Source organism: Halomonas sp. DQ26W (assembly GCF_003339685.1).
Classification (GTDB): Bacteria; Pseudomonadota; Gammaproteobacteria; order Pseudomonadales; family Halomonadaceae; genus Halomonas.
In genome coordinates this window covers 1-57,671 of sequence record NZ_QPKI01000001.1, presented here as the reverse complement: position 1 = coordinate 57,671, position 57,671 = coordinate 1, and the positions used below count along the sequence as shown (strand labels likewise).

49 protein-coding genes (1 of these 49 running past the window's edge) are annotated in these 57,671 nt (G+C 61.7%); 32 read left to right on the top strand and 17 right to left on the bottom strand.

All coding sequences use genetic code 11. From position 1 onward, the window contains the following. The 13 genes from DU490_RS00250 to DU490_RS00190 all read left to right on the top strand — a co-directional run. Positions 1–1,619, top strand: partial view of a heme lyase CcmF/NrfE family subunit gene (locus DU490_RS00250; RefSeq protein ID WP_114572343.1) — the 3' portion only. 388 nt of this gene lie to the left of the window's left edge; the window shows 1,619 of its 2,007 coding nt (coding positions 389–2,007); its start codon lies off the left edge, out of view; it ends in the stop codon at positions 1,617–1,619. After that, the gene (locus DU490_RS00245) at positions 1,616–2,143 is read left to right on the top strand and encodes a DsbE family thiol:disulfide interchange protein (protein ID WP_114572342.1); all 528 of its coding nucleotides are present in this window, start codon (positions 1,616–1,618) and stop codon (positions 2,141–2,143) included. The genes DU490_RS00250 and DU490_RS00245 overlap by 4 nt, the downstream gene beginning before the upstream one ends. Beyond that, positions 2,134–2,607, top strand: a complete 474-nt coding sequence (locus DU490_RS00240) for a cytochrome c-type biogenesis protein (RefSeq protein WP_114572341.1) — start codon at positions 2,134–2,136, stop codon at positions 2,605–2,607. The genes DU490_RS00245 and DU490_RS00240 overlap by 10 nt, the downstream gene beginning before the upstream one ends. Further along, positions 2,604–3,830 (top strand): c-type cytochrome biogenesis protein CcmI, encoded by a 1,227-nt coding sequence (ccmI, locus tag DU490_RS00235; RefSeq protein WP_114572340.1) that lies wholly within the window; start codon positions 2,604–2,606, stop codon positions 3,828–3,830. Before DU490_RS00240 ends, ccmI begins: the two co-directional genes overlap by 4 nt. A 5-nt stretch (positions 3,831–3,835) precedes the next feature. Continuing rightward, the gene (gene smc, locus DU490_RS00230; RefSeq protein WP_114572339.1) at positions 3,836–7,330 is read left to right on the top strand and encodes a chromosome segregation protein SMC; all 3,495 of its coding nucleotides are present in this window, start codon (positions 3,836–3,838) and stop codon (positions 7,328–7,330) included. Between the two features lie 225 nt (positions 7,331–7,555). After that, positions 7,556–9,289, top strand: a complete 1,734-nt coding sequence (gene zipA / locus DU490_RS00225) for a cell division protein ZipA (protein ID WP_114572338.1) — start codon at positions 7,556–7,558, stop codon at positions 9,287–9,289. Positions 9,290–9,392: 103 nt separating this feature from the next. Beyond that, positions 9,393–11,453, top strand: coding sequence for an NAD-dependent DNA ligase LigA (gene ligA, locus DU490_RS00220; protein ID WP_114572337.1), 2,061 nt, complete (start codon positions 9,393–9,395; stop codon positions 11,451–11,453). Beyond that, entirely contained in the window at positions 11,450–11,719 is a 270-nt protein-coding gene (locus tag DU490_RS00215) for a YheU family protein (protein ID WP_114572336.1), read from the top strand. The genes ligA and DU490_RS00215 overlap by 4 nt, the downstream gene beginning before the upstream one ends. Before the next feature lie 409 nt (positions 11,720–12,128). Beyond that, positions 12,129–12,461, top strand: coding sequence for a c-type cytochrome (locus DU490_RS00210; protein WP_114572335.1), 333 nt, complete (start codon positions 12,129–12,131; stop codon positions 12,459–12,461). Between the two features lie 69 nt (positions 12,462–12,530). Then, positions 12,531–13,118, top strand: a complete 588-nt coding sequence (locus DU490_RS00205; RefSeq protein ID WP_114572334.1) for a NapC/NirT family cytochrome c — start codon at positions 12,531–12,533, stop codon at positions 13,116–13,118. An 83-nt stretch (positions 13,119–13,201) separates the two neighbouring features. Continuing rightward, complete coding sequence (locus DU490_RS00200; protein WP_114572333.1) at positions 13,202–14,152, top strand: DmsE family decaheme c-type cytochrome; 951 nt, start codon at positions 13,202–13,204, stop codon at positions 14,150–14,152. Positions 14,153–14,174: 22 nt separating this feature from the next. Further along, positions 14,175–16,151 (top strand): MtrB/PioB family decaheme-associated outer membrane protein, encoded by a 1,977-nt coding sequence (locus DU490_RS00195; protein ID WP_181869912.1) that lies wholly within the window; start codon positions 14,175–14,177, stop codon positions 16,149–16,151. 200 nt (positions 16,152–16,351) lie between these two features. Beyond that, the gene (locus tag DU490_RS00190) at positions 16,352–18,955 is read left to right on the top strand and encodes a bifunctional diguanylate cyclase/phosphodiesterase (protein ID WP_114572331.1); all 2,604 of its coding nucleotides are present in this window, start codon (positions 16,352–16,354) and stop codon (positions 18,953–18,955) included. A gap of 25 nt (positions 18,956–18,980) precedes the next feature. Here the strand turns inward: DU490_RS00190 and mnmC are convergent, their stop codons facing one another. Continuing rightward, complete coding sequence (mnmC, locus tag DU490_RS00185) at positions 18,981–20,996, bottom strand: bifunctional tRNA (5-methylaminomethyl-2-thiouridine)(34)-methyltransferase MnmD/FAD-dependent 5-carboxymethylaminomethyl-2-thiouridine(34) oxidoreductase MnmC (protein WP_114572330.1); 2,016 nt, start codon at positions 20,994–20,996, stop codon at positions 18,981–18,983. A 204-nt stretch (positions 20,997–21,200) separates the two neighbouring features. Then, the gene (locus DU490_RS00180; RefSeq protein ID WP_114572329.1) at positions 21,201–21,500 is read right to left on the bottom strand and encodes a YciI family protein; all 300 of its coding nucleotides are present in this window, start codon (positions 21,498–21,500) and stop codon (positions 21,201–21,203) included. Between the two features lie 124 nt (positions 21,501–21,624). Between DU490_RS00180 and DU490_RS00175 the strand changes: the two genes are divergently transcribed. Both DU490_RS00175 and DU490_RS00170 read left to right on the top strand, forming a co-directional pair. Next, entirely contained in the window at positions 21,625–22,608 is a 984-nt protein-coding gene (locus tag DU490_RS00175; RefSeq protein ID WP_114572328.1) for a PHP domain-containing protein, read from the top strand. Positions 22,609–22,709: 101 nt separating this feature from the next. Next, positions 22,710–23,333: an L-threonylcarbamoyladenylate synthase gene (locus tag DU490_RS00170; protein ID WP_114572327.1), complete on the top strand. Its 624-nt coding sequence runs from the start codon at positions 22,710–22,712 to the stop codon at positions 23,331–23,333. Between the two features lie 11 nt (positions 23,334–23,344). Here the strand turns inward: DU490_RS00170 and DU490_RS00165 are convergent, their stop codons facing one another. After that, entirely contained in the window at positions 23,345–24,229 is an 885-nt protein-coding gene (locus tag DU490_RS00165; protein ID WP_114572326.1) for an ion transporter, read from the bottom strand. Positions 24,230–24,261: 32 nt separating this feature from the next. Next, positions 24,262–25,170: a CYTH domain-containing protein gene (locus DU490_RS00160; protein WP_181869911.1), complete on the bottom strand. Its 909-nt coding sequence runs from the start codon at positions 25,168–25,170 to the stop codon at positions 24,262–24,264. 114 nt (positions 25,171–25,284) lie between these two features. On the opposite strand from DU490_RS00160, the gene DU490_RS00155 reads away from it, so the two are divergent. From DU490_RS00155 to glrR, 6 genes are all read left to right on the top strand, one after another. Then, positions 25,285–25,965 (top strand): TIGR00153 family protein, encoded by a 681-nt coding sequence (locus DU490_RS00155; protein ID WP_114572324.1) that lies wholly within the window; start codon positions 25,285–25,287, stop codon positions 25,963–25,965. Positions 25,966–26,031: 66 nt separating this feature from the next. Beyond that, on the top strand, positions 26,032–27,300 hold the full coding sequence (locus DU490_RS00150) for an inorganic phosphate transporter (RefSeq protein WP_114572323.1): 1,269 nt from the start codon (positions 26,032–26,034) through the stop codon (positions 27,298–27,300). Positions 27,301–27,410: 110 nt separating this feature from the next. After that, the gene (argA, locus tag DU490_RS00145; RefSeq protein ID WP_114572322.1) at positions 27,411–28,724 is read left to right on the top strand and encodes an amino-acid N-acetyltransferase; all 1,314 of its coding nucleotides are present in this window, start codon (positions 27,411–27,413) and stop codon (positions 28,722–28,724) included. Between the two features lie 904 nt (positions 28,725–29,628). Then, entirely contained in the window at positions 29,629–31,128 is a 1,500-nt protein-coding gene (locus DU490_RS00140; RefSeq protein ID WP_114572492.1) for a sensor histidine kinase KdpD, read from the top strand. Next, positions 31,125–31,679, top strand: a complete 555-nt coding sequence (locus DU490_RS00135; protein ID WP_114572321.1) for a hypothetical protein — start codon at positions 31,125–31,127, stop codon at positions 31,677–31,679. The genes DU490_RS00140 and DU490_RS00135 overlap by 4 nt, the downstream gene beginning before the upstream one ends. A 19-nt stretch (positions 31,680–31,698) precedes the next feature. After that, on the top strand, positions 31,699–33,123 hold the full coding sequence (gene glrR / locus DU490_RS00130) for a two-component system response regulator GlrR (RefSeq protein ID WP_258801046.1): 1,425 nt from the start codon (positions 31,699–31,701) through the stop codon (positions 33,121–33,123). Here the strand turns inward: glrR and xseA are convergent. The 3 genes from xseA to DU490_RS00115 all read right to left on the bottom strand — a co-directional run bounded on the left by xseA (position 33,120) and on the right by DU490_RS00115 (position 35,527). Then, positions 33,120–34,463, bottom strand: a complete 1,344-nt coding sequence (gene xseA, locus DU490_RS00125; RefSeq protein ID WP_114572320.1) for an exodeoxyribonuclease VII large subunit — start codon at positions 34,461–34,463, stop codon at positions 33,120–33,122. The two genes, glrR and xseA, sit on opposite strands and share 4 nt — an antisense overlap. A gap of 174 nt (positions 34,464–34,637) precedes the next feature. Then, positions 34,638–35,243 carry a PRC-barrel domain-containing protein gene (locus tag DU490_RS00120; RefSeq protein WP_114572319.1) on the bottom strand — a complete coding sequence of 202 codons (606 nt, stop codon included), beginning with the start codon at positions 35,241–35,243 and terminating at the stop codon, positions 34,638–34,640. A gap of 86 nt (positions 35,244–35,329) precedes the next feature. Then, positions 35,330–35,527 (bottom strand): CsbD family protein, encoded by a 198-nt coding sequence (locus DU490_RS00115; protein WP_114572318.1) that lies wholly within the window; start codon positions 35,525–35,527, stop codon positions 35,330–35,332. Between the two features lie 286 nt (positions 35,528–35,813). On the opposite strand from DU490_RS00115, the gene guaB reads away from it, so the two are divergent. The 5 genes from guaB (at position 35,814) to DU490_RS00090 (ending at position 42,209) form a co-directional block, all read left to right on the top strand. After that, positions 35,814–37,283 (top strand): IMP dehydrogenase, encoded by a 1,470-nt coding sequence (guaB, locus tag DU490_RS00110; protein ID WP_114572317.1) that lies wholly within the window; start codon positions 35,814–35,816, stop codon positions 37,281–37,283. A 102-nt stretch (positions 37,284–37,385) separates the two neighbouring features. Continuing rightward, the gene (gene guaA, locus DU490_RS00105) at positions 37,386–38,960 is read left to right on the top strand and encodes a glutamine-hydrolyzing GMP synthase (protein WP_114572316.1); all 1,575 of its coding nucleotides are present in this window, start codon (positions 37,386–37,388) and stop codon (positions 38,958–38,960) included. Between the two features lie 536 nt (positions 38,961–39,496). Continuing rightward, positions 39,497–39,871 carry a hypothetical protein gene (locus tag DU490_RS00100; protein WP_114572315.1) on the top strand — a complete coding sequence of 125 codons (375 nt, stop codon included), beginning with the start codon at positions 39,497–39,499 and terminating at the stop codon, positions 39,869–39,871. Between the two features lie 170 nt (positions 39,872–40,041). Beyond that, positions 40,042–41,103, top strand: coding sequence for an AbiJ-NTD4 domain-containing protein (locus DU490_RS00095; protein ID WP_114572314.1), 1,062 nt, complete (start codon positions 40,042–40,044; stop codon positions 41,101–41,103). A gap of 119 nt (positions 41,104–41,222) precedes the next feature. Next, positions 41,223–42,209, top strand: a complete 987-nt coding sequence (locus DU490_RS00090) for a hypothetical protein (RefSeq protein ID WP_114572313.1) — start codon at positions 41,223–41,225, stop codon at positions 42,207–42,209. A gap of 140 nt (positions 42,210–42,349) precedes the next feature. Here DU490_RS00090 and DU490_RS00085 read toward each other — a convergent pair whose 3' ends face one another. Then, a complete protein-coding gene (locus DU490_RS00085; protein ID WP_114572312.1) occupies positions 42,350–42,970 on the bottom strand; it encodes a tyrosine-type recombinase/integrase in 621 nt (206 codons plus the stop codon). Positions 42,971–43,156: 186 nt separating this feature from the next. Here DU490_RS00085 and DU490_RS00080 point away from each other — a divergent pair, with 186 nt between their 5' ends. The 3 genes from DU490_RS00080 to DU490_RS00070 all read left to right on the top strand — a co-directional run bounded on the left by DU490_RS00080 (position 43,157) and on the right by DU490_RS00070 (position 45,108). Beyond that, a complete protein-coding gene (locus DU490_RS00080) occupies positions 43,157–43,645 on the top strand; it encodes a hypothetical protein (RefSeq protein ID WP_114572311.1) in 489 nt (162 codons plus the stop codon). 215 nt (positions 43,646–43,860) lie between these two features. Beyond that, positions 43,861–44,226 carry a hypothetical protein gene (locus DU490_RS00075; protein ID WP_114572310.1) on the top strand — a complete coding sequence of 122 codons (366 nt, stop codon included), beginning with the start codon at positions 43,861–43,863 and terminating at the stop codon, positions 44,224–44,226. A gap of 237 nt (positions 44,227–44,463) precedes the next feature. After that, positions 44,464–45,108: a hypothetical protein gene (locus tag DU490_RS00070; protein WP_114572309.1), complete on the top strand. Its 645-nt coding sequence runs from the start codon at positions 44,464–44,466 to the stop codon at positions 45,106–45,108. A gap of 82 nt (positions 45,109–45,190) precedes the next feature. Here the strand turns inward: DU490_RS00070 and DU490_RS17370 are convergent, their stop codons facing one another. Next, a complete protein-coding gene (locus tag DU490_RS17370) occupies positions 45,191–45,574 on the bottom strand; it encodes a hypothetical protein (RefSeq protein WP_181869921.1) in 384 nt (127 codons plus the stop codon). 121 nt (positions 45,575–45,695) lie between these two features. Here DU490_RS17370 and DU490_RS00060 point away from each other — a divergent pair, with 121 nt between their 5' ends. Next, complete coding sequence (locus DU490_RS00060; protein WP_258801040.1) at positions 45,696–47,687, top strand: acetyl-CoA hydrolase/transferase C-terminal domain-containing protein; 1,992 nt, start codon at positions 45,696–45,698, stop codon at positions 47,685–47,687. Between the two features lie 33 nt (positions 47,688–47,720). Here the strand turns inward: DU490_RS00060 and DU490_RS00055 are convergent, their stop codons facing one another. The 8 genes from DU490_RS00055 to DU490_RS00015 all read right to left on the bottom strand — a co-directional run bounded on the left by DU490_RS00055 (position 47,721) and on the right by DU490_RS00015 (position 53,668). Further along, on the bottom strand, positions 47,721–48,014 hold the full coding sequence (locus tag DU490_RS00055) for a helix-turn-helix domain-containing protein (protein WP_114572306.1): 294 nt from the start codon (positions 48,012–48,014) through the stop codon (positions 47,721–47,723). 26 nt (positions 48,015–48,040) lie between these two features. Further along, entirely contained in the window at positions 48,041–48,364 is a 324-nt protein-coding gene (locus DU490_RS00050) for a type II toxin-antitoxin system RelE/ParE family toxin (RefSeq protein WP_114572305.1), read from the bottom strand. Between the two features lie 25 nt (positions 48,365–48,389). Beyond that, positions 48,390–48,551 carry a hypothetical protein gene (locus DU490_RS17070; protein WP_181869910.1) on the bottom strand — a complete coding sequence of 54 codons (162 nt, stop codon included), beginning with the start codon at positions 48,549–48,551 and terminating at the stop codon, positions 48,390–48,392. Positions 48,552–49,257: 706 nt separating this feature from the next. After that, on the bottom strand, positions 49,258–49,557 hold the full coding sequence (locus DU490_RS00035) for a hypothetical protein (RefSeq protein WP_147270434.1): 300 nt from the start codon (positions 49,555–49,557) through the stop codon (positions 49,258–49,260). 297 nt (positions 49,558–49,854) lie between these two features. Further along, positions 49,855–51,114, bottom strand: coding sequence for a type II toxin-antitoxin system HipA family toxin (locus DU490_RS00030; protein WP_114572303.1), 1,260 nt, complete (start codon positions 51,112–51,114; stop codon positions 49,855–49,857). Beyond that, positions 51,104–51,364 carry a helix-turn-helix transcriptional regulator gene (locus DU490_RS00025; protein WP_114572490.1) on the bottom strand — a complete coding sequence of 87 codons (261 nt, stop codon included), beginning with the start codon at positions 51,362–51,364 and terminating at the stop codon, positions 51,104–51,106. The genes DU490_RS00030 and DU490_RS00025 overlap by 11 nt, the downstream gene beginning before the upstream one ends. A gap of 361 nt (positions 51,365–51,725) precedes the next feature. Then, positions 51,726–52,967, bottom strand: a complete 1,242-nt coding sequence (locus DU490_RS00020) for an FAD-binding oxidoreductase (RefSeq protein ID WP_114572302.1) — start codon at positions 52,965–52,967, stop codon at positions 51,726–51,728. Between the two features lie 494 nt (positions 52,968–53,461). Then, positions 53,462–53,668 carry a cold-shock protein gene (locus DU490_RS00015; protein WP_114572301.1) on the bottom strand — a complete coding sequence of 69 codons (207 nt, stop codon included), beginning with the start codon at positions 53,666–53,668 and terminating at the stop codon, positions 53,462–53,464. A gap of 691 nt (positions 53,669–54,359) precedes the next feature. On the opposite strand from DU490_RS00015, the gene DU490_RS00010 reads away from it, so the two are divergent. Continuing rightward, complete coding sequence (locus DU490_RS00010) at positions 54,360–56,108, top strand: mechanosensitive ion channel family protein (protein ID WP_114572300.1); 1,749 nt, start codon at positions 54,360–54,362, stop codon at positions 56,106–56,108. 135 nt (positions 56,109–56,243) lie between these two features. Next, positions 56,244–57,119 (top strand): glutathione-dependent disulfide-bond oxidoreductase, encoded by an 876-nt coding sequence (yghU, locus tag DU490_RS00005; protein WP_114572299.1) that lies wholly within the window; start codon positions 56,244–56,246, stop codon positions 57,117–57,119. Positions 57,120–57,671 lie beyond the last annotated feature (552 nt).

The window sequence follows — 57,671 nt, the reverse complement described above, 5'->3', positions numbered from 1 at the left end:
TCGGCGTGCTGGGCGCGGTCTGCGTTGGCTTCCTGCTGTTCATTCTGATCACCTCCAACCCCTTCGAGCGGTTGCTGCCCAACGTGCCGCAGGATGGTGCCGACCTCAATCCCCTGCTTCAGGACATCGGCTTGATCCTGCATCCGCCGATGCTCTACATGGGCTACGTCGGCTTCTCGGTGGTCTTCGCCTTTGCCATCGCCGCTCTGCTGGGCGGCCGTCTGGATGCGGCTTGGGCTCGCTGGGCACGCCCCTGGACCAATTTGGCCTGGGCTTCCCTGACGGTCGGCATCGCGCTGGGCAGTTGGTGGGCCTACTACGAACTGGGCTGGGGTGGCTGGTGGTTCTGGGACCCGGTGGAGAACGCCTCGCTACTGCCCTGGCTGACGGGTACCGCCCTGATGCACTCACTGGCGGTAACCGAGAAGCGCGGCTCCTTCAAGAGCTGGACGCTGCTGCTGGCGATCATCACCTTCTCGTTGTCGCTGCTGGGTACATTCCTGGTGCGCTCGGGGGTGCTGACGTCGGTACACGCCTTTGCCAACGATCCGTCCCGCGGCTTCTTCATCCTGGTGCTGTTGGGAATCACCGTGGGGGTGTCGCTGCTGATCTTCGCCCTGCGCGCACCGCGTGTCAGCCACAAGACCAGCTTCAACTGGCTCTCCCGCGACGCTCTGCTGCTGATCAACAACATCATGTTGGTGATCATCACTGTCACCGTGCTGATGGGCACCGTCTATCCGCTGCTGCTCGACGCCCTCAACCTGGGCAAGATCAGCGTGGGACCTCCCTACTTCAACGCGCTGTTCGTGCCGCTAACCGTGATCATGTGCATCTTCATGGGGCTTGGTCCCATCGCACGCTGGAAGCAGACCGACGTCGGTTCCCTGGTCAAGCGGCTCTGGCTTGCCGGCGTTGCGGCACTGGTCATCGGTGTCACCATGCCGTTCATCTTCGGCCAGGAGTGGAACGCCTGGGTCGCGCTCGGCCTGGTCACCGCCATGTGGATCGTGTTGCCGATGTTCCGGGACATCTTCGAGAAGACCCGTCATGCACCGACGCGCCTCGCCGGGCTCAAGAAGCTGTCGCTGGCCTACTGGGGCATGCAGTTGGGCCACCTCGGCGTGGCGGTAACCATCATCGGCGTAGCCGTGGTCTCCAACTACAACATCGAGCGCAACGTGCGCATGGGCGTAGGCGACAGCGCCCAGGTTGCGGGCTATACCTTCACCATGACCGAGCTGACCAGCCGTCGCGGCCCCAACTTCCTGGCCGACAGGGCGGTGATCGAGGTTCAGCGCGATGGAAGCAGTCGCAGCTTCACCATGAACCCCGAAAAACGTCTCTACATCGCCCGCGGCATGCCCATGACCCAGGTTGCCCTGCGGCCCGGCCTGTTCCGCGACCTCTACGTGGCCATGGGTGAGGATCTCGGCGACAACAGCTGGGCCATGCGCGTGCAGTACAAGCCCTTCGTGCGCTGGCTGTGGTTGGGTGCGCTATTGATGGCGGGTGGCGGCCTGCTGGCCGTGGCCGACCGTCGTTACCGGCGCCTGGCTACGTCGGAGGACCCGGAAGTGCTGTCGGCGCCGACCAAGCCGAAGGAGGCCACGGCATGATGCGTCGCCTGCTCTTGCTGTTCCCGCTGATCGGCTTCCTGGTGCTGTCGGTGTTTCTCTATCAGGGGCTGTCGCTGAACCCCTTCCATCGCGATTCCGCGCTGATGGCCAGGGACTTCCCGGCCTTCGACAAGGAAACCCTGAAGGACCCGGATCAACGGGTGGACGAGTCGTTGTTCCTTGGCGAGGTCACCCTGGTCAACATCTGGGGCGAGTGGTGCCCGGAGTGCAAGCGCGAAATGCCTCAGCTACTCGACCTCGCCGATCGCGGTATCCGTCTGGTGGGTGTCAGTTACAAGGACACCCGCGAGAAGGGCATGGGCTTCCTGCAGGACTTCGGCGACCCCTTCGAAGTCAATATCTTCGACCCGGAGGGCAACCTGGGCTTCGAGCTCGGCGTCTACGGGGCACCGGAGACCTTCCTGGTGGATCGCGATGGCATCATCCGCTATCACCACACTGGCTATATCTCGCCGGAAGACATCCGTAAACACATCCTGCCGGAGGTGGCAAAATGGCAGTGATTCGATTGACACTCGCGAGTCTCATGCTCCTGCTGGTAGCCGGCCTTGTGCAGGCTGCTGCCATTGAAATGCGCGAATTCGACGACCCGGTCATGGAACAGCGCTACCGTAGCCTGACTGCCTCGCTGCGCTGCCCGACGTGCGAGAACCAGGCTATCAACGACTCCGACGCCCCGGTCTCCCGGGACATGCGTGACCGAGTCTACTTTATGCTGCATGACGGTAGGGCAGACATGGAGATCCGCGACCACATGGTTGAGCGCTTTGGCAACTACGTGCTCTACAACCCACGCCTGGAAGGCCGCACCTACCTGCTGTGGGGGCTGCCTGCCGGTCTGGTCGTGCTCGGCGGTATCCTGGTGGTGCTGGTAGTGCGCTCACGGCGCAACGCCTCTGCCCGAGCCCTGAGTGATGAAGAGCGCGAGCGTCTCGATGGCCTGATCAACCGCGGGAGAACACCATGAGTCTTTTGTGGGTCGGCTTTGCCATCCTCCTGCTGCCCGTGCTGTGGCTGCTGGTGGCCCCCCTGCGTCGGGCGCACCTGGTGCACGATGCCCAGGCCAGCTTCGAGGAAAACGACAAATCCGCGGAACAGAACGTGGCGATCTACCACCGCCGACTGGCATCGCTTGAAGCGGCGCTGGAGCGGGGCGAAATCGACCAAGCCAGCTTCGAGGAGGATCGCCTGGAGCTCGACCGCAGCCTGCTCGAGGATACCGAGGGCCTTAAACGCCGCCCACTGCATTCGCCTGCCTCCGGCCGATTCGTCGTCCCGCTGGTGGCGGTGGTCGTGGTGGTCGGGTCGGTGGTCTGGTACCAGCAGCACGGCGCGGAAGGGGATCTGGCTCTCTACGAGGCCTATCAGGAGAGCGACTCTCTGGCGACACTGGTGGAGCGCCTGGAGCAACAGGCAGAACGCCAGCCGAACAACCCCAACGTCTGGTCGTCGCTCTACCCTATCTACCGTGATTCCGGCCAGGGCGCCGCGGCACTGAATGCGCTGGAGAACCTGATCGAACTCGAAGGGCGGCAGGCCTCGCTGCTGGCACATAAGGCTCAACTGAAGTTCTTCATGGCCAACCGCAGCTTCACCGACGAGGTGCAGGCGCTGGTCGACGAAACCCTGGCGCTTGACCCTCGCGAACCCACCATTCTCGGTCTGATGGGCGTTCACGCTTTCGACAGGGGCAACTACGAGGAGGCCATCGATCGCTGGCGGCGGGCCATCGCCGGCATGTCAGACTCCGGCTCCTCGGACGCCCTGCGTGAAGGCATTCGTGTCGCCCAGCAGCGCCTCGGCGTGGCGCCGGAAGAACAGGAGCCCATCACCCAGGGGCCTGGAATTCATGTGAGTGTGCGCCTGGACGAGCGCCTGGAAGGCATGCTCGATGACGACACCCGGGTGTTCATCGTTGCCCGCGACATGCAGGGCGAACTGCCCCCGCTGGCCGTGGCCCGGGTGACGCTCGGTGACCTGCCCGTTACTTTGGTGCTCGACGACCAGCATGCCATGTCCGATGCAGCCAGACTGTCCCAGGTGAGCGAGGTCAGGTTGCTGGTTCGCGTCACTCCTAGTGGCGTTGCCACGCCGGCACCGGGGGACATGTTCGGCGACCTCGATGGGGTTGCCGTGGGCAGCATCGAGGGTGAGCCGGTGGAGGTCGTCATCGATCGCGTCATCGAGTAACCCGGATGCGGCTCACCTCGATTCGCCTGAGCGGGTTCAAGTCCTTCGTCGATCCGGTCACGGTGCCCTTCGATGGCAACATGACCGCCATCGTGGGCCCCAACGGCTGCGGCAAGTCGAACATCATCGATGCCGTGCGCTGGGTCATGGGCGAATCCTCGGCCAAGACCCTGCGCGGTGAATCGATGACCGACGTCATCTTCAACGGCTCCACCGCGCGAAAGCCGGTGGGCCAGGCCGCCATCGAGCTGCGCTTCGACAACAGCGACGGCAGCATGGGTGGCCTCTACGCCCAGTACGCCGAGATAGCCGTCAAGCGCCAGGTCTCCCGCGACGGCCTGTCCGCCTACTTCTTCAACGGCCAGAAGTGCCGTCGCCGCGACATTGCCGACCTCTTCCTGGGGACCGGTCTCGGCCCCCGTTCCTACGCCATCATCGGCCAGGGCATGATCTCGCGGCTGATCGAAGCGCGCCCCGAGGAGCTGCGTGCCACCCTCGAGGAAGCGGCCGGTATCTCCAAGTACAAGGAGCGCCGCCGAGAGACCGAGAACCGCATGCGGCGCACCCGGGAGAATCTCGAGCGCCTGGATGACATCCGCGAGGAGCTCGACAAGCAACTCGAACGCCTGCGGCGCCAGGCCGAGGCGGCGCGACGCTACCAGACCCTCAAGGAACAGGAGTACCGGCTCAAGGGCGAGCTGGCGCTGCTGCGTGGCCGCGCCTTGCGTGCCCGCCAGGGTGAGGAGGAGAGCCGCGTCCGCGAGCTGGAAACCGCCGTGGAGCGCGAGATCCTGGGCATGCGCCAATGCGAGACCCGCCTCGAGGAGGCCCGTGCCGGCCACGACCGTCTGGCCGAGGAGCTGGAAGCGTGCCAGGCGCGCTTCTTCGAGACCACCGGCGCTATCGCCCGGCTGGAGCAGAACCTGGAGCACGCACGCAGCCGGGAAGCCCAGCTGGGGCGCGACCTGGAGAGCGCCCATCGCGAGCTGGCCGAGCTGGACCGGTTGGGCGAAGACGACCAGGCGCGGCTGGCGGGGCTCGACGAGCGGCTCAAACGCCTGGCCCCCGAACAGGAGGAGGTCGCCGAACAGCTGGCCGAGCTGGAAGCGATGCTGGATGACGCTGAGCCGGGGGCGGAAGATGCCGAGCTCGCCTACGAGGCCTTCAGCGAGGGTTGGCGCGAATCCAGTCGCGAAGCGGAGCGCGCGCAGGATCGCCTGCGCGACCTGGAGGAGCGGCTGGTACGAATGGATGCCGACGAACAGCGCCGTCGCCAACAGCAGAAAGAGTTGCCGGACCTGGCCGAGCTGCAGGCCCGGCGAAGCGAGCTGCAGGAGCGTCTGGCCGAATACCAGTTGGAGCAGGAGAGCGTTGAGGCACGGCGTGAGCAGCTGCAGCAACAGCGTGATGAGGCACGGGCCGTAGCAGCAACCCTTGAGCAGCGAAGGGAGGAGCGGCGAGCGCGCCGCAGTGCGCTACAGGGTGAGCTCGCCTCGCTGGAAGCGCTGATCCAGGCCGCCCTGAACGACCCGGACGAAGCGCTGGCAACCCACCTGACCAACCACGGTCTCGGTGACGCGCCACGGCTCGGCGAGTCTCTCGAGGTCGACCATGGCTGGGAGGCCAGCGTCTCCTGGGTGTTGGCGCCTTGGCTCAAGGCACGGCTGGCCACGCCTGGTTCCTTCCAGGCCGCAAGCGATGCGCCGCCCGCCGAACTGGGAGCGCTCGCCCCCGACGCCATTGGCGAGCCGCCGCTGCATAGTCTGGCGTCCCGAGTGCGGGGTGCAGGAGCCGCCGCGGACTGGCTGGGTGCGATTCGCTGCGTGGAAAACGACGCCCAGGCCTGGGGTGAGCGCGAAGGCCTGGCCGCAGGCGAGAGTCTGATCACGCCACAGGGGCTATGGCTGGGCCGTGACTGGATACGCCACCGCGGCCAGGGCGCAGGCCCTGACGCATTGCTGGTCAGTCGCCGTCGCCGGGGCGAGGTGACCGCCGAACTCGACGACGTCGAGTCAGGCCTGGTTGTTCAGGAGATAGAACTGGCTGCCGAGCGCAAGCGGGCAGAGCAGGCCGAAAGCGCCCTTGAGGGCGTGCGCCAGGACGAACGCCGCCTGGCCGCGGAACATCAACAGCTGGCGGTGCAGGACAGCGGTCTGGCCAGCCGGCTCGAGCATCTGCAGGGGCGGGCCGCCGAGCTGGTCGAGGAGGTCGAGCGACTGCGCGAGACCGGCGAAGAGACGCGCCTGGCCATCGAAGAGGCTCGTGAGCAGTGGCAGCTGGCCATGGCGCGTCTCGAGGAAAGCGCCGAGCAGCGCGACCGACTGGAACGTGAGCGTAGCCAGAGTCGTGAGCAGCTCGCCTCAATGCGCGCCCGTCAGCGACCGCTGAGCGAACGTGCCCAGCAACTGGCGCTGGAACATCAGCGGCTAAGCACCGAACGTGACGGCCTTGCCGATCAGCAAGGCCGTGCCGGTGATGCCCGCCAGCGTCTTGCCGCCCGCTGTGACGAACTGGGCGCAGCCTTGGAGCAGTTGCGCGAACCCGACGAGGAGCAGCGCGAGTGTCTTGACGGTCTGCTGCACCGGCGCGAAGGCGACGAGCGGGCGCTCAACGAGGTGCGTGGCCGTGCCGCCGAGCTGGCCGAACGGCTGCGTGAGGACGAGCAGGCCCGGCAGGGACACGAGCGCAGCCTGGAAGGCATTCGCGAGCGCCTGCAGGAGTCACGCATGCAGGTCCAGGCGCTGGCGCTCAAGGCCGAGACCCAGGACGAGCAGCTGGCTGAACTCGGTCATGATACTGCGGTCCTACTGGTGTCGCTGGACCCCGAGGCCACCGAATCCGCCTGGCAGACCCGGCTGGAGGAGGTCGCCGAGCGGGTTCGCCGGCTGGGTGCGATCAACCTTGCCGCCATCGAGGAGTACGACCAGCAGGCCGAGCGTCGCGACTACCTGGAGGCCCAGCAGGCCGAGTTGAACGAGGCGCTGGAGACACTGGAGAAGGCGATTCGACGGATTGACCAGGAAACCCGCACCCGTTTTCGTGACACCTTCGAGCGGGTCAATCAGGGTCTTCAGTCGCTTTTTCCGCGAGTCTTCGGTGGTGGAACCGCATGGTTGACGCTCACCGGGGATGATTTGCTGGACACCGGCGTGGCGATCATGGCACGTCCTCCCGGCAAGAAGAACAGCACCATTCATTTGCTCTCGGGGGGCGAAAAGGCATTGACTGCCCTGTCGCTGGTGTTCGCCATCTTCCAACTCAATCCTGCTCCTTTTTGCATGCTCGATGAGGTGGATGCCCCGCTGGATGATGCCAACGTGGGGCGCTACGCCAAGCTGGTGAAGGATATGTCGGATTCGGTGCAGTTCATCTATATTACCCACAACAAGATCGCCATGGAGGCAGCGGAAAGGTTGATGGGTGTTACCATGCAGGAGCCTGGTGTATCACGCCTGGTAGCCGTTGGGGTCGAGGAGGCCGCGGCGCTTGCCGAGGCCTGACAGGGCTTGCAAGCGCTTTGGAAAAGCAATATCGGAAAGTACATCATGGTCAGACCACACTATCGAAGCGTGAAATGACAGGGAAAGGCGCAGGGTCGATTGGACTCTCAAGCGATAATGCCGGGGCTTGACAAATAAAAAAAGTGGCCCTTTTTCAGGCAATCGCGCTATGCTGTTGACGGACATACATCCGGCATGGCGCCCTAGTGATAGGCAAGACGACCCATGGAACTTAGAGAATGGCTGATCATTCTGGGGCTGGCACTGGTGACTCTCATCGTTGTTGATGGGATACGTCGCCTGAAACGCCAGCGCCGAGTGCCCCGCCTGGACCAGGTAGGGGAAAACAACAACCACGGTAGCGATGACGCAACAGCATCGTCCGAGGCTGATACCAATTGGGAACTGCCCAACGGTGGGGCGCGCGTCATCAGTCCTGCCAGCTATGCTCAGGCGCAGAGCAAACCCAAGCCCAAGCTGAAGCGCCAGGAGCACCCCGGCCCTTCACGGGTGCTGTCTGGCCTCAGGGCCGCGAGGCACACGCCCGAGGCGAGTTCGCCGCAAGCGGCGTCGGCGCCACCGCGTGAGGATGTCCAGGTTTCCGCGCGGGCCGAGCCATCGCTCGAGGCGAAAAGCGCCCGGCAAGCACCACCTTCGCGCAGCGAGTCATCACATCGTGACAGAGCACCCACACGTGAACGGCAGGAACGGACACCTGAAGCCAGCACCGAGCCCACGCTCGGTAAATCCGTGAGCAAGAGTGCGGAAGCGACAACTGAGCCTAGCGTGCAGCCGACCATGCAGGAGCGGCAGTCCGCACCGCAGGAGCGTCAGTCAGCCCCTGCTACGGCCAGCGCGGCGTCGCAGCGTCCTGACGATGCCGAAGCGGATGTCCCACGTCGCGAGCCGACGCTATCGGTACTCGACGATGCCGAGCCGCCCGCTGCCATGGCCGCCGAGCCGCTGGCCGCCGCCCCCGAGGACCACGAGGAACTGCATGACGACGACCAGCGTTATCGTCTCGTCGACCTGGAAGGCATGAGCAATTCGTTCAAGAGTGGTTCGCGACGCTTGGGTCATACGGTCCAGCGTTTCGGGGCATCCATGCAGCAGCGCCTGGCCAAGCGGCGTGAAGTGAAGCGGCTGGAAAAGGCACGTCGCGAGCAGGCGCGTGCCGAGAAGGCCGCACTGGACGCTCAGCGCCGTCGCGAGGCCGAGGTCGAGCAGGCCGCCAAGGATGCCGAGCGTCGCCGCCTCGAGGCGCAGGTCATCGAAATGACCGACGACGACGACCCGCTGTTCGCACCGCCGCGCTCGCGGCAAGTGGCGCAACGGGACGAATTCACCTTTGAGCCGGTAGCTTCCGATAACGAGCAGGTCTCAGCCTTCGAGCCGGCCGCCGGGATGTACGATGACGACCTGATCGACGACGACGTAGTGCGGGCCCACCCGACACTGGCCAAGGCGCTGCGGCACGACGTCAATGCAGAGCGTGCCCGTGAGACCCTCAGCCATTCCGACGAGGTCATCGTCATCAGCGTGCTTTCTCGGGACGAGCGGGGCTTCTCCGGCGAAGCGCTGCTGGATCTGATGCTGGCCTGCGGCCTGCGCTACAGCAGCGAGATGGGTATCTTCCATCGCTTCGAGACCGAGGACCCGGAGAGCGAACTGCAATTCTCCATGGTCAACGTGATCAAGCCCGGGACCTTCCCCATCGAGGCCATGGACGAGTTCCGCACGCCTGGCGTCACCCTGCTGATGCCACTGCCCGGCGCGCTGGATACGGCGGCAGCCTTCGAAGCCATGGTGGAAACTGCCATGGTGATCGTGCGCAACCTGGGTGGCGAACTGAAGGACGAAAATCACAGCGTGATGACCGCCCAGACCGTGGAGTTCGCCCGCCAGCGCGTGCAGGAGTTCGAGCGCCGCAACCGCCTCAATCGCTACCAGGTGAACTGATTCCTGATCGAGTGCCATGCCGTACCTGACGACAACCCCGTGAGCGATCACGGGGTTGTCGTGTTCCGGGCGGCAAGAAATCCTCTTCGAGACACCGAGACGCATGAGCCAGCCCGAACAGAAGACCCTCGATGAAGTCGCCACGTTGCGCGCCGAACTCGACGACGCCAACTACCGCTACTACGTGCTCGACGAGCCGCGCATGACCGACGCCGACTACGACCGTCGGCTGCGCAGGCTCCAGGAAATCGAGGCTGAGTATCCCGACCTTGTCACACCCGACTCGCCGACCCAGCGTGTCGGGGCGCCGCCCGATGCCGGCTTCCCCGAGGTCCAGCACGCGGTCCCGATGCTCTCCCTCGACAATGCCTTGAACGAGGATGAGATCACCGCCTTCGTCAAACGCGTGGCCGACCGGCTGGAAATCGATGGCGAAACCATCGCCTTCTGCTGCGAGCCCAAGCTGGACGGCGCGGCGGTGTCCCTGGTCTACGAGCAGGGCGTGCTGGTCAGCGGTGCGACCCGCGGCGACGGCCGCACCGGCGAGGGCATTACCTCCAACCTGCGTACCCTGCGTTCGATACCGCTGAAGCTGCGTGGCAAGGCGCTGCCCGACCTGCTGGAAGTGCGTGGCGAGGTGATCATGAGCCACGAGGGCTTCGAGGCGCTCAACGCCAAGGCCCGTGAAGAGGACGCCAAGGTGTTCGCCAACCCGCGCAACGCCGCCGCGGGCAGCCTGCGCCAGCTCGACCCCAAGATAACGGCCTCGCGCCCGCTGGAGTTCAGCGCCTACCAGGTGGCACGCATCGATATGGCACGCATAGACGATAGTTTGCTGTCTACACATAGTAAGCAAATGAAAAGGCTGCGTGAGTGGGGATTTCGTGTCAGCCAACAGCTTGAGGTCGTGACCGGCAGCCAGGGGCTGATCGACTACTGCCGGCGACTGGGCGAGCGGCGCGACCGGCTCGGCTACGACATCGACGGCGTGGTGATCAAGGTCGACGACCTGCGCCTGCAGCGCGAGCTGGGCTTCGTTGCCCGGGCGCCGCGCTGGGCCATCGCCTTCAAGTTTCCCGCCCAGGAGCAGACCACGACCCTCAACGACGTGGAGTTCCAGGTCGGCCGCACCGGGGCGATCACCCCGGTGGCCCGGCTCGAGCCGGTTACCGTGGCAGGGGTCACCGTCTCCAATGCCAGCCTGCACAACGCCGACGAGATCGCCCGGCTCGGGGTGATGATCGGCGACACCGTCACGATTCGCCGCGCCGGTGACGTCATTCCCCAGGTGGTGCGGGTGGAAACCTCGCTGCGCCCGGAGGATGCCCGGGAAATCGTCTTCCCTGAACGCTGCCCGGTGTGTGATTCCGAGGTCGAGCGCCTCGAGGGCGAGGTGGTGGCCCGCTGTTCCGGGGGGCTTTACTGTGGCGCCCAGCGCAAGGAGGCGCTGAAGCACTTCGCCTCGCGGCGGGCGCTGGATATCGAGGGGCTCGGCGAGAAGCTGATCGAGGCGCTGGTGGAGCGGGACTGGGTCAAGACCCCCGCCGACCTGTTCCGGCTCGACGCCGAGTGCCTGGCCTCACTGCCGCGCATGGCGCAGAAATCCTCCGACAACCTGGTGGCGGCCCTGGACAAGGCCAAGCGGACGACGCTGGCCCGCTTTGTCTTCGCCCTGGGCATTCGCGAGGTGGGCGAGGCCACCGCCGCCAACCTGGCGCGCCACTTCGGCACCCTGGACGCCCTTATGGGCGCCGAGGTCGCCGACCTGGAAGCCGTCGAGGACGTGGGGCCGGTGGTCGCCGCCCACGTGCACACCTTCTTCCGTCAGCCCCACAATCGCGACACCATCGACGAACTGCGGGCCCTGGGCCTGACCTGGAAAGAGGAGGCGATCGGCGAGCGCCCCCAGCCCCTGGCTGGCCAGACCTGGGTGCTCACCGGCACCCTGGAGAGCATGACCCGCGACGAGGGCAAGGAGCGCCTCCAGGCGCTGGGCGCCAAGGTGGCCGGTAGCGTCTCGAAGAAGACCGCCGCCGTGGTGGCGGGCCCCGGCGCCGGCAGCAAGCTCGGCAAGGCGGAACAGATGGGGGTGCCGGTGCTCGACGAGGAGGGCTTCCTGGAACGCCTCGAAGCCTGGGAGAGTGGCAGGGAGACAGAGCAATGAACGATGGCCGCTTCATCGAGGTGCCTTATCGCATGCTGCCGCCCGAGACCCTGGAGGCTCTGTTAGAAACCTTCGTCACCCGGCAGGGCTACGACACCACCGACACCGGCGAGGGCATGCGCGGCTGGGTCGGCCAGCTCAGGAAGCAGCTCGAGCGGGGCGACCTGCTGATCGCCCACGACCTGCATACCGAAACCACCGAGGTGATGACCCTGGCCCAGTGGCGCGCCTTCGGCCGTGACCTCGCTGACGATGAGGAGGGTTGAGCGCCCACAGCCGTCGCCTGCAAGGGAATTTTTCGCCGACTCTCGTGGTGTGACTCTCCCCATCGCAGCCTATTCTTTCCTCCCGCCTCCTCCTCCCGCCTCCTTCTTTTCTCGCTCGTTTTCTGTACATCCCTCATAAAATTGATCCATGTCACGGTCTCTGCGTTTCGTTGTAGTCATCAGTGAACTAATCGTTCATTTGAGTAATTGTCTGCTTATATACTGATCTGGCTGATTACTCTGTAACCATATTGTTCCACTGAGATTCGCAGCTATCTGATTCGTAGATAATTGATTTGTAAAGAGCTATTGGCGGTATTTGCGAACGAGAATGCACTGAAACATGGCGCGGCGGCATCAGTAACTTCCTCGCCATTGTAATAAAACGTAACAAATAGGGTGGCTTTTTATGAAAACCAATTCGCTGATGACCGGTGCCTTGGCCGTTTTTCTTCTCGCGTCCGCTTCGCAATCCGTGTTTGCGAGCGCCCACGAGCGCAACCTGATCCGCCAGCATGACTGCACCAAGTGCCATGCCATCTCCAGGCCGAAGGAGGGCCCCTCCCTGGCCGAAATCGCCGAAAAATACCGCGACGACCCCGATGCGGTGGGGACTCTCTACAACCATATGACCACCGAGACCATGGTGGAGGTCGATGGCAAGGAGGAAGCACACAAGCCGATCGCTATCGACGACCGCGCGGAGGTCGAGAATCTGATTCGTTGGATCCTGAGCCACTAAGCACGCGGCGTGACGTTTGCGGGCCGGCTCGGCTGGCCCGTTACCAGGAAACTGAACAAGGATCTGCCGATGCCTCTCCCGTCACCTCGTCAGCAACAGCAGGGGCTGGCCCTCATCACACTGCTGGTCGGCATTCTGGTCGGCATGCTGCTGCTGGGGGGCAGCTTCGCCGGCATCAAGTGGACCAATACCGAGGCGTTCTGCATCAGTTGCCACGAGATGCGCGACAACGCCTTTGCCGAGTACCGCGGCACCATCCACGACGAGAACCGTACCGGAGTTCGTGTCGTCTGCGCCGACTGCCATGTCCCGCGGGAGCCTTTCCCCATGATCGTGCGCAAGGTGAAGGCCACGGCCGAGCTCTACCACCACTTCATCACCGGCAAGATCGATACGCCGGAGAAGTATGAGGAGCATCGCTACGACCTCGCCATGCGGGTGTGGACGAACATGAAGAAGACAGACTCGCGCGAGTGCCGCAACTGTCATGAGGTCTCGGCCATGAGCGAGTTCCGTCAGAGCGAACGCGCCCAGGAGCGTCACGCCGAGGCGCGTGACAACAACATGACGTGCATCGACTGCCACTATGCCATCGCCCATTACGAGCCCGACGGGGAGTTGGGGCCGCAAGACATTAATGTGCGAACTAGAAACTGAAAAAGCGCGAGCAAGAAACGAGAAGAATCATAACGGCGAATAAAGGCACCAGCGAAGTGCCACGCCTCAAGGGAGACTGACCGATGACCAAGCCCCATCGATTGCCACTGCTGCTCGGGCAGGCCTTGCTGGCCAGCCTGCTATTGATGTTTTTTCTGGCCCCCGCGGCCCTCGCCCAACAGGAGCGCGAGTACGAGGACCTGGCGCTCACCGGCGATGGCGCCTGCACTCGCTGCCATGATGAGTTGGAGTACGTGCCGGTGCTCTCCATCGCCAAGACCGCCCACGGCACCGTGGCGGATGGGCGTACCCCGACCTGCACCAGCTGCCATGGCGCGAGTACGGCGCATATCGATAACCCTGAAGGCACCAGCGTGCGGCCGCCCGTCGATCGTCTCTTCGGGCTTGCCAGCGACACTCCCGTGCACGAGCAGAATAGCGCCTGTCTCGATTGCCACCAGGGGGGTGAGCGCATCCACTGGCAGGGCAGCGCCCATGACAGCAACGAGGTGGCCTGCGCCTCCTGCCACGAGCTGCACACCCAGGACGACAAGGTGCGCGATCGCCAGGAGCAGGCCGAGGTGTGCTTCGCCTGCCACCAGGAGCAGCGCATGGAAGTCACGCGCTTCTCGCGCCACCCCATCCCCGAAGGCAAGGTCATCTGTTCGGATTGCCACAACGCCCATGGCACCGCCGGGCCCAAGCTGCTCACCCGCGACAGCGTCACCGACACCTGCTACCAGTGTCATGCCGAGAAGCGCGGACCCTTCATCTGGAACCATCAGCCGGTCAACGAGGACTGCTCCAACTGCCACAACCCCCACGGCACCAATGTCGCCGGCATGCTCAAGTGGCGCACGCCCTTCCTCTGCCAGCAGTGCCATGAGCCCAGCACTCACCAAACCAATATCCCCGATCTGGATGACACGCGATTTGCTGCTGCAAGAGCCCGGAGCTGTCTGAACTGCCATACCAATATCCATGGCGGCAACAGTCCCACCGAGAGTTCGCGTGCACGCGCCTTCTTCCGCTAATAGGGTCAGAGGAGAGACGATCATGATCAAGCACAAGCAATTCCGCCTGCTGCCCCTGACCGCCGCAGTCGCCCTGGTGTTAGCGGGGCAGGCCGCGCACGCCGAGGATGTCGACGAGCTGGAGCAGCTTATCCGGCCCACCAGCCAGGCCGCCTTCGGCATCGGCGTGGTGAGCGAGGACAACCGCAACTTCGGCCAGTTCAACGGCCTGGCGGAGGGCGGCGCCTACCCGCTGGTGGACTTCGACCTCAACCGCCGCGACGACGAAACCGGCGTCTGGACCCGCGCCGAGGGGCGCGACCTGGGCACCGACGCCCGCGAGCTGCGCTTCGGCCAGAAGCGCCAGGGTGGCTGGGAGTACTTCGTCGAGTATGGCGAGCTCACACGTAACCATCCCTACCGGGTCAACACGACCCTCAACGGCCTGGGCAGCAACCAGCAGGAGTACGGCAGTGGCCAGCGCGACCAGACGCTGCGCCTCGACCGCGAGCGCTTCAAGATCGGCGCGCGCACCTTCCTATCGCCGGAGGTGGACCTCAAGCTTACCTACCGCCACGAGGAGAAGAGCGGCGATCGCGCCTGGGGGGCGCAAGGTGCTGGTTTCCAAGCTAATTTCCTGACCGAGCCGGTGGACTATCGCCATGAAGAAATCAATGCGGTGCTCGGTTACACCACCGAGAAGCTGCAGCTCTCCGGCGGCTACCTGGCCTCGCTGTTCGGCAACCAGCCCAAGGTGCTCGACAATACCACCGGTCAGCCCGAGCTCAGCCTGCCGCTGGATAACCAGTCGCACCAGCTCTACCTCAACGGCGGCTACTCCTTCACGCCGACCACCCGCGCCTCCTTCCAGGCCGCCTACGACCGCCTGACCCAGGACGACGCCTTCTTCACCCCTAGCGATCCGGTAGTGGTCAATGAAAACAACCTGGACGGCAAGGTGATCAATACTCGGCTGATGGGGCGGCTCACCAGTCGCCCCATGGACCGGCTCCAGGTGACCGGGCAGCTACGCTACAGCGACCGCGACGACCGTACCCCGCGCCGCCAGTTCGTCACCTCGACCAACAGCAGGCGAGACGGCTTCAATGTGCCCCACTCGCTGACCCGCACCACCGGCGATGTCGAGGCCACCTACTCCCTGCCCCAGGGCTACGCCCTCACCGCCGGGGTGGAGCGCGAGGAGACCGAGCGCAGCGCGCCTCCCGTGCGCTCCACCGCCTACCGCACCGAGGTCGACGAGACCACCTATCGCCTGGCGGTCAAGCGCCGGCTCACCGAGCGCCTGGGCGGCTCGCTGGCCTACCTCTACAGCGACCGCGGTGGTTCCGATTTCCTCGAATCCGGCAATGATGAGAGTGCGCGGCTGGATCCCATCAACCTGGCAGATCGGCAGCGCGACAAGGTGCGCCTGACCCTCGACTGGCTGGCCACCGACGCGCTGGACGTGCAGTTGCGCTACGAGCAGGCCTGGGACGACTACGACATCCGCCTCTACGGCCCGCGCGAAGGCGAGAGCCGCTTCGCCTCGCTGGATGTCGGCTACCGCCTCAATGACGGGTGGCAGCTCACCGGCTGGCTCTCCCAGGACCAGACCGAGATCGAGCAGATCACCAGGACCGGTGGTGGGGATCTGTGGTCGGCCGATCTGCGCCACAAGGGGCGCGCCTTAGGCCTGGGCCTGCGCGGCCGGACCCTGATGGGGCTCAAGATGGGCGCCGACGTGCAGATGTCGCTCGACCAGAGCAAGCATCTGATCGCCTCGGTCGCCGGCGACGAGTCGCTGCCCGATATCTTCTACCGGCGCTGGGGGCTCACGGCGTTCCTCGAGAAGCCGCTCAGCGAGCACGCCAGCCTGCGGCTGAACTACGCCTACGACCGGCTGACCACCGACGACTGGACCTGGGAGGAGTGGACCTACAATGACGGCACCACCATCAGCCAGGATCGGCGCGACGACGTGCACTTCGTCGGCCTGACCTACCAGTATCGCTTCTGGTGAGTCGCTTTCGATGATCGACGCGCCGCGTCCGGCCACCGGCCGGGCGCGGCGTGCTGATATGGGCTGTGGGTGACAGGCAATCTGGACCAGGATCACAGCGGCCCGGCAGGGCGTCTCGCCGGGTCATGGTCCATTTTTTTCGGCCGCAGGGCTGCGTAGCGTAGCCACCTTGTATCATCAATCAACGGGCAATAACGACCATGGGCCACTCCCTTCTGGCAGGCCTGCGCACCCTCAAGGGGTTCGTGCTGGTGGCCATCCTGTCGGTTTCCCTGATCGTCTTCGTCGGCGTGACCCTGGTGGCCACGCTGCTCTACGAGGACATCATTGCCCGCCAGGCAGAGCAGACCTCCGAGACCCTGGCTCGCCAGAACTTCAATGCCATGCTACAGGTGATGCGCCAGGGCTGGAGCCGCGAGCAGATGGAGTCCTTCGTCGCCGCCGCGCGGGAAAACCACGCCGACACCCTCTACGAGTTCGAAATATATCGCGGCGAGACCGTCTCCGAACGCTTCGGTGCCATCGAACAGCCAAACATGGACGACCGGGTACGTCATGCTTTCGCCTCCGGCGAGGAGCAGGTGCTGCGTGAGAGAGGCGAGCTTCGACGCCTGATGCCATTGGTTGCCGAGGGCGAGTGCCTGGGTTGTCACCAGAATGCCGCTGCGGGGGATGTGCTGGGTGTCATCGACATCAAGCATGACATGAACCCGGTCAGCAGCGAGATGCGTCGGCGCTATATCGGCCTGTTTGCCGTCGGTTCGCTGTTGGTGCTGCTGGCGGCGCTTCTTATCTCCACCTTGTTCGCCAGGCGCATCCGTGCCTCAATGCACGGCTTTCGCTCCCGGCTTGCCGAGGTGCACTCCGTCGAGGACTTCCGTCAACTCGAAATCAGCAACGTCGACGTACACTTTTCCGAGCTCAACGACGCCTTCCAGGAAGTCAATGCAGTGGCTGCGCGTCTCAAGGACGTGGCCGTCGACAAGGATATCCTGGAGTTCGAGATCCGCCTGCTCAGCAAGTTCATCATCACCTCCGACGTGGTGCGCGACTGGCGCGAATTCATCAAGGACCTGCTGGTTGATATCAACACCATCATCCCGGCGCACACCCTGGTCACCGTCTTTCAGGTGGAGGAGGAAGGCTACGAGCTCGAGGTGTTCTGGTATCGAGAGGTGGCGCCGGAGACACGCCAGGCACTCGAAGAGTTGCTGACCCAACTGCTCGAGGACAAGCCCCACGGGGAGGGCGAGGTGGTGGTGCTCAAGGTGGTCCACCACACGGTGTATGCTGGCGAGGGGCAGATGGACGCCAACACCCCGGACGATATCCGCCTGCAGACCAAGTCACTGTTGCTGGAAGCTCCCAAGATAGGCGGCATCGTGGGCATCGGCATGCGCTCCGACCTGGCTCAGGACCCGATCCGCCACATCGTGGTCGACGGGATCCTCTCTACACTGCTCAACCTGGTTGGCTCGGTCAAGGCCATCTACAAGTACACCAAGGACCTGGAGTTCTACGCCACCCGCGACCCACTGACCACATTGCACAACCAGCGGGTGTTCAAGGACTTGCTGGGCTACGAGGTGGGCCGTGCCCAGCGCCACCAGGACTCCTTCAGCCTGCTGATGCTTGACCTGGACAACTTCAAGTCGGTCAACGACCGTTATGGCCACGCCTTCGGCGACCAGTTCCTGCACGCCTTCGCCCAGGCGCTGTTGCATACCGTACGCCCTGGCGATTTTCTGGCTCGCTACGGCGGCGATGAGTTCACCGTTATCTTGCCGGAGGCTGACGAGGAGCAGGCCTACTCGGTGGCGATGCGTATCGCCCGGAGCCTGTCTGAACTGGTGCTGATGGCACCGGATGGCTCCCCGGTGCGTGCCACGACCTCGATCGGCATCGCCGTCTATCCCAATCACGCCAGTAATCCCCGCGACCTCTTTCTGATGGCCGACAACATGATGTACAAGGCCAAGCGCAAGGGTAAGAACTGCATAGCCGTGCCGGACGACGACGAGGTGGCGGAGATCTTCCGCGCGGTGGGCGAGAAAAACCAGATGGTGCTCAGCGCCCTTGAGGAGCAGCGCATTTTGCCCTACTTCCAGCCCATCGCCGATGTCGGTAGCGGCGAGGTGGTAATCCATGAGCTGCTGATGCGGATCAAGATCGGTGATCGCATTGTGCCGGCCGGCGAGTTCATCGATATCGCCGAAAGCATCGGGGTGATCCACAAGATGGATTACCAACTCATCGAGAAGGCCTTCGCCGAGGTGCGCGATCAGGGCTACCGCGGCAAGCTATTCATCAACCTCTCACCCAGGTCACTGATCCTTGGCGAGTTCATTGACCGCATCCACAAGCTGGCGCTTGATCACGGAATTGTCCCGGAACGCATCGTCTTCGAGCTGACCGAGCGCGAGACGGTGAGCAACCTGCAGCTGCTGGAGAAGTTCGTGCTCGACCTCAAGCTCGAGGGCTTCCAGTTCGCCATCGATGATTTTGGCTCGGGATTCTCGTCGTTTCGCTACCTCAAGCAGTTCCCCATCGACGTGATCAAGATCGAGGGGGAGTTCATCCGCAACATGCTGGACGACGATATGTACATGGCGTTCGTCAAGAGCATCGTCACCCTGGCACGAAGCCTGGGAGTGGCCACCGTCGCCGAATTCATCGAGAACGAGGAGGTGCTCGCGGCGGTGCGCGAGCTGGGCATCGACTACGGACAGGGCTTTCACCTGGGCCACCCCTCGCCGTGCTTCGTGATGGATCGCCAGCCGAGCGGAGGACCGCCCTCGCTGTGAGACGCTGCCACCCGGCGTGGCCGGGTTAGGAGGCTGGATGCTGACCGCGGATCAGGTCGCGGATCACGCGCCGTCCCGGATGCAGGTGATCCACCAGCGGCCACTCCAGCGGCAGCGGCTCGTCGCAGATGCGTGAGGCGATCAGCTCGGCACACAGCGGTGCGCTGGCCAGGCCGCGGGAGCCATGGGCGGCGCTGATCCACAGTCCCTGGTGGTGGCGCCCGGGGATGTGCGTCACCCGTGTCGCATCCTTGGCCAGGGCGGCGTAATCCTCTTGCCATGCCTCGGTATCGGGCACCGGGCCGCAGTAGGGCGACTTGTCGGGGCTCGCCGCACGCACGCCCACACGTCCTGTTAGCTGCTGGGGCGAGAGGCCGGCGCCGGCCTGGCGTAGCGCCGCCACGAAATGCGGCAGGCCCCGCTCGAGCTCCGCCAGGTTGGCGGCGTGGTCTTCCTCGCGCTCTGCCGGGTCGGTATCGCCCGGCGCGTAGGTGGCGCCGAAATTGAGCACCCCATCCGCTGCCGGTGGCACATAGCCGCCGGCGCAAATCACGCGGCCCAGCGCAGGGGCCCCTTCGGGCAGCGCCAACTGGCTGACCTGGCCGCGTACCGGCTGCAGCGGCAGCGCCGCTGTCTGGTCGAACCTGGCAGCCTCGCTGGCGGTGGCGACCACCACCTGGTCGGCCTCGATGCGCTCGCCGCCGGCCAGGGTCAGCGTCCAGCCCGCCTCGCCACCCACCAGCTCCGTCACCTCGCCGCGGCGAAAGCCGACGCCAGGCGTCCTGGCCAGATGCGCGCAAAGCTCCAGCGGCTTGACCCAGGCGGCATTGGGGTAGTCCAGCGCCGGTGCCTCGACCCTGATGCCTGCGGCGAGGCTGGCCGATTCGGCATCGAGTCTGGATACCACGCTCTCCGGCAGGGGGTGATTGGCCAGGAAGCTGGCCTGGCGCGCCTGATCTTTCTCGCTCAGGGCTAGCTGCAGTACGCCACTGGGCCGCCATAGCGCCTGCTGCGGGTCTAGATGGGCCAGCCAGCGCCGGCTGTAAAGCAGGCCGGCCAGGTAAGCGCGACTCTGCAGGTTGGTCTCTACGGCCAGCTTGACGTAGAGCGCCCCCTGCAGATGAGTGGTGCCCAGCTCGGCCCGGTCGAAGCGGTCGATCAGGGTGACCGCGACGCCGCGGCGGGCCAGGGAGGCGGCGGCGCTGGCGCCGGCGATGCCGGCACCGATCACCGCCACGTGGCGTGTCGGGCGTGGCGGCGGGGGAGTGAACCAGGGCGCCCGCTCCCGACGGGTATCGGCAGGCGGCGAGGCGATATCGCCGGCCAGCATTTCCCGCTTGCGCCCGATACCCGGCACCTTGCGCCAGGAGAAGCCTGCCTCGGCCAAACCACGCTTGACGACACCGGCGCAGGTGAAGGTGGCAAAGCTCGCCCCTGGTCGGGAGCGTGCCGCCATGGCAGCGAACAGCTCAGGGCGCCACATCTCGGGGTTCTTAGACGGCGCAAAGCCGTCCAGGAACCAGGCATCGACCCGGCCCTCGAGCAGTGCCAGGCGCTCGGCAGCATCGCCGAAGTGCAGGTCCAGTGTGACCCGCTTGTCGAGCCACAGCCGATGTACACCGGCCACCGGCTCGGGCCATTGGCGAATCAAGCACCCGGCGCGCCTGGCCAGGTCTGGCCAGGCGGACAGCGCCCGTTCCAGTTCGTCACGGCTCAGCGGGTAGCGCTCGGTGGATACCAGATGCAGTCGTGCATCTGACGAGGCGTGGGCATCGAAGCAGGCCCAGGCGCAGAGCAGGTTGAGCCCGGTACCGAAGCCCGTCTCGCCGATGACAAAGGGCCGGTCGGCCTGCCAACCTGCGAAGCGGCGGGGGAGGTCGTTTCCTGTCAGGAAGACATGTTCGGTTTCTGCCCGGCCTTCATGGCGGGAAAAGTAGACGTCGTCGAAACGGGTCGATAGTGGACTGGCCTGGCCGGCTTCGTTGGTAGTCCAGTCGAGGCGAGCGGTCTCGAGTCCGACAAGCGGGGGGAGGGGGGACATGGCATCTCCTGACAGAAATAAGCGAGCGGCACACCTGGCATGGTCCGTGCTGCTCAATATGTGATCAATTTCAGTTCAACGGGCTGCCATGGGAGGTGGCGGCAGGCATCCGCGGCGTTTCAACAGTGTTATCCACAGGAGTTGTGGGTAATGCCTTGGGGAGAGTTCGTCAGGAGTTCACGCGTCTTGTCATTCGAGTGCAGCTCAGGGCAGCACCTTCTTGAACGGCTTGACACTGATCTTGGCGTAGACCCCAGCGATCATGTAGGGATCGGCGTCGGCCCAGGCTTGGGCGGCCTCCAGACTGTTAAATTCGGCCACCACCAGGCTGCCGCTGAAGCCGGCTTCACCGGGGTTGTCGGCATCGATGGCGGGATGGGGGCCGGCCAGCACCAGGCGGCCTTCGTCACGCAGCTTCTCCAGGCGTGCCAGATGGTCAGGACGGGCGGCCAGGCGGCGTTCCAGGCTGTTCTTGAAGTCTTCACTGATGATTGCGTAGAGCATCGCCGTGTTTCCTCGGTCGTGGGCGGCATGCGCCGCAGGTAGCGAACGGGGTGCTGACGTTGACCGGCTATCGTCGGGCGCGCACCATGGGGTCAGTATTCTGACAAAGTAGTCCTCCTGCGTCATGCCAATGCTCTCATTATCCGCAAGCTTCTCGGGCGACCCCGCGCCACTCGGGGTCGACTTGCACATGCATTCCACCGCATCCGACGGCGCCCTGGCGCCCGCCGAGGTAGTCGCCCTGTGCTCCGAGCGCGGCATCAGGCTGATGGCGCTTACCGACCATGACGGCATGGCTGGCATTGCCGAAGCCGAGGCGGCGGCTGGCCGGTTGGCCATTCGCCTGCTTCCGGGGACCGAGCTTTCGACTCGCTGGTCCGGCATCGGCATCCATGTGGTGGGTCTGCTGCCGCAGGGTGCCAGCGGTACCCTGGCCGAGGGGCTGCTGGCGCAGGCCGAGGCTCGGGAAAGTCGGGCCCAGGTGATTGCTCAGAGACTCGACAAGATCGGCCTGCCCGATGCCTTGGCCCGTGCCCGGGAGTTTGCCGGGCCGCACCGGCCGCTGGGTCGTCCCGATTTCGCTCGCGCTCTGGTGGCGGCGAACGTCGTGCCGGACATGGCAACTGCCTTCAAGAAGCACCTGGGCAGCGGCAAGGCCGGCGACGTAAAGGCACACTGGCCGCCCCTGGCCGAGGTCGTCGGCTGGATTCTCGAATCCGCAGGCGTGGCTGTGCTGGCGCATCCGCTGCGCCACGGGCTGACCCGCCGCAAGCGGGGGCTGCTGCTGGATGCCTTCGCCGAGGCCGGAGGCCAGGCGGCCGAGCTGGTCAACGGCTTCCAGAATGTCGATGTGACCCGCGACCTGGCTCGACAGCTCGCCGTCCGGGGGCTCTACGCCTCGGTGGGCAGCGACTTCCACTTTCCCGGCGGACACCTGGCCCCAGGCAGCATGAGCCCGGTGCCGCGCACTTCGGTGGCGCCGGTATGGACCCACCCCCGGATCGCGGACTTCATCGATGCTTCCCTTGACGACGCCGACGCCGACGCCGACGCCGACGCCGACGCCGACGCCGACGCCGACGCCGGCAGCCGCACAACCTCGCTGTGAAATCGGGCCATGACGTCGCGCAGGGTCCGGCCGCAGGATAAACTGGTGGTTTGAACGATCGGGGGAAGCCCGATTTGAACGCAGACCAACAGGGAGTGACCATGAGCCAGTATTTTCAGCTGCACCCGGATAACCCCCAGAAGCGTCTGATCGACCAGGCCATACAGATCATTCGCGATGGCGGTGTCGTGGCCTATCCCACCGACTCCGGCTACGCCCTGGGCTGCCACCTGGGCGACAAGAAGGCCGTCGAGCGAATCAAGCGACTGCGTTCGCTGGATGACAAGCACAACTTCACCCTGGTGTGCTCCGATCTTTCCGAGATCGGCACTTATGCCAAGGTCGACAACGCCGTCTTCCGCCTGCTCAAGGCGCACACGCCAGGGGCGTATACCTTCATTCTCACCGCCACCAACGAAGTGCCGCGGTTGCTGCTGCACCCCAAGCGGCGCTCAATCGGCGTGCGCGTGCCGGATCATCGCATCACCCATGCGTTGCTCGAGGCGCTGGGCGAGCCGCTTATGAGCGTGACGTTGATCCCGGTGGGAGAGGAGCTACCGATGACCGATGCCGAAGAGATACGGGAGCGTTTCGCAAACCAGCTCGACCTGATCATCGATGGCGGCGCCTGCCACCTGGAGGCCACCAGCGTCGTCGACCTGCGCGAACTGCCGCCGACCATCCTGCGCGAGGGGCGTGGTGACTTGATACCGTTCGGTGCATGACACACGGTGGGTCAGGTTTGCTGTTTGTCCTCTTTCTCTTGTGGCGCGTTAGGGTCCGGGGTTTCCTCATCCAGCCAGGTGCCGCATTTCAGGCAATACCGGGCGTGTTTGTCGTGGCGGTCGTGGCCGCAGCCGGGGCAGGCTTGATCCGAGTAGCGTTCGGAACGGATCGAACGGATCACTTCGGCCGAGAACACCCCGGTGGGCACGGCGATGATCGAATAGCCGATCAGCATCACCAGGGTCGAGATCGCCTGGCCCAAGGGCGTGACGGGAACGATGTCACCGTAGCCCACCGTGGTCAGGGTGACGATGGCCCAGTAGACCGAGATGGGAATGCTGGTGAAGCCGGCTTCGTCGGGTTCGATCATAAAGACCAGGGCGGCGAACAGGGTGACTAATAGAAACACCGTGAACAGGAACAGAAAAATCTGATGCCAGCTGTTCTTCAGCGCCTCCATCAGCAGGCGGCCCTCGCCGACGAATTGCATCAGGCGCAGCACGCGGAAGATCCGCAGCACGCGTAGCAGGCGCACGATCACCAGGGTCTGGGCGCCGGGCACCAGCAACATCAGCCAGGTGGGCAGAATCGCCACGATGTCGATCACGCCGTAGAAGCTGCGCAAGTAGCGCATCGGTTTCTCGAGGATGTAGACGCGTATCGCAAGCTCGAGGGTGAAGGCGAGGGTAAACCCCCATTCGATCCAGTAGAACCATTCGCCATATGCCGCAGCGTATGCCTCGACGGTATCGAGCATCACCACCAGCACGCTGGCCAGAATTATCAGGATCAGGGCGATATCGAAGCCCTTGGCCAGTGGCGTGTCCGATTCGAAGATGATCTGAAACAGGCGGGTTCGCAGCCCCTCGCCGGCTGGCCGGAATGGTCCATTCATTCAGTCACTCCCTGTCCTATTTCCAATGTGTGTCAGGACGCCAGGCGGTGCGCCAGCCGCAGCGCCGTACGCCCGAACTCCACGCCCATCCAGTCGGGCCGTTCCAGCATGGCAGCGAGTTGGCCGGCTTCGCTATTGCTCTTGGTATTGCTAATGCTCTTGGTATTGCTAATGCTCTTGGTATTGCTAATGCTCTTGGTATTGCTATTGTTGGCGAGCTCCCGAAGGGCCTCCCTGGCGGTTGCCCTCCACCTATCCTCGCCGGTGTCCGCGTAGGCGTCCAATGCCAGCAGGGCGCGGTGAAGCCGCTCGCCCTCGGCTGTGCCTTCCGGCAGGGACCAGTGGCCCGAGAGCAAGGCGCCACCACGGGCGGCCTTGCTGGCATCGGCGGGGCGCAACGCTATCGTCTCGGCCAAGGCCATGGTCAGGTCCCATAGCGCCGCGGGGTCTCCGGCCTTGAGCTCCAGTTCCACTTCGCTGATCGGCACGGCACGGCCGGCAGCGTGGATTTCGCCCTGATCGAGTGCTACCTCGATGGTGGCGCCGGCGTGGTCGAGCTGCCAGAGCCGGCGTTCGAAGTCCGTGGTGAAACGGGCGTCCAGCCGCTCGAGCACTTCCGTGCCGAGCTCGGCCATGGGCGGCAGGGCAGCGAGTCCTTGCCGGTCCAGCGCGCCTTCTGACACCGGCCACTCCCATTCGCCGCGCCGGCTCATGCCGCCGCGGCCTTCGCCGCTTGTCTTCAGGGTCTGGATCCAAGTGTCGTCGCATCGACGCAACCGCAGCGCCATCCGGGCGGCTTCGAGTTCACCGCTGGGAGTGTCGAAATAGGTGTTGGCGAGCCGTTGTGTCGCTAGCGCCTGGCCGCGCAGCAGCGGGTGGTGGCAGAGTCGCTCGGGGCCGCCCCTGCCCAATGCCAGCTTCATTTCGACCTCTTGGCTCATCTCGAACACTCCTCGATCACGCTGACGCTGGATGGTGTGTGTAATTTTTTCCATGACGTAACAGCTTGCCAGTCTTTATACTGGCGCCGCCATTTCACAAGCGCATGATACGCCATGGTAAAGCCCAATCCGTTTTCCGCGATGTTCGGCCGCTCGCCATTCCAGCCGTTGCTGGCCCACATCGTCAAGGCGCACGAGTGTGCCGAGCAGTTGCTGCCCTTCTTCGAAGCCAGCCTCACCGGGGACTGGGAAGAAGCCGCCCGGATCCGCGAGGTAATCACCCGGTTGGAGCACGAGGCCGATAGCCTCAAGACCGAGCTGCGCCTCAACCTGCCCAACACGCTGTTCCTGCCCGTTTCGCGCAGCGACCTTCTCGACCTGATCACCGTTCAGGACAAGATCGCCAACAAGGTGCGTGACATCACCGGCATCATGCTGGGTCGCAAGATGCAGGTGCCCACCGAGCTGGCCCAGCCCATGCGTGGCTACATGCGGACCGCCGTGGCCTGTGTCGCCCAGGCCCGCCAGGCCCTGGAAGAGTTGGGAGACTTGCTGGAATCCGGCTTCGGCCGCCACGTCACCGACGTGATGCAAAATCTGATTCGCGAGCTGCATGCCCTCGAGCAGCAGGCCGACAGCCAGCAGGTGGCCATTCGTCGCGAGCTCTTCGATCTCGAAGATCAGCTCAAGCCAGTGGACGTGGTCTTTCTCTACAAGATCATCGACTGGGTAGGCGAGCTCTCCGATCGTGCCGAACGCGTCGGCAGCCGCCTGCAGATACTCACTGCCCGGTAGACATCGACCTGTCCGGCGATCCGGGCTGATGTCTCCTCTCTGACAGCCACATAGGAACCACCCCCTATGTCGATCATCGCGCAGCACGGTGAAGTCTTCATTATTCTTGCCTGCCTCTTCGGTTTCTTCATGGCCTGGGGCGTCGGCGCCAACGATGTCGCCAACGCCATGGGTACTTCGGTGGGGTCCAAGGCGATCACCATCAAGCAGGCGATCATCATCGCCGTGATCTTCGAATTCCTCGGTGCCTGGCTTGCCGGCGGCGAGGTGACAGCGACCATTCGCGGCGGCATCGTCGACCCGGACCTGTTGCAGGCCAACCCTCAGTTGCTGGTCTACGGCATGCTCTCGGCGCTGCTGGCGGCGGCCATCTGGCTGCTGATCGCCACGGCCAAGGGTTGGCCGGTCTCCACCACCCACTCCATCGTCGGTGCCATCGTTGGCTTCGGTGCGGTGGGGCTGGGCATGGAAGCGGTGGCCTGGAACCGGGTGGGCACCATCGCTTCGAGCTGGGTCATCTCACCACTGCTGGCGGGCACCATCGCCTTCGTGCTGTTCAAGTCAGTGCAGCATCTGATCTTCGAGGCCCGTGATCCATTCGCCGCGGCTAAGCGCACAGTGCCTTTCTATATCTTCCTGGTTGGCTTCATCGTCTCCATGGTGACTCTGACCAAGGGCCTGACCCATGTGGGCCTCAACTTCACCTTCGGCCAGAGCTTCCTGTATTCCGTACTGCTGGGCATCGGCATCATGGGCATCGGGATTGTCATGGAGAACCGGGTCAAAGGCGAACGCCGCGCCGACGACCAGTTTGGCTACGACAACGTCGAGCGGGTCTTCGGTGTATTGATGGTCTTCACCGCCTGTGCCATGGCCTTCGCCCACGGCTCCAACGACGTGGCCAACGCCGTGGGGCCACTGGCCGCGGTGATCAGCGTGGTGCGCAGCGACGGCGCCATCGACGCGTCGGCCCTGGTGCCCTGGTGGGTGTTGGTACTGGGTGGCGGCGGCATCGTCGCCGGCCTGGTCACCTACGGCCACAAGGTGATCGCCACCGTGGGCACCGGCATCACCGAACTGACGCCCAGCCGGGGTTTTGCCGCCACCCTGGCGGCCGCCACCACCGTGGTGCTGGCCTCGGGAACCGGCCTGCCGATCTCCACCACCCACACCCTGGTGGGGGCAGTACTCGGCGTAGGCCTGGCCCGTGGCATGGCGGCCCTCAACCTGCGGGTGATCGGCACCATCGTCATGTCCTGGCTGATCACGCTGCCTGCCGGTGCCGGCCTTGCGATCATATTCTTCTTCCTGTTCAAGGCGATTTTTGGCGGCTGATACCCGTTGAGTGATTCGGCCAGACGGCGGCAGGCTGCCGCCGTTTTCGCGGCTCTGATATAGTCGAAGGCGACTGCACCCTCCCTTTCACCTGCTGCCGGAGAGCGGCCTTGGATACTCGTTTCCCTTTCGTTGACTGGTTCCGCAACACATCGCCCTATATCAATGCACACCGCGGGCGAACTTTCGTGATCCTGATCGAGGGCGAAGCCATGGCCCGTGGGCGAGGCGAACAACTGATCCAGGACCTGGCGTTGCTGCATACGCTGGGCGTGCGCCTGGTCGTGGTGTTCGGCATTCGGCCCCAGGTCCAGCAGTCGCTGGACGAGGCCGGTATCGAACCGCTGCGCCATGATGGCCGCGGCGTTGCGGATGCGGCCATCATGCAGTGCGTTGAGCGTGTCGCCGCCGAGCAGCGGCTATGGCTGGAGGCGCGACTCTCCCTGGGGCTGCCCAATACGCCGCTGCATGGGGTCGAACTGACTGCGGTGTCGGGTAATCTGGTCATGGCCAAGCCCCTGGGAGTGCGGGAGGGTATCGACTACGACCACAGCGGCGAGGTGCGCCGGGTGCGCACTTCCGCCGTCCAGGGGCTGCTGGATCGCGGCTCGCTGGTGCTGTTGCCGCCACTGGGCTTTTCCAGCACCGGCGAGGTATTCGATCTGGATGCTTCCGAGGTGGCGCAGCATGCCGCCATGGCGTTGGGGGCCGACAAGTTGATCCTGTTGGGCGAAGCCGATGGCCTTTACGACGAGAGCGGTGCGCTGCAGCGACAGCTCACGCCGGGCGAAGCCGAGCCCCTGCTGGCACAGTCCGCGCCCGGCAGCGAGTCGGCACGCCACCTGGCAGCAGCCTGTGCCGCCGCTCGGCATGGCGTGGCACGTACCCACCTGTTGTCATGGCACAACCATGACGCCCTGCTGGGTGAGCTCTTCACCCGAGACGGCGTGGGTACCATGATCACCCAGCACCGCTACGAGCAGTTGCGCCCCGCGGAGCTGGGTGATATCGGCGGGCTGCTGGAGCTGCTCGAACCGCTGGAGCATCGCGCTATGCTGGTCCCACGCTCCCGTGAACGCCTGGAGCATGAGATCGACGACTACTTGGTGATCGAGCGCGACGGCATGATCATCGGCTGTGCCGCTCTGCACTGCTTCGGCGAGGCCGAGATGGGCGAGCTGGCCTGCGTGGCGATCCATGTGGATTATCGCGGCGGCGCCCGTGGCGCGCTACTGCTTGCTGGGGTGGAGCGTCGCGCGCGTCGGCTCGGGCTCACGTCGCTGTTCGTGCTGACTACCCATACCGCTCACTGGTTCGTCGAGCATGGCTTCCGCCCTGCGGATATCGAAGCGCTGCCACCGCTGAAGCGCGACACCTACAACCACGCTCGCAAGTCGAAGATTCTCGTCAAGTCCCTCGCCTGAAGGGCCACTTTTCGCTGTATGTCACTTTCGCCGCTCCGGCCTTTGCCCGCCGGTCGCGGCGCTGTTGCCGTGGAGTTGTCGCCCTGGGGCTACGCCGGTCGGAAGTTTGTCTCAAAATAGATACATCTTAATAGATTGATTTTATTATTACTTTTTTATCCAAGGATTTGGGTGTCGCCGAATGATGACATAATCGGCAGTGTCGGACGCTGGCTTCGCTCGCTTTCTTGTCCCTGTTGTTTTCCTAGATGCTTGATATGTTTTTAAGTTACTGTATTTAAATTGATTAAAAGATTTATGGCACGACTTTGGCATTATGCAAAGTGAGCAACGGAAGTGGTTCAAACGGCTCGAACCACTTTTGATCACCGGGAAGCTTGGGTACCAACCCCATGCCCTGTGCACCCAGGCACAACGGTGATCGGCGTCTGCTCCGCGATGTGTAACTTAGGTTGCGATGAGACAGGTACCGCCAACAGGCACGGAAGGGTACCACAAGGGCAAGGATGCCCCGGCAAGGAAGCCTCATCCCCTTCGGGGGATCGAACAGCGCGGCATCGCTGGCGATACGGTTCGCAGCGGTGGCGACATGGAAGACGAAGCCGGGCGGCTTGCCGACCACCCGTACCGGACGCCCCTGGTGGCCAAGGGTCGGTACGGCGCTTCGGGGGCTTCGGGCTCCTCGGGTTCATGGAAAGTATGAAACATGGTTCGACCAGGCGATCGATGTCCATATCTTTCAATCCCTTCAGTTCCCTGCGTACTTGGGCCGGCGATGCCGGCCTCTTTTTTTTGAGAGGGTGAGGCGCACCGAGAACTGGCCAGGCGCGGTTATAGCGTGGAATCTGTTATCCTGCAGGCATAACCAATGTCGGTCCTCTCTCTACTCAAAAGTACACTGGTCATGACCAAACGGGTCTCGCGCCGTTGGCGTCCTCGCTCACTGCTGCAACTGGTGCTACTGGCGTTTCTCGTAGTGATGTTGCCGCTGGGTGTCCTGATGTTCCAGGCTGGCCAGGCGCTCTCCGAGCTGTCGCGCCTGGCCGATGTCAGCGCACGCCAGGCAATCGAGGAAACCCGTCGTGCGCGCCAGCTCAGTAGCCTTGCCGTGGAGATGGAACGTAGCGCTCGTCAGTACGCCGTGGTGGAGCAGGAGAGTCTGCTCGAAATCTATGCCGAGCGTCACGCCGAGTTCGCCGAGCTGCTGGCTCAGCAACGCCGTTTGCTGCCAGGTAACAGCGATGTCCTGGCACTGGAAGAGCAGATGCTACTGCTCTCCCAACTGCCGGAAATGGAGCCCGAGGCATTGGATGTCTGGCTGGCACTGTTCAGGCCCTTCGCAGAGCGCACCGCTGCCATGCATCAGGCAACCAGTCAGCACATCGACGACCGCATCGAGATGATCCGCTTTCAGGCCGAATCCGTGCAGTCCCGTCTGTGGCTGCAAACCGGTGCGCTGGTATCGGCCAGCCTGGCGCTGATGCTGCTGTTCAGTTGGTTGATCATTCGTCCGGTGCGCCAGCTCGAGCGACGCATCCTGAGTATCGGTAGCGGCGTCGAGGGGGTAGAGGCCGAGGATATCCAGGGCCCGGCGGAACTGGTTCAACTGGGCGACCGGCTCGACTGGCTGTCGACCCGGCTGAGTGACCTGGAGGCCCAGAAGCAGCAGTTTCTGCGCCACATGTCCCACGAGCTCAAGACCCCCCTGGCCAGCGTGCGCGAAGGTTCCGCCCTGCTTTCCGATGGGGTGGCTGGCGAGCTCAGCCCGCGGCAGCGCGAAATCCTCTCACTGATCGATAGCAGTGGCCGCGAGCTGCAGCGGCTGATCGAACAACTGCTTGATTACAACCTGCTGCAGCATAATCAGCGCGTTGCTCTCGAGCAGGTGGATGTGGCTACACTGGTGATGAGTACCCTCACCAAGCATCGCCTGGCGCTGGAGCAGAAGCGCATGCGAGTGACGGCCTTCGACGGACCGCTGGAGTGGGTGATCGATCCCACTGCCGTAGGACGGATTCTCGACAACCTGGTGTCGAATGCCATCGCCTATGGCCAGGATGGCGGCGATCTGTTGATCCGCGCCCATGCCGGCCATGAACGGCTGGTGCTGGATGTGGCGAACAGCGGCGAACCTATTGCCAAGGACGATCAGGCCAGGCTCTTCGAGCCCTTCTACCAAGGGCGCTCCCGGCGCAAGGGGCCGCTCAAGGGCTCCGGCATCGGGCTTTCGGTGGCAGCGGATTGTGCTCGGCTGCACAACGGCTGTCTCCAACTGGTTAAGGATCGGGAGCTGGAGGTGTGCTTTCGCCTGACGTTGCCGCGCCATGCGCTGCCTCTGTCCAGTCGTGCAAATCATAAGGCGTCCGTGGCGGCGGGCATGCACGCAAGGAGCGACTATCCATGAGTTCCAAAACCCTGTTTGCCTGTGCCACGACACTGTGGCTTGCGGGTTGCGAGTTCCTGCCCGAGCAGGGGCGCGCCGATGTCACCTTGGGGGAAGAAGTTACGGCAACCATGGATTGCCTCGGCGGCCTGCCGACCTTTGAGGTGAACGCCTGCCTGCTGCCTGAATGGATCGCCCTGGGGCTGGCATCCCAGCGTGGAGACAGCGACTGGCGCAGCGCCAAGCTGAGCGAAGTCGAGCAGACCCTGATAGACCGTGAGGAGGTGCGCCACCTGGCCCGTGCCATCACGCTGGCCTGGGGCAGTGAGCGCCAGTGGTCTCAGGCCGCCGACCTTTTCGAAACCCATCTGGGGGCGGCGCCGGAGCAGTTGCAGCCGCTTTTGCGCTACTGGCGCAACGACCTGGAGGGGCGGCGCGCCATGTCCGGGCAGTTGGCTCGCTCGCAGAGCGCACTTGCCGCCCAGCGCGAAGAGAACCAACAACTTGCCGAGAAGCTCGAGGCGCTGACGGCCATTGAGCAGAATATCAACCTGAGGCAGCAGTCGCCCTGAGCGACTTGGGAGATACGACGTGATGGATGTGGCCCGACAGACGGGAACCCGAGGCACTGGCACTCGCAAGGCCGGGACGCGGACGGCAGCCCACAAGGTGACCGGCGCCCACATTCTGCTGGTGGACGACGACGTCAGCTTGCTGCGTCTATTGGGAATGCGCCTGGAGAGCCGCGGCTTTCGCGTGACCACGGCAGAGAGTGGACAGGAGGCGTTGCGCTGCCTGGGTGCCGAGTGTCCGGACCTGGTGCTCTCCGACCTGCGCATGGACGAAATGGACGGCATGGCGTTGTTTCAGGCCATCCAGCGCCAAATGCCGGGCCTGCCTGTCATCATTCTTACCGCTCACGGCTCGATTCCTGATGCCGTTAATGCCACCCAGCAGGGCGTGTTCAGCTTTCTCACCAAGCCGGTGGATCGCGACGAGCTGTTCAGTGCCATCGACGAGGCTCTGGCTCAGAGTGCGCCCACGGGAGGCGGCGAGGGCGATGATGCCTGGCGCGCTAGTATTATCACCCGCAGCCCGGAAATGGAGCGGGTATTGGAGCAGGCGCGCATGGTGGCCTCGTCGGATGTCAGCGTGCTGGTCACCGGCCCTTCCGGTTCGGGCAAGGAGCTGCTGGCGCGCGCCATTCATGACGCAAGCCCCCGTGCCAGCAAGCCGTTCGTGGCGATCAACTGCGGCGCGCTGCCGGAACAGTTGCTGGAAAGCGAACTCTTCGGTCATGCCAAGGGAGCCTTCACCGGTGCGGTCAGCGACCACAAGGGTCTGTTCCAGGCTGCCGAAGGCGGCACCCTGTTCCTCGACGAGATCGGCGACATGCCGCTGCCGCTACAGGTCAAGCTGCTGCGTGCCCTGCAGGAGCGCCAGATCCGGCCGCTGGGCTCCACCACCTCGATCCCGGTGAATGTGCGCATCCTCTCGGCCACCCACCGCGACCTCAGCCAGGCCATGCATCAGGGAGATTTCCGCGAAGACTTCTTCTATCGTCTGAACGTGGTGAACCTTCGCCTGCCGCCGCTCAAGGAGCGTGCTGAAGACGTACCGCTGCTGGCACGCCACCTGGTGGCGCAGGCAGCGGCCCGGCACAAGCCGTTCGTCAAGGGGTTCTCGCCGGAGGCGCTCAATATCCTGGCGGCCAGTGCCTGGCCGGGCAACGTACGCCAACTGGTCAACGTAGTGGAGCAGTGCGTGGCGCTGACCCGCTCGCCGATGATTCCCGAAGCCCTGGTGTCCCAGGCGCTGGTTGCGGAAGAAAGCGCGCTGCCCACCTTCAACGATGCTCGGGCGACCTTTGAGCGTAGCTATCTGGTCAAGGTGCTCAAGATCACCGAAGGCAATGTCACCCAGGCAGCACGTATCGCTGGGCGCAACCGTACCGATTTCTACAAACTGCTCTCCCGCCACGAACTGGAGCCGAGCACCTTCAAGCCAGGCTCCTAGGAGCCAAGGCGTTCCTTTACCTCTACGCGTAACCCGCCTTCACCCAGGCGGGCGGTCAGCACCTGGCCGGACCGGGTATCCATCGCCCGGCGGATCACCTGTCCCTGGTCGTCTTCCAGTATGGAATAACCCCTTCCCAATACCGCTAGCGGGCTGACCGCCTGCAGCTGTCGCGCCAGGCCGACGACATGTTCGCGCTGGCGAGCCTGTGAGTTGTGCATTGCCTGATCGAGCCGAGTTCGGGCGGCGGCGAGTCGTTTGCCAGCCTGCTCCACGTCGCGGCGCGGCGGGCGTGTAGACAACCGCCGGTTCAGATGGGCGAGGTGGCGCTGCTCGTCGGCCAGGTGACGCTGCATGGCCCTGGTCAGCCGGGCATCGATCTCTCTCAGGGTGAGGCGCTGGCGATCCAGCACTTCGCCGGGATGGCGCATCCTTGCACGCAAGTGGTCCAGTCGCTGGGCCTCGCGGTTCAGGTGGGTCTGGGTGACGCGCTGCAGCTGGCGTTCCAGGCTCACCAGGCGGCGCAGCAGGTCGTGGCGGTCCGGTACTAGCTGCTCTGCAGCGGCGGAAGGCGTTGGTGCCCGCACATCGGCTGCCAGGTCGGAGAGGGTGGTGTCTACCTCGTGGCCGACCGCCGACATCACCGGCAGGCGGGAATGGAAGATCGCCCGGGCCAGGTGCTCGTCGTTGAAGGCCCAGAGATCCTCGAGGCTGCCACCGCCGCGGGTGATCAGGATCACGTCGCGGGCCGGGTCCAGCGCCTGCTGCCGGTTGAGCAGGCCGAGCGCGGCGATCAGGGCCGGGGCGGCTTCGCGGCCCTGGACCGGCACCGCGATCAGGGTGACCCGGGCCAGCGGCCAGCGCGCCGCCAGCACCGCCATGACATCGCGAATGGCCGCGCCGGTAGGGGAGGTGAGCACCAGCAGGTGACGAGGCGGATAGGGTAGCGGACGCGCATTGGCGAAGACCCCTTCGGCCGCCAGGCGCTGCTTGAGTCGCTCCAGTGCCGCCAGCAGGTCGCCTTCGCCCACCGCCTGCACCGCATCGGCGATCAGTTGATAGTCACCGCGGGGTTCGAACAGCGACACCCGGCCGCGAATCTTGACCCGATCTCCGTCGCGCATGGGCGCGGCCACGAAGCGGGCCCGGTTGCGAAACAGGGCGCCGCGCAGCTGAGCGGTGGCATCCTTAAGGGTGAAGTAGATGTGTCCCGAGGCGGGGCGTGAAACCCCGGAGAGCTCGCCCTCTACCCAGACCTCACCGATGCCCTGCTCCAGCAGCGACCGGGCGCGGCGGTTCACGTCGCTGACGGAGAGAGCGGGGGTGTCGGTTGGCGGCATGGCGCTATATCCGTGATGAAACTTGGCTTTGGTGAAACCTTGGCGCCACTTTAGCATGGCCCAGAGCCCGACAAGAAAAGGGGCCAGACAAGAAAAGGCGCCGAGCCTTGGGGCCCGGCGCCATTCACGTCCTGCATTCACATCATGAGAGGGTAGAAAGCCTACCCAAGGCGATCAATCAAAATCGTCCTCGATATCTTCATCGGTATACTCGGCATCGTCATTGTTGCGCTTACGCTCGCCGTCGTGCATGCGTTTATCGTCGCGGTCGCGCATACCGTTGCCATCGCCCACAGCGCCAGTTCCGGAGGACTGCCAGACACCTTGGCGGTCGCCACTTTCCTGAACGCGACGGTCGCGCTCGGTGGTGAACCACTGCTCTTCATACTCGGGGAAGGTCTGGAGCTCCTCCTCGGTGGCATCGACCAGAATACGGTGTGTAACACCGTCCTGCCCGAAGATGCCGTCGTCGTCGCGGTAGGTTTCCATGGTGAAATGCTCGACGCCGACAACGACGTCATCACCGCCCATTCCCCAGAAACCGCCAGCGCTTATGATGAGAGCGGCCACCTTGCCTTCATCATCCAGCAGAAGGTTCTCGACGCTGCCGACTTCCTCATCGGGATCGTTGGCGTGATAGACATCGGCACCGATGATGTCATTGGCGGAATAGAGGCCCTGGGCTGACCTGGGGTCATTCTGCTGAGCAACGGCTTGCGTTCCGAAGGCGAGACTACCGGCAATGGCTGCTACAGCAATCGTCAGTGTGTGCTTTTGCATGTTCAATCTCCTTAGACCTGTCCTTAGACTTTGGATCTTGGCTTGCCTTGATGGGCCAACGTCAAAACTCCAATCGTGTGAAACGATCAGAGTCCCTTGGCCCAGTCATCGGCCTGGCGTTCCGCTTCCTCGCGCTCCAGGCCATACTTCTTCTGAATCTTTCCGATCAGCTCATCTTTCTTGCCGCCGGCCTGATCCAGCTCATCGTCAGTAAGCTTGCCCCAACTGGTACGCGCCTTGCCTTTGACTTCCTTCCACTGGCCTTCGATCTGGTCCCAGTTCATTTCGTCACTCCTATCCTTAGAGCGTCTACGTAACGCACTATTCAAGCTAGTTCACATTCCGGAACCTGTAAGTGATGTCTACGTATGCTTATGTTTCCGAGTGTGTGGCTGTCGGTAGAACGTCGTGCCCTGCGCGCGTGCCCGGCAAGGCCGGGCATGGCGTGAACGGGTCCTGGCGGGGCAGGTGGGCGGAAGGCCCTGCACGCATTGCCCCACCCCGAGCCGGCCCGTTATAATGGTCGATTAACTTCGCTCCCCTCCACCAGCGCACTGGGTGTTGCCGATTATGCTACGTATGGCACAAGAAGCTCTCACGTTCGATGACGTCTTGCTCGTACCCGGCTACTCGGAGGTCCTGCCCAAAGATGTCAGCCTCCGGACCCGCCTGACCCGCGATCTTTACCTCAACATTCCGCTCGTCTCCGCCGCCATGGATACCGTGACCGAAGCCCGCCTGGCCATCGCCATGGCCCAGGAAGGCGGCATCGGCATCATCCACAAGAACATGACCATTGCCCAGCAGGCGGCAGAGGTGCGCAAGGTCAAGAAGCATGAGAGTGTCATCGTCAAGGACCCGGTCACCGTGAGCCCCAAGGCCAAGCTGGAAGACCTGCTGGCCATGGCCCAGGAGCACGGCTTTTCTGGCTTCCCGGTGGTGGAGGGCGAGACTCTGGTCGGTATCGTCACCGAGCGCGACATGCGCTTCCAGCCCAACCACGGCGACAGCGTGGCCGATATCATGACCGCCCGCGAGCGCCTGGTAACCGTGCTGGAAGGTACGCCGCTGGCGCAGATCAAGGCCAAGATGCAGGAGCACCGCATCGAGAAGATGCTGGTGGTCAACGACAGCTTCCACCTGCGCGGTCTGGTCACTTTCCAGGACATCGAGAAGGCCCGCACCTTCCCCAACGCCGCCAAGGATGCTGATGGTCGCCTGCTGGTTGGCGCCGCGGTGGGGACCGGCCCCGAGACGGTGGACCGCGTCACTGCCCTGGCTGAAGCCGGCGTTGATGCCGTCGTCGTCGACACTGCCCACGGTCACTCCCGCGGCGTGATCGACCGGGTCGCCTGGGTCAAGGAGCACTTCCCGCAGATCCAGGTTATCGGCGGCAACATCGCCACCGCCGCTGCCGCCCGCGCCCTGGCCGACGCCGGCGCCGATGCGGTGAAGGTCGGTATCGGCCCCGGCTCCATCTGCACCACCCGTATCGTTGCCGGCGTCGGCGTGCCGCAGATCACCGCGGTCTCCAACGTGGCAGAGGCGCTCAAGGAGTACGACATCCCGTTGATCGCCGACGGCGGCGTGCGTTTCTCCGGCGACCTGGCCAAGGCCATCGCCGCTGGTGCCAGTTCAGTGATGGTCGGCGGCCTGCTGGCCGGAACCGAGGAAGCGCCCGGCGAGATCGAGCTCTACCAGGGCCGCACCTACAAGGCTTACCGCGGCATGGGCTCCATGGGCGCCATGTCGCAGAGCCAGGGCTCCTCCGACCGCTACTTCCAGGACAAGTCCGAGGGTGCCGAGAAGCTGGTGCCGGAAGGCATCGAAGGCCGCGTGCCCTATAAAGGTGTGATGAGCGCCATCGTCCATCAGCTGATGGGCGGCCTGCGCGCCTCCATGGGCTACACCGGCTGCACCGACATCCTGCAGATGCGCACCAAGCCGGAATTCGTGCAGATCACCGGTGCCGGCTTCGCCGAATCCCATGTTCACGACGTGCAGATAACGAAAGAAGCGCCGAATTACCGGGCCAGCTGAGCCCATAGCAGGACTCAATAGCGGCGGGGCAACGTCAAACGACCCCGCCGCACGCTTTTGTATCCGGCCCGCCGCCATACGCTGCCAGCAAGAGACGCCTAGATGACCGACATTCACGCCCACAAGATTCTGATCCTCGACTTCGGCTCCCAGTACACCCAATTGATCGCCCGTCGCGTACGCGAGATCGGTGTCTACTCCGAGGTTCGCGCCTTCGACATCACCGAAGACGAGATCCGCGAGTACGCCCCCAACGGCATCATCCTGTCCGGCGGGCCGGAGTCCACCGTGGCCGAGGGCTCGCCCCGGGCGCCGCAGTGCGTGTTCGAGCTGGGCCTGCCGGTGCTGGGCATCTGCTACGGCATGCAGACCATGGCCGAGCAGCTCGGCGGCACCGTGGAAGGCTCCAACAAGCATGAATTCGGCTACGCCCAGGTCACCATCGACAGCAGCGACGACATGTTCCGCGACATCAAGGACCATGTGGACCACGACGGCAAGGCGCTGCTCGACGTGTGGATGAGCCACGGCGACAAGGTCGCCCGTGCCCCGGACACCTTCACCGTGACCGCCTCCACCCCGAGCTGCCCCATCGCCGCCATGAGCTGGGCCGAGAAGCACTTCTACGGCGTGCAGTTCCACCCCGAGGTGACCCACACCCTGCAGGGCCAGCGCATCCTCGAGCACTTCGTCGTCGGCATCTGCGGCGCCGAGAAGCTGTGGACACCGGCCAAGATCATCGAAGACCAGATCGCCCGGGTACGCGACCAGGTGGGCGACCGCCACGTGCTGCTCGGCCTCTCCGGCGGCGTCGACTCCTCCGTGGTGGCTGCCCTGCTGCACCGCGCCATCGGCGACCAGCTCACCTGCGTGTTCGTCGACAACGGCCTGCTGCGCAAGAACGAAGGCGGGCAGGTGATGGAGACCTTCGCCAAGCACATGGGCGTGAAGGTGATCCGCGTTGACGCCGAGGAGCTGTTCCTCGACAAGCTCAAGGGCGTTGCCGACCCCGAAGCCAAGCGCAAGGCGATCGGCAACACCTTCATCGAGGTGTTCGACGACGAGGCCAGCAAGATCGAAGGCGTCGACTTCCTGGCTCAGGGCACTATCTACCCCGACGTGATCGAATCCGCCGCCAGCAAGACCGGCAAGGCCCACGTGATCAAGTCGCACCACAACGTCGGCGGCCTGCCCGAGACCATGAAGCTCAAACTGGTCGAACCGCTGCGCGAGCTGTTCAAGGACGAAGTGCGCAAGCTCGGCGTCGAACTCGGCCTGCCCTACGACATGGTCTACCGCCACCCCTTCCCGGGGCCGGGCCTGGGCGTGCGCATCCTCGGCGAAGTGAAGAAGGAGTACGCCGACATCCTGCGCGAAGCGGACGCCATCTTTATCGAGGAACTGCACAACGCCGACTGGTACCACAAGACCAGCCAGGCCTTCGCCGTGTTCCTGCCGGTCAAGTCCGTCGGCGTGGTCGGCGACGGCCGCCGCTACGAATGGGTCATCGCCCTGCGTGCCGTGGAAACCATCGACTTCATGACCGCCCGCTGGGCCCACCTGCCGTATGAGCTGCTGGAGAAGGTCTCCAACCGCATCATCAACGAGATCGCCGGCGTCTCCCGCGTGACGTACGACGTCAGCAGCAAGCCGCCCGCGACGATCGAGTGGGAGTGAGGCGCGCCTAGGCAGAATGCCTGACACGGCTAAGCTGGTTGTGATCAAGGGTCTACCAAAAGGTAGGCCCTTTTTCTTTGCAATTCGTTACAGGGTCTAGTTAACTCAGGTTAAGGTTGCTGAGACGACCGTCGATAGAACAGGCAGTACAACGCAGACAAGGACGGTCGCAGGGAAAGGATGTCATCCCCGGGCGGTAGTGTGTTTAGGCACATGACAGCAGCCGGATATTTCGATTTCATTGCCTTTGAGAAGTATTACGGAAGATAAAACGTTAGCCCGTATTAAAGAATCAGACTAGTCTGGCTAAGTCGTAGTGCAGAGTTCCGATTCCGATCCGTGATAGCCATTAACGGTCGCATTAACGATTGTTGGAGGTAGCTTTAGCTCGCGACTGGCGGAGGTTGTCGTGGCTTGATGAGGGCAGCTTGGTATCGACGGTTTCCGAGGGTTGAGCGAAGGGCAGAAAACGACCCTAAGCGGACATTTTCTAAACCTCGCAATTTTGTTTTCATATCAAGGTGCCAAGGTGATAAATGTTTGAATTAATAAAGGCAAGGGTATATATTGCTAGAGTTCAAGCGGAGCTAAAAGCTCAATATGACGATCAGGCTTTCGTGAACAGGATTTGTCAACTACCTGAGAATCTCAAGCAGTTGAGGGTGCTCCGTGAGCAAGCGTATTATAATAAGGAGCGCATCGCTCCATTTATGAATGTTTGCCATATTTTGGGTGAAAGCATGAAATCTGATTCGTTGTCAGAGGGGGATCGTGAAATCTGCGCCTCTTTATTGGCACAACGCCTGCAGAAGGCCGCTACTGACCCTCAGTTCAGGCTTCGGCACATCATGATTTTTAGTGACCTTGAAGAAAAGCTAAAAGATTGGGCAGCGGAAGGTCGGAATGATTAGGAATAAAATAATTGGAAGCCATTGGTGGAATGTTGCTTCAGTTAACGACCCAAAGCCTACATAGCGGCAAAGCCCGCACGCATGCTCATCGGTGTTAGTGCACGGAAGGAGATTCTACGTGATCCTGAGTAAGATCAGATTCCTAAAATTCGGACATAAATGGCCTGTTGATGCTCACTGATATCTTTGCTTATAGATACTTGGGAAATCCCATATGGGACAGCTTCAACGAAAACGCGCGGAGATTGCTAGCTCAAGGATTTCGAATCGTTGCCGAGCAGCTTTTCCCCTACTACGACGCCGACGGCAAGGAAAAACCCGAAGCTAAAGCGATATGGGACGGACTCAACAAGAAGTTGGCGATGGAGCTTGGTCTTAAGGATTTGTCTTCCCCTACTTATGGTTACTACACCCAGTGGAATGGTAATAAACACTGGACTAGCGGATCGTGGTCGAAAATTAAGGTGTGCGAGACCTTTGTTCTCGCCGAGTACGATGGTTCCGTGCCAGCCGATCAGTTCATCAAGGAACGCCTGAGCTTCATAGAACTAGCGTTCCGCCATCGAGAAGAACAACTTTTAGAGCTTAACGCTAGCCTCGATAGACGAGTTCAAGAAGCAAAGCTAGAGGCGAAGCTGAAGCCACAACGGGGAATACGTCTGCCCGGCAATCGAGGTGATGGACTTCGCGCGTGGAACAAAACTCAGAACGAGATGTTTCGGGCATCATGCAACGAACTAAACGAGCGGTTCCGTCGCTCTCGGGTGAAGCTTCACTATCATAATGGATTCATTCAAATCTCGGAGGATGAAGCCGTTATGAGACAGATAGAGCAGCCGTTCTGGATGTTGGTTGGCGATCCAATGTGGCAAAGCGTCGATCATGATATGAAAGAAGCTATTGACCTCCGGGATAGTGGTGGACGAGATCCGGTACTATTTGCAGCGAAGGCTCTGGAAAGCACCATCAAGATTATCTCTGACACCAAGGGCTGGACCCGGGGTACCGAAAAAGGGGCAGCAAACTACATTGACAACCTTCGAGCAAAAGCAAATGGTGAGTTAATAAATGATTGGGAGCGAGAGAGCCTGGTCGGGTTCTTCTCTAAGGTTCGAAATCCTTTCGGGCATGGTGCCGGTAGCCAACCAGTTCCGGAACTTTCCGCCCCACAAACAGACTGGGCAATTGAGTTTTGCATGATATGGGCGAAGAACTTAATTCGTCGACTATGATGAACATCTAACGCCGTGCCTTAACAGCACTTGACCGATGTTTTCCTTCGTTGCCGCTCCGATCATTGCAGTCAAGTAATGGTGAATCTGGTCGTTATGACCCATGGAGGCAGTGTGAAATGCTGACACGAGAGCAAATAGTTAAAATGTTCGTCGAGAAGATTTATGGAGACGGGTGGCACTGGCTGGCTTATCATTTTTCGACATATGCCCGTGGATGCGAACATTTCCTCGCTGCCTCTATTGTCGATTCATGTCTTGAAATTGAATGCTCGCTGAATGGATATAGCGAGGAGTTTTCCACAAGACTCTCGTCGCTATCTGGTAAAGATAAACACTTGCCTCATTATGAGCAGATAATTCAACTTCTATCTGAGTTATATGCTATCTGCCACATTATAGAGAAAGGAGGCGGCGAAGCAACGTTTGTTCACGAGCCGACCGCGGAAGGAAGCGAAAAGAATCCTGAGCTAGGTGTAACGTTCCACGATAAGGAACTATATTTCGAAGTTAAATGTAGACAGTTTATTGAGCACCACAATAATCGTGGTAATGCCGCAATTGAGCTTCCATCCAGGCAAGAGGGTGCTATTGAACTAGCGAGTATGATGGGTCATGGGGCAAATTCCATTGTCCTGCCGCGGGATAATGTCGTAAAAGATTTCTTGGTGTCCGCGGATTTAAAGTTCAGTGGATTTAAGAAACATAACCCCAATTGCGTATGTGTGTTAATAATCGTTTGGGATGACTTTGCATATGAACCTATCTCGTCGCTCATGAATAAGGCCAGTGGCCTGCTTACCGAAAAAAGTTTCTTTCAAGATGAAGGGGAGCCTGTCAGTTTCGAGAACATTGACGCAGTTCTGGTTGTCCGCCAAAGCCACCATATCGTGAGGGCCACCAGAAGTGAACTACCAGTGGATGGTCTTCGGCATCCTTTGGATTGGGGGAAGAGAGGAGATGTGTTGCCGAAGGCATTGATACCAGTGTCCGAACTTTCGGTGGAGTTGATAGAGTACTTATGTGACTTCTTGGAAGCGGTCCACATTGAGGCGTTGCAGAAGGCAGCAGACTATAGGCCTCAGGAGTTCGTCATGCATCTATAATCATAATCAGCAGGTGAAGCCAACCGGTACTGTGCTGCGCTCCAAGCCAGTGGTTTAGCTTGGTGTAAAACCAGGTCTTGCTGAATGGCCGCTTATGGCCGGATAGCGACGGCCTAGAGGCTAAGCCGTCGCTGGCCTCGCTAGACCTCTGTCTGCTCAGCCATGGCCAAAGCGTCATCCACCTCAATCCCTAGGTATCTTACGGTGCTTTCGAGTTTCGTATGGCCTAGGAGCAGTTGAACGGCTCTCAGGTTTTTCGTTCGGCGATAAATTAGCGATGCCTTGGTGCGCCGCAACGTGTGAGTGCCATAGGCTGAAGGCTCCAGGCCAATAGCGGTTACCCAGGATTTAACGATGCGCGCGTACTGCCTCGTAGACAAGTGACACGAGCTATTCAGGCGACTTGGAAACAAGTAGTCATCGTTACGGAGATGTGCAAGCCGCATCCACTCTTCTAAGGCATTGCGAGTCTGCTCGGTTATTTCAAACTGTACTGGCCTCTTCGTTTTCTGCTGTGTGACGATGGCTCTTGAAGACACATGGTTGCCATGGGATACATCTCGGAGGCGCAACTTGACTAAGTCACAGGCACGTAGTTTGCTATCGATCGCTAGCTCAAATAGCGCCAGATCTCGTGTCTTCTCAGCAAGCTGCAGTCTGACACGAATGGCCCAAATGTCTTTGAGGCGAAGCGGAGTCTTCTGACCGACCAGCTTGCCTTTGTTCCAGGGCTCATGGGTAGCGGTTGTTGAGGTGTTCATGGCATGGACCTCCACGGATGGAATGTATAGGATGGTCCAGTATATGCTCGTCTGCGCTGAAGCCTGCAGACGGTCAGTAGTTGAGAATGTGAAGTGACCCCCTGCGGGTATGGCGGGAAATGCAGCAGGTTCGTCCATCCAATCATAGAATTGTCAATCTAATCACTTTAGGAGGACACGGGTCACGTGACTACAGGAACGCATTTTATTGAAAAGCTGGGTGCAGCCGAGTTGCATTGGTTTTTCGTTCAGGCAGAGCAAGCGTTGAACGCAGAACTTTATATTCCGGCCTGTGTGAGTTTTATTAACGGTATTGAGGCGAGTCTACGTGTTACTAACCATCAGTTAGCCAGTAAAGCCGTAGATGACGAGCTTGGGCCAACTCTTAGCAACTCGCTACTCTGGCAAAGCCGCGAGAGAGGCATTCCGATTGCGGAGTTAGCCTTTCCGAGCGAAGCCGATTTCGATGCGAAGATAGAGAAGAGACAGCCGTATGCTGAAGTCGTACGCATTAGGCATAACCTGGCTCATGGCAATGTCATGGATTACATCAACCAAGAATACGGCGTCTTCACGCCGGAGTGCCTTCGTGACCTTGGTGCGCAACTGCTTAAAATTACCAATGTGTGGGCAGAATCATTAGGAAAGTTTCGAGCTGATAATTTATCCTACTAACAAGTCGATCCATTCGGCCCTCCCTTCGTTGTTGTAGCTAAGCTTTATTGTTGCTTCAGTAAATTTTGAAAAAATGCTTCTGTCTGGATGTGGAGTTATAGCCCGTATGAATGATATTCTAGAGCTAGGTAATGACCCTGTGCAGGCGCTCCAAAATGGGCATAATCACACAGCTACAGGAAGATTAGTGGTTGTCGTCTGGGTATGGAGTAAGCATGAGTGAGCTGGATTTTTATCTTCTAGTGGCCTTGGCCTGTACGATCTGTGGCTTCTTCATTGGAATGGGGCAGGTCATGGTGCAGGAGGGGTATGATCTGGAACGTCAGAAGCATCGTGCGCCTGAGGCCCGATTGGCTTTCGTTCTCGCTAGCCTATTGGGTATGGGTTACCTTGTAGCTTGGCTATGGATCTCTTATCAGCCCATATTCAAGCTGATTCCGGTGTTCATATTGGCTACCATAGCAGGGGTGTTTGGAGGAACTCTGACAAGAGATGGGGTCGGTCCTTGGTTGCCTATTGTGGGGTTGGTGGTGATGCCCTCCATGTTTCATGCTGCGCGCTTTTTTGAGCTTGCAGGATAGATGAGATAGCTAACTGATTAGCCGAGGACTGTTGTTTCCGATAGGTTAATTGATCATAGCAGAAAAGGACTACCACTTTATTGCTTGGTAATATCAGCATGTGATGAAGGACCGCTCCTGGCCGAATGCAGAACCTCAGCTTACAGTTGGTGGAGCTGGCTCGGCAGATGACGAAACAGAGCACCGTGCCAGAATAGGCTGCATTCTCGTACATCTGTATACGCACAAAGGTAAGCAATGACCATCGATAAGGCACTTCAAGCTCTTGAGGCATTCCAAGGAGACTCGCTGACCGGGAGTCTCTCGGATATTGAACGTCTAATTGTTGGCTCCGGCGTCGAAAACGTGGACGATTTCTGTGCGACGCGAGGAATCAATGGTGATTTTATGGACTCCGCCATAGCTATAAAACGCGTCGCGGGTCAGATCAATGTAATTATTCATGCTGCCGGCATACTTCGCTCTCTTTCTGGTCTACTTGAGCCAGAGGAAAAAGTAGAGAGCGTGTCGTTGGGGGCTGGCAACACTGGTCGGCAGTTCGATCTTGAGACAACTATTCGTGTTGCCGAGTATAAGTTCATTGACTGGCAGGGCGGATCAGAGTCAATTCGACAGAATGGCATCTTTAAGGATTTTTTCGAACTGGCGGAACACGAAACTGACAAGAAGAAGTACCTGTACGTTGTCGGTACCGAGTACCCTCTCAAGTTCTTCAATGGGGGCCGTGCGTTGACCAGCGTCCTCAGCAGGAACCCAAAGATTTTGGAGCACATCAAAGAGAAGTACGGCGACAGTGTCAGCCGGGTTCGAGACTATTACGAAATGAAAAAGCACGACGTCAGAATTTGTGATGTTACTCCATACATTGGGAGGAAAACATGATAATTCGTTTACGTGCGGCGGTTTGAAATCTGCTCATCGGCTTTCAAGCTGCGGCTCTTTTGCGTTATTAATTACAGATGTCTCAACGTCCTCTTCTGGCCGATTCCTGCCATTGAGTGTCTATCTCAGTGAAGGAAATAAAAGCGGCTGGTTTCCTCACTTTCTGTGCCGCACTATTGTTGGTGTTCTCTCCAAGGTTGGCAACACCGCGGTCGCGAGCTAAAGCTACCTCCAACAACCTTCTTTTCATGTGTGGTGGCGCGTCATGGCCGTTGGCTGGCCTACAGGCTGGTAAACCTCCAGAGTGTCGCCACTCGCCATGGCGGTTGCCACCCTGGCGCCGCATGACCACCTCGATCCCCATCAGGTCCAGCACGTCCAACACCTTTTGCAGCTGTAGGGTTGGCTTGCCTCGCTCCAGGTCGACGATGAAGCGATTTCCAGTGCCGGCGAGGTCGATCTGCAATAGCCTTTGCTCGGTGTGCAGCTGGCGCCCAGCTTGCCGAGGTCTTCGCTTTTGGCGAATGAATGTGGCGAGGTGGCCAGGTTGGAAGGTGGGAAGGGGAGTCGTGTCCCCATGTGCTAGCTTGAAGCGTAACGAAGCCAAGGATGGGGTTCAGGCTATGGGCGAGCCGGTGAGTTATCAGGACGCTGAGGCGTGCGTGGATCAGGTCATCAAGCGGGTGGGCAAGAACATTGTGTTAGGGCTGCCGCTGGGGTTGGGTAAACCCCTGCGTTTTGTGAACGCCCTCTATGCCCGCGCCCAGTGTGATCCGACGATCAAGCTGCATATCGTCACCGCTCTCTCTTTGCTGGCACCGGCGGGCAGCTCCTCCCTGGAACGCCGTTTCCTGGGGCCGTTTATCGAGCGTCTGTACGGCGATATCCCCGAGCTGGCCTATGCCCGAGATGCCCAGGCCAACCGCCTGCCGGACAATGTCACGGTGGCCGAATTCTTTTTCCAGGCCGGCAACCTGAAGAACAACACCGACCAGCAGCGCCACTATATCTGCACCAACTACACCCACGCGCTGCGTGATTTAATGGCCCAGGGCATCAATGTGATCGGTCAACTGGTATCGCCCGACGAGCGGGACGAGACGGTGAGCCTGAGCTGCAATCCGGACCTGACCCTGGATCTGTTACCCCAGCTGCGCGAGCAGCCCTATGCCACCGCTTGCGTCGCGGAAACCAATCGGCACCTGCCGTACCTGGGTAATGACGCGGCTGTGGCGCGTACTGATTTTGATCTGCTGCTGGAGAGCCCGGGGACCGACTATCCGCTGTTCAGCGCGCCCCAGACACCCATCTCGTCGGAAGATCACCTGATCGGCTTCTACGCCAGTACTTTGCTGAAGGATGCCGGCACGCTGCAAATCGGCATCGGTTCCCTGGGGGCGGCGCTGGTGCACAGTACCCTGTTGCGCCAGCGGGACAATGCCCGGTGGCAAGCGCTTTACAAGGACCTGCAGGTGGCCCAGCGGTTTCCGGTGGCTGAGCAGTGGGGCGACACCCAATCCTTCAGCCAGGGGCTGTATGGCTGCAGCGAGATGATGGTGGATGGCTTTATCTACCTGATGGAAGGCGATGTGCTCAAGCGCCGGGTCTTTGCCGACGCCGACTTCCAGGAAGCGATCAACCGGGGCGAGATCGACCCCGAGAGCAGCGACCACCCCGACGCGGCCAAGGGTGTGGTGATGCACGGCGGTTTCTATCTGGGGCCGCGGCGTTTTTACGACAAGCTGCGCGAGCTGCCCGCCGCCGAGCGTGCGCGCATCAACATGACCAGCGTCAACTACATCAATGATCTCTACGATCACCGCTTCGGGAATCAGCGGCTCAAGGTGGCCCAGCGCCAGCATGCGCGGTTTATCAATTCCGCCATGCTATGCACGATCGATGGGGCGGTGGTATCGGATGGCCTGGAGGATGGGCGGGTGATCAGCGGTGTGGGCGGGCAGTACAATTTTGTCGCCATGGCCCACGAGCTGAGCGAGGCTCGCTCGGTCATCACCCTGCGAAGTACCCGCGAGGCCGGAGGCAAAACCCTGTCCAATATCTTGTTCAGCTACGGCCACTGCACCATTCCCCGCCACCTGCGCGATATCGTGGTGACCGAATACGGTATCGCCGATTTGCGTGGTCGCTCTGATGAGGAGGTGTGCCTGGCGTTGATCGCCATTGCCGATGCGCGTTTCCAGTCCGAGCTGCTGGCGCAGGCCAAGGACGCCGGCAAAGTGGCCGCCGACGTCGAGATTCCCGCGCTCTGGCGGGACAATACCCCGGAGCAACTGGCGCAGCAGTTTGAGCGGATGGGCGGCGAGCAGGTCTTTCCCCGCTTTCCGTTTGGCACCGACTTTACCGACGAGGAGCTGACCCTGGGCAAGGCCCTCAAGCAGCTCAAGGCGCGCACCGCCACCCGAAGCGGCAAGCTGAAGGCCCTACTCGGCGCTCTGGGCGCAGGCCAAACCAGCGACGCTGAACAGTCGCTGCTGGCCCGGCTCGAGCTGGATCGGCCCAGCGGCTGGAACGAGCACCTGGAGCGGCGGCTGGTGCTGCAGGCGCTGCGATCGGGCTAGTGGGGCACTGAGCGGGCGGGTGGGGCCAACCTATCAGGCGGCCACTTCTTTCTCGTCCTCAATCGCCAGCTCGAGATGGAAGTGAGCCGGCCCCGTCAGGTTGACCAGAGCGTCCAGACTGAACTTGTTGATGCGGCCGTTCAGCAGGTCGTTGAGGCGAGGCTGGGTGATGCCCAGTCGGTGCGCGGCCTCATTCTGAGTGATGTCCCACTCCCGGACACGGCCGGCGATCTTTGCCATGAGCTCGGAGCGCAGACGCATGTTCAGCGCCTCTTCGGGAGTGTCCTCAATGGCGTCCCATACGCTGTCATAATACTCGATGGCCATGGTGTCACCTCGCTTGGTGGCCGGGCTTAGGGCAGCTCTTTGTATCGCTGCTTGCCCAGGTCGATGTCTTTCTTGGCGGTCTTCTGGGTTTTCTTCTGGAAGCAGTGGAGCACGAATACCGCATCGCCCCGGTTAGCCACATAGAAGACCCGAAAGGCCCCATTGTCTTCCCGGATGCGGATCTCCATGACGCCAGGGCCAACGCTTGGCATGGGGCGGAAGTCGTCTGGTTGTCCTCCAGCTTGAACCTTGTCGATCTGAAACCCTGCTTCGCGCTTGGCGTCCAGAGGGAAGTCGCGCAGCCGGTCCTTCGAGTCTCCGACGAATGCGACGGGTTTCTTCCGCGCCACGCTGCCCTCCTTGGCCTCTGTGAACCTATATCAATACCGATATAATAGGCTCATCAACCGAACGGTTCAAGCGCGGGGCCAATTCCTGCCATTCGAGGGCATACTCGAAGCGCAGCGGTTGAGCGTCGTAGAGCCGGCCGACGGGCTTGTCGCCGTGGTAAACCGCCAGGGTGTCGTCACTCGCCATGGCGGCTGCCACTCTTGCGCCGCACGACGACCTCGAGCCCCATCAGGTCCAGCACCTCCAATACCTTTCCTGATTACGCATAAGACTCAGCAGGCGCCTGGTGGAGGCCGCCGTGTTGGCGGTGATCGTTGGCGTCGGCAACACCGACGGGAGGCCTGCGTCCTCCAGTCGTGAGCTGAAGCTTCCTCCAACAATGACGTGGCACCGCCGGTGGAGAAGGCAGCTGTTGGAGCGCTGGTTCCCATCGCGACTGGCGCCGCCAGGCGCCCGGCGGAGGCTGAAAAGTTGGTTGTTGTCGCGAATACCGGCAACACCGCCGGGAGCCCTGCGGCCTCCAGTCGTGAGCTGAAGCTACTCCGACAGCGGCGTGGCAACGTTGGTGGAGAAAATCGCTAAGGGAGGATGAATTATAACGTCTTGACCATCCGAGCTCTTTCAGTGTGGCTCAAGATTGGCCCGATGGCTGATCAAGGTGAGTAATCAGGATACCTTTTGGAGCTGCAGGGTCGGCTTGCCGCGCTCCAGGTCGACGATGAAGCGGTTGCCGGTGCCGGCCAGGCCGGTGAGGTCGATCTGCAATAGCCCCTGCTCGGCGCGCAGCTGGTTTGATAAAAAACATAAAAACCGCCACTGTCGGATCATCCCGGGTGGCGGTTTTGCGTTTCTGTTCTTGCTGTGGCGATTGCCGCTGGAGGACTGGCTCCGCTCAGCGCCGCAGCATGAGCACGTTAGACTGGGTCTTCGTGCTGTAGGGCTTTAGCGCTGCCGCTGTGATTTTTGCGGGGTCGGCCCCGCTGGCCATCGCCACTGCCGCTCGCTCGGTCGCGGTGGCGTAAATCGTCCCTTTCTCCATCATCATGCTCATGGCATCGGGGAGGGTCATGGTGCCGCTGGCCATCATCATGGTGCGGCGGACGATCACCTCACTGGAAGAAAGCATCATCTGGTTGTAGGAAGATGCGATCTTCATCCATGCGAACATCATGTTCATCGGGTTGTTCGACATTTGTCTGGTACTCCTCGTGATTCAGGGCTTCGATCTGGTGCTTGTTCATGGAGATTGCTCTTGGAGAGTGCTCCTGTGGATAGCGGGTATCCACGCCTGAGCCTCGCCATGAAGCCATCGGGACTCAGAATTAGAGTCACACTAACCTGGCCTGCGGCCTGTGTCGGTACGCTGGCCCACATTCACATGGCCTTCATGCCCCAGTTCGTGGCACCCAGCCAGCCCTTGCTGCCGCAGCTGGTGATCCCATGGATTTCCATTGGTGCATCTCATCCACGATGCGGCCAAAGGCCACCCCTATCCGGCAAGCCACCGCTCCGGCAGCTTGTGGCAATGGCTCAGCAGCCGCTGCTGTAGCCTTTCCAGTAGTGTCTGCTCAGTACCTTGATGGGCCACGGTGCTCAGGGAGGCGAGTGTGCTGTCAATGGCTGCTGGCATGCGCTCGGCGAGTTCTAGCCCCTGGCGTATGAAATAGCGTGGCTGGAAGCGCATCGAGCGGGCCAGCGCTTCGAGGTGCGAGCGTTCGATGCTGCCGGGGCGATCCTCGTCGGCGATGCAAAACGCGAAGCGGCGCGCGAGCCCGCTATAGAGCGTCGTGCTCATCAGATCGTAGAACGGCGCCAGCCGAGGCCCCTCGTCGGTATAGAGGATGGCGAGGTTCTTGGCGTGGCTGTCGTTGTTGCCCACCAGCAGGTTGAAGAAGAACCAGGCGATCAGGCGCTGCAAGTCCTTGGCCGGTGCGCCGACCTGCTGCAGCAGGTCGCGACAGCGAGCCAGGCCGGGCCCGCCGTCGCTTTCGTACTTGATCAACGAAGGTGTACCGGCGAGCTGGCAGAAGTCGAGCTGGTGCAGGCGCCGCAGTCCGCCCTGTTCATCGGCAACCCGGTCGTAGCGGCGTACAAGGCAGGCGTGGGTCTCGGGCTGGTAGCTGGCCTCGGCGACTTTGAGTCCGAGTTCGGCGGCCAGCCGCATGCAGAAGGTCTCGTTGATGGCGGAACCCCATACGCCCCTCAGGGCCTGGATGTCCGGCTTGAGAATATGGCTGGAAGGCGCCGACCCTTCCGGTATGGCGGGGCTCCCATCTTCCAGCACCATCAGTAGTAGCTTGTCCTGAGCGCCGGCCAGCGAGATGCGGGCTTCCTCACCTTGTTGCGAGAGCAGGGGGCTTCGTTCCCGGTGTTGCAGGTGTCCCGCCAGCGCTTCCCAACTGATAGGGCGATAGTGCGGCGGAGTCGGTGATTCGCCCGGCGGCAGCAAGGTGAAGCCGCTGGCCGTGTCCCCGCCGATGGCCTTCAGCAGGCCGAAAACGGTCGTGGTGTGGTGGCGAAGTGCCAGATGGTGGCGCAGGTCGCCTTCCGGCAGCAGGTTCTCGAAGTAGGCCAGCACCGCATCGCCAACGTGAACCTGCTGAATGAGCGGCAGCGAGGGCGAGAGGCTGACCGCTTCAGGATGCTCCAGCCATTCGGTAGCATACTCAAAGTGCAGCGGTTGAACGTCGTAGAGGCGTCCGACATATTTGTCGCCGTGGTAAACCGCCAGAGTGTCGTCACTCGCCATGTCGGCTGCCACCCTTGCGCCGCACGACGACCTCGAGCCCCATCAGGTCCAGCACATCCAACACCTTTTGCAGTTGCAGGGTCGGCTTGCCCCGCTCCAGATCGACGATGAATCGGTTGCCGGTGCCGGCCAGGCCGGCGAGGTCGATCTGCAATAGCCCCTGTTCGGCGCGCAGCTGGCGTACCAGCTTGCCGAGCTCTTCGCTGTGGCGAATGTGTGCCGGGTGGGCAGGGGAGTCGTTGGTAGGCATGGGAACCTGCATGTGATTACTGTTCGGTAATTCTAGGCACGGTTCCCCTGTTCCGCAATAAAATAATTACCGAGCGGTAATCATGAGGCCGTCAGGACGCGATAAGTGGCGGAAATTACCGAGCGGGAACTCTGCTCGAGTTTCCCTGGCAGGGGAGTAGTGGGAGCCATGACAAAGCGGGCACCCTAAGGGTGCCCGCTTTCGTCGGCTTTGCACGAAAACTGCCTGCGCTCGGTCATGCGGCGTTAAAAATCGGCTCAAAATGCTCATTTACACCCAGCAAACTCCGCTTTTTCACCAATTTTTGCCTTGCCTGACCTTCGCTCGCCGACTTTTCGTACAAAGCCTAGTGGCCTTGCATTTAGAAGCGATCGACGCGGAATGGCGTCATATCCACCGCGGGCTCTTCGCCATCCATCATCTGGGCGAGCAACTCACCGGTGGCCGGGCCCAGGGTAAAGCCCTGATGGCCGTGGCCGAAGGCGAGCCACAGCCCCGCCTTGTCGGGGGCCGGACCGATCACCGGCTTCATGTCAGGCATACAAGGCCGAGCCCCCTTCCAGGGCTGGCCGTCACGACGCTTGCCCAGCGGGAACAGCTTGCGTGCCACTTTCTCGGCGGCGGCCAGCTGCTTGTACTGGGGCGGCGAGTCCAGGTCGGCAAGCTCGGCGCCGGTGGTCAGGCGAATCCCGGCGCGCATCGGCTCGAGCAGGAACCCCTTCTCGGCGTCCATTACCCAGTGGTTGAGCTTGGCCCCTTCTTCCGCGGAATAGTGCATATGGTAGCCGCGCTTCACGAAAAGCGGCACTTTCATGCTCAGCCTCGCCAGCAGTTCTCCGGCCCATGGCCCCATGGCCACCACCACCTGCTCTGCCTCCAGGGCACCCTCACTGGTATTGACCCGCCAGCCGCCATCTACCTGGAACACGTCCTCGACGCTGGCCTGCATCACATGGCCGCCCTGTTCTGCAAAGCTGCGGGCGTAGGCCTGCACCAGGCCACCCGGGTCCGAGACCATCCAGGGCTGCGTCCAGTGGATCGCCCCGATCAGCCCCTTGCCCAGATACGGCTCCTTGGTATAGAGCGCCTCGGCGTCAAGCACCACATACTCGACCCCAAAGCGCTCGTGGTTCTCCCTGGCCTCTTTCTGGCACTCCTCGAACGCCTTGCGGGTGCGGTAAAGCTCCAGCCAGCCGCCCTTGCGCACCAGCGCCTCGGCGCCGGCGGCCTCGATCATCGGCGCGTGGGCATCCTGGCAGCGCATGATCAGCGACGCCCACTCGCGTACGATTCGCTCGTAGCGCTTACCACTCGAGTTGAGCCAGTAGTTCAGCAGCGGACCCGCCGCGTTCATCATGCCGGTGGGGCGGTAGCGAATATCCACCTTGCGGTTGGGTAGCACCCGCAGCAGGGTGCCGATATCACGGGGGAAGGCGTAGGGGCGAACCGCTTCACGCTGGATGATGCCGGCATTGCCGAAGGAGGTCTCGAGCCCCGGCTCGCGGCGGTCCACCAGCGTGACGTCATGACCGCGACGCACCAGATGCCAGGCCACTGATACGCCGACTATGCCGGCACCAAGAACGATGATATTGCGGGCCATGAAGGTCTCCCTGCCAATGTATGCAGAAAGCTCCGCCGCGGCGCGGAGCTTGTCAGGTAAGGAGTTTAGCAGCACTTCCTGGAAGATCGGTCAAATACTGATAATTAAGATGATAACTCTATTGTAAGAATAAAAAGCAGTGTTTAGAATCAAAAATTGAAGAAAAGGTGAGGCTATTTGCTTTTTGGTCTTCTGGGCCTGCGGCTTGGCACCGCTGGCAGTTCGCGCTGAACCGGTTAGTTGAGGGGGGTGAAGTGGTGACGGAGGTCGCCATTACCCATGGCGTTCAGTCGGCGACGGCCATCTCGTTCTTCATGGTGGAGAGGGCCAGATCACCCGTCTGGTCGAATACTGGCCGGAGCCTTATCCAGCGCCGCTGGGAAGGGCGCATCTCGTCGAGCCGAGCTCAACGTTATATTCATAACGCAACAAGGCCCGCCGAAGCGGGCCTTGTCATCGAACCGTGAGGTTCGAGAACTCGTTAAACCGTCAGGTTATGCGAGTTGCTTGATATTTGAAGCCTGAAGGCCTTTCTGGCCCTGGGTCACGTCAAAAGAGACGGAGCTGCCTTCCTGCAGGGACTTGAAGCCTTCTGCCTGAATTTCGGAGAAGTGGGCAAAAACGTCATCACCGCCGTCAGCCGGAGTAATGAAGCCGAAACCTTTGGAATCGTTGAACCACTTAACTGTGCCAGTTGTCATGATATAAATCCTTTCGCGCTTAGCGCCTTGCAATATTTCTGGTTTTACCCAGGTTAATAGCGGGTAGAACGAGATAAATTACAGACTGCCGAAAGAATCGAACACTACTGAAACTCTATAACGCTTACTAACCAGCTGTGACTACGGTGCCACGGTTATTGGCTTGGGTCAAAGTCTTTCTGTTTAATTTTTCGGTATTGGCGCGAACTACATGTTTTCGTTGAAATAATAAAATGCTAATTTCGGGCGATACGATACAAAAGCCTCACTCGCTTAGTTGATGGGATGAGCAGCCTGGCCCTGTGTGGCCGAAATTAAGGAGCGGCGGCTGGCTCGCAGCAGGGCTCACGTCCGCAACCATGTTATGCTATAACATATTTCGTAGCCTTCAGATGCATTCGTGCCCGCCATGACAGCTTTCCAGTACGGCCTGTATGGACCTGAGCGGTGAAGCGATGCCCAGGGTTTCAGCGCCACTCTCGACCCCACGGTTGGCTACTCCTCCACCTGCCCGTGCTCGGCCGCCGCCTTGCGAGAGCCGTATCAGCCTACGACTGGACGAAGCGGTAGCTGGTGAGCTGTACTGCGTTCAGTTAGCGGTCCGGTCGGCCTGATGCTATAGGCCGGACGGGCCCAATCAGCGGTGTCTGAGGGAAAAGGCAGTGGGTCCGCTTCAATCAGGATGAACTCTATGACTACAAACGTCGCATGGCGATTGTTGGCAGTGTGGGCCGTAATCGCATTGGCTATTTTCCTATCAGGTCCCGGCGTGGCCCAGGTGCCGCGGGGCATGGACTCGAATGATAGCGAGAGTGAGAGTGAGAGTGAGAGCGAGGAGAGGCTATGGTTTTCTCTCGATTCGTTAAACACCGGGCTTGATGAGGCCCCAGAAGAGGTCAAGCGGCTGACCCCGCGGGACTCGATCCGCAGTTTTCTGCAGCTTGCCGAAAACGAGGATTATGCCTCTGCGGCTCACTTGCTTAACCTTTCTGAGCTGGACGAGGCTGAGCAGCAGCAGAGTGCCGCCGCACTCGCTCGGCAGTTGGCTTCCGTACTAAAGCGTGGTGAATGGTTCAATGTCTCCAACCTTTCCGGTCGCCAGGATGCCGCCATCGAGGATCCGTCGGGTCAGCATCCCCAGGCCGGAGTGCCGCGCCGAAATCTTGAGTTGGCATCGCTCGAGGCCATGGGTGAAACCTATGATATCCGTCTGGCCCGATACCGGCTGGACGACGAGGATCCGGTCTGGCTGATCACTCCCGATAGCGTTGCATCAATTCCTGTGCTTTACGAGGCGTTCGGTCCGTCGCTGCTGGAGGCGTACATTCCGGAACGGTTCAAGACGTCATTCGGGATGCTCGAAATCTGGGAGTGGATCGCCATTCCCGTCTTCCTGTTACTGATCGGCCTGGTGGGATGGGGTGTCTTCGCCTTGGTCGGTTTGCTGGCACACTGGTTTCCCAACGGCGTGCCCAGCATCTTCGCCAGCAGGATTCGCGGGCCCATGGCATTTCTCGTCATGGCCTTCGTCGCCCAGGCACTGCTCGACTATGTGGTTTCCTTCACGGCCGTGGCCACCACCTTCATCCGAATTCTGCTGATCATGTTCATTGCCTGGGGTGTCGCGACGATTGCGCTTCGCCTGGTGGATACCATCCTGCTCAGCGTGACCAGGCGGTTCGTGGGGGATATCGACGACACCAAGCCCAAGGATGAGCGCAGGCTGCTCACCTCGCTCTATGCGTTGCGCCGGGTCATCATTCTGATCACGGTCATTGCCGTTTCCGTCTATGTGCTGAGCCAGATCCAGCTCTTCGAGACGTTGGGCATGTCGCTATTGGCATCGGCCAGCGTTCTGGCGGTGCTGGTGGGTATCGCGGGCCAGGCGATGCTGGGCAATATTCTGTCCTCGTTCCAGGTATCGTTGGCCAAGCCCATACGCATCGGCGACCTGGTGATGTTCGAAGGGCAGTGGTGCTACGTGGAAGGCATCTTCTACACCTTCATACGGCTGCGAGGGTGGGATGAGCGGCGCTTGATCGTGCCGGTGACTTACTTTGTTACCAAGCCATTCGAGAACCTCTCCATCAAGAACGCCAAGATGTACCGGACGCTGGATCTGGTTCTCCATTTGAGTGCGGATGTGCAAATCATTCGAGAAAAATTCACGGAGTATGCCAAGGAACAGGACAGCGTTATTGAACACCATAAGCTGTGTTGCTACGTCACCGGCCAGAACGAAAGGGCCCAGACCATTTCCTGCTACCTGATGGCCTCCGATCCCTTTGCCGGCTGGACAGCGGAAATGAATGTCCGCGAAAGGCTGATAGCCTTCATCCGAGACAATCACCCCGAGTGGTGGCCGCGAGAGGTGGTGGTGTTCAGCCGGCACGATATTGCCAAGGGCGAAAGTGCAGCTGGCCGAGGGGAGTGGGGGTAGAAAACCGTAATGAGGGCCTTCCGCGTCAGGCATCATTTGCCAGGAAGATTATCGTGCGGTAACTCTGGGCGACTTGTCCATGAACTGCCAGCGCTGCCAGCGCACACCGCAGTCATTCAGCATTTTGGAGCAGCCATGAGCCAAGAAAACGAGTACGAGCCGCCGAAGGTGTGGAAGTGGAAGAAGGAGAGCGGGGGGCAGTTTGCCAGTATCAACCGACCCGTCGCCGGCCCCACCCATGACAAAGCGCTGCCGGTCGGCAAGCATTCGTTCCAGCTCTATTCGCTGGCCACGCCCAACGGGATGAAGGCCACGATCATGTTCGAGGAGTTGCTGGCGCTGGGTCACAAGGATGCCGAGTACGATGCCTGGTTGATAAAGATCGGCGATGGTGATCAGTTCGGTAGTGGATTTATCGAGGTCAATCCCAACTCGAAGATCCCGGCGCTGATGGACCACGGTACCAGGCCACCCACCCGGGTGTTCGAGTCGGGCTCGATTCTGCTCTATCTGGCCGAGAAGTTCGGCGAGTTTCTGCCCCGCGACCCGGCCGGGCGCACGGAAACTTTGAACTGGCTGTTCTGGCAGATGGGCAGCGGGCCATACCTGGGCGGTGGCTTCGGCCATTTCTATGCCTACGCACCGACCAGGATAGAGTATGCAATCGATCGCTTCACAATGGAGGTCAAGCGGCAGCTCGACGTGTTGGATCGTCGCCTGGCCGAGACTCGCTACCTGGGCGGGGATGAGTACACCATCGCCGATATCGCGACGTGGCCGTGGTACGGACAGCTGGCGCTCGACCGCGTCTACGATGCCGGCGAGTTTCTGCAGGTGCAGGGGTATGAGCACGTGCAGCGCTGGGCCAGGGAAATCGACACCCGCCCGGCGGTACAGCGCGGGCGCATGGTCAACCGCACCTCCGGCAAGCCGCAGGAGCAGTTGCATGAGCGCCACGACCCCAGCGATTTTGAATTGATGACACAAGACAAGCTCGAAGCTCTGGACTGATTCCTGCCGAATATTCAACAACGGCTGGGAAATGGCCAAGCCGGATCTGGTGGCCTGAGCCCTTCTACACCAGCCTTTTCTATCTGGCCTTGGCATTCATGGCCTTGATTTTTGGTTCTTCACACTTTGGCGTGAATCTGCTCTGCACAGACTGCATTGTGGAAGGACGCCTCGGCGATAGCGACGCAGGCGCTCCTTGTTGGAGCGCTCGGTTCGTAGCCCCGACTCCGCATCGCGACTGGCGCCGCCAGGCGCCTTGGCGGAGGCTGAAACGCTGGCAGTGGTCGCCGGCATTGGCAACACCGCCGGGAGGCCTGCGGCCTCCAGTCGTGATCTAAAGATACTCCAACAGCGGCGTGGCGCCGTCGGTGGAGAGGGTCGCTGTTGGAGCGCTGCTCCGCATCGCGACTGGCGCCGTCGGTGGAGAGGGTCGCTGTTGGAGCGCTGCTCCGCATCGCGACTGGCGCCGCCAGGCGCCTTGGCGGAGGCCACAGCGTTGGCGAGGTCGCCGGCACGGGCAACACCGCCGGGAGGCCTTCGGCCTCCAGTCGT

Coding starts and splice junctions, on each gene's coding strand:
- DU490_RS00075 (WP_114572310.1), top strand. CDS start 43,861: ATGAGTGAGCTGGATTTTTATCTTCTAGTGGCCTTGGCCTGTACGATC.
- DU490_RS00190 (WP_114572331.1), top strand. CDS start 16,352: ATGGGCCACTCCCTTCTGGCAGGCCTGCGCACCCTCAAGGGGTTCGTG.
- DU490_RS00055 (WP_114572306.1), bottom strand. CDS start 48,014: ATGGCCATCGAGTATTATGACAGCGTATGGGACGCCATTGAGGACACT.
- DU490_RS00175 (WP_114572328.1), top strand. CDS start 21,625: ATGCCAATGCTCTCATTATCCGCAAGCTTCTCGGGCGACCCCGCGCCA.
- DU490_RS00215 (WP_114572336.1), top strand. CDS start 11,450: ATGAACGATGGCCGCTTCATCGAGGTGCCTTATCGCATGCTGCCGCCC.
- DU490_RS00035 (WP_147270434.1), bottom strand. CDS start 49,557: ATGTCGAACAACCCGATGAACATGATGTTCGCATGGATGAAGATCGCA.
- DU490_RS00030 (WP_114572303.1), bottom strand. CDS start 51,114: ATGGCGAGTGACGACACTCTGGCGGTTTACCACGGCGACAAATATGTC.
- DU490_RS00155 (WP_114572324.1), top strand. CDS start 25,285: ATGGTAAAGCCCAATCCGTTTTCCGCGATGTTCGGCCGCTCGCCATTC.
- guaB (WP_114572317.1), top strand. CDS start 35,814: ATGCTACGTATGGCACAAGAAGCTCTCACGTTCGATGACGTCTTGCTC.
- DU490_RS00020 (WP_114572302.1), bottom strand. CDS start 52,967: ATGGCCCGCAATATCATCGTTCTTGGTGCCGGCATAGTCGGCGTATCA.
- DU490_RS00245 (WP_114572342.1), top strand. CDS start 1,616: ATGATGCGTCGCCTGCTCTTGCTGTTCCCGCTGATCGGCTTCCTGGTG.
- DU490_RS00135 (WP_114572321.1), top strand. CDS start 31,125: ATGAGTTCCAAAACCCTGTTTGCCTGTGCCACGACACTGTGGCTTGCG.
- DU490_RS00165 (WP_114572326.1), bottom strand. CDS start 24,229: ATGAATGGACCATTCCGGCCAGCCGGCGAGGGGCTGCGAACCCGCCTG.
- DU490_RS00095 (WP_114572314.1), top strand. CDS start 40,042: ATGCTCACTGATATCTTTGCTTATAGATACTTGGGAAATCCCATATGG.
- DU490_RS00160 (WP_181869911.1), bottom strand. CDS start 25,170: ATGAGCCAAGAGGTCGAAATGAAGCTGGCATTGGGCAGGGGCGGCCCC.
- DU490_RS00115 (WP_114572318.1), bottom strand. CDS start 35,527: ATGAACTGGGACCAGATCGAAGGCCAGTGGAAGGAAGTCAAAGGCAAG.
- guaA (WP_114572316.1), top strand. CDS start 37,386: ATGACCGACATTCACGCCCACAAGATTCTGATCCTCGACTTCGGCTCC.
- mnmC (WP_114572330.1), bottom strand. CDS start 20,996: ATGTCCCCCCTCCCCCCGCTTGTCGGACTCGAGACCGCTCGCCTCGAC.
- DU490_RS00070 (WP_114572309.1), top strand. CDS start 44,464: ATGACCATCGATAAGGCACTTCAAGCTCTTGAGGCATTCCAAGGAGAC.
- DU490_RS17070 (WP_181869910.1), bottom strand. CDS start 48,551: ATGGCGAGTGACGACACCCTGGCGGTTTACCACGGCGACAAGCCCGTC.
- DU490_RS00170 (WP_114572327.1), top strand. CDS start 22,710: ATGAGCCAGTATTTTCAGCTGCACCCGGATAACCCCCAGAAGCGTCTG.
- zipA (WP_114572338.1), top strand. CDS start 7,556: ATGGAACTTAGAGAATGGCTGATCATTCTGGGGCTGGCACTGGTGACT.
- xseA (WP_114572320.1), bottom strand. CDS start 34,463: ATGCCGCCAACCGACACCCCCGCTCTCTCCGTCAGCGACGTGAACCGC.
- DU490_RS00010 (WP_114572300.1), top strand. CDS start 54,360: ATGACTACAAACGTCGCATGGCGATTGTTGGCAGTGTGGGCCGTAATC.
- DU490_RS00205 (WP_114572334.1), top strand. CDS start 12,531: ATGCCTCTCCCGTCACCTCGTCAGCAACAGCAGGGGCTGGCCCTCATC.
- DU490_RS00015 (WP_114572301.1), bottom strand. CDS start 53,668: ATGACAACTGGCACAGTTAAGTGGTTCAACGATTCCAAAGGTTTCGGC.
- DU490_RS00090 (WP_114572313.1), top strand. CDS start 41,223: ATGCTGACACGAGAGCAAATAGTTAAAATGTTCGTCGAGAAGATTTAT.
- DU490_RS00210 (WP_114572335.1), top strand. CDS start 12,129: ATGAAAACCAATTCGCTGATGACCGGTGCCTTGGCCGTTTTTCTTCTC.
- DU490_RS00025 (WP_114572490.1), bottom strand. CDS start 51,364: ATGCCTACCAACGACTCCCCTGCCCACCCGGCACACATTCGCCACAGC.
- DU490_RS00120 (WP_114572319.1), bottom strand. CDS start 35,243: ATGCAAAAGCACACACTGACGATTGCTGTAGCAGCCATTGCCGGTAGT.
- DU490_RS00140 (WP_114572492.1), top strand. CDS start 29,629: ATGACCAAACGGGTCTCGCGCCGTTGGCGTCCTCGCTCACTGCTGCAA.
- DU490_RS00180 (WP_114572329.1), bottom strand. CDS start 21,500: ATGCTCTACGCAATCATCAGTGAAGACTTCAAGAACAGCCTGGAACGC.
- DU490_RS00240 (WP_114572341.1), top strand. CDS start 2,134: ATGGCAGTGATTCGATTGACACTCGCGAGTCTCATGCTCCTGCTGGTA.
- DU490_RS00150 (WP_114572323.1), top strand. CDS start 26,032: ATGTCGATCATCGCGCAGCACGGTGAAGTCTTCATTATTCTTGCCTGC.
- DU490_RS00100 (WP_114572315.1), top strand. CDS start 39,497: ATGTTTGAATTAATAAAGGCAAGGGTATATATTGCTAGAGTTCAAGCG.
- DU490_RS00200 (WP_114572333.1), top strand. CDS start 13,202: ATGACCAAGCCCCATCGATTGCCACTGCTGCTCGGGCAGGCCTTGCTG.
- smc (WP_114572339.1), top strand. CDS start 3,836: ATGCGGCTCACCTCGATTCGCCTGAGCGGGTTCAAGTCCTTCGTCGAT.
- ccmI (WP_114572340.1), top strand. CDS start 2,604: ATGAGTCTTTTGTGGGTCGGCTTTGCCATCCTCCTGCTGCCCGTGCTG.
- ligA (WP_114572337.1), top strand. CDS start 9,393: ATGAGCCAGCCCGAACAGAAGACCCTCGATGAAGTCGCCACGTTGCGC.
- DU490_RS00085 (WP_114572312.1), bottom strand. CDS start 42,970: ATGAACACCTCAACAACCGCTACCCATGAGCCCTGGAACAAAGGCAAG.
- DU490_RS00195 (WP_181869912.1), top strand. CDS start 14,175: ATGATCAAGCACAAGCAATTCCGCCTGCTGCCCCTGACCGCCGCAGTC.
- yghU (WP_114572299.1), top strand. CDS start 56,244: ATGAGCCAAGAAAACGAGTACGAGCCGCCGAAGGTGTGGAAGTGGAAG.